Consider the following 57,671-nt stretch of genomic DNA (forward strand, 5'->3'; position numbering starts at 1 on the left):
GAGTTATCCCGTGTTATGTCATCGCCCGGTGGCAAATCGGACTCCACGCAGTACGAATCACCGGAATCGGGCGACTCAAAGGGGTATGTCTCGTGGGTCCCAATGGAGAACGAGTGATCAAACAGAACACGCGATAAACTCTAAATTGACACTATTACACTAAGTGTAATAAGCTCATTGACAACCCTAGTCTTTAATCCTATCCTTGCCATGGACGTGGAATTCGACGATGCCTCGCTACAGAGGCTTGAGGCTGACCCGAAGTACACCGCCGATTTCGACGCTGCCGTGGTTAAGGCGTTCCGAAAACGGATGCAACTGATCCGTGCCGCGCTCGACGAGCGCGCCTTTTACGCCATGAAGTCTTTGCACTACGAAAAGCTTAAGGGGGACCGAGAGGGTCAGCACTCGATGCGGCTGAATGATCAATGGCGCCTGCTCTTGCGATTCAAGCATGAGCCGAACGGCAAAATTGTCGTGATCATTTCAATCGATGACTACCACTGAGGAGGGGCAATGTATGAACAGTGTTGCAGAAGTCTTCCCGCCTGGTGAGTTTCTCCGGGACGAGCTGGATGCTCGCGGTTGGACCCAGACGGAACTGGCCGAAATCATGGGCCGCCCCGTTCGATTGATCAACGAAATCATCGCCGGCAAGAAGGCCATTACGCCTGAGACGGCGATCCAACTGGGCGATTCGCTCGGTACCGGCCCCGAGCTCTGGATGAATCTGGAGAGCCAGTTCCAACTGTCCAAGGTTCGATCGGTGGATGGGCTAATTGCGCGACGCGCTCGCTTGTACGAGCGGTTTCCCGTGCGCGAAATGATCAAGCGCGGCTGGATCGAAACCTCCAAGTCCATCGATGTACTGGAGCAGCAGTTCCTGAAGTTCTTCGACATCCAGGCTCTGGATGCCAACGTCTCGTTCTGCCACGCCGCCAAGAAATCCGAAGCCGACGCGCCGGTCAACATGCTTCAGTTGGCCTGGTTGTTCCGGGCGCGGCGCTGTGCGTCCGAAATCGTCACCAAGCCTTATTCGGAGGCGTTGCTGCGGCAGGCACTCGCCTCGTTGTCTGCGCTCTTGAGCGCGCCGGAGGAAACGCGTCATGTGCCGCGCATCCTGGCTGACTGTGGCGTTCGCTTCGTTGCGGTCGAGCCGATCCCCGGCTCGAAGATCGATGGGGCTTGTTTCTGGTTGGCAAAAGAACAGCCGGTGGTAGCGATGTCGCTTCGGCTCGATCGGATCGACAACTTTTGGTTCGTGCTTCGACATGAGCTCGAGCACGTGCTGTGCCGTCACGGCCAGGAACATGGCTACATCCTCGATCAGGATATCGAAGGTGCTTCTGCCGACCAGGTTAATGGCGAAGAGGCGGTCGCAAATGCCGCTGCGGCCCAGTTTTGCGTGGCCCGTGACGAATTGGCCGGATTCATTGCTCGCGTGTCCCCTTTCTTCAAGGAGGAACGCGTCGTGCTGTTTGCTCAGCGGCTCAATATCCACCCCGGCCTCGTGGTCGGGCAGTTGCAGCGTCACCTGAAACGTTATGACTTGTTTCGGAAGTACCAGGCCAAGGTTCGTTCTTTCGTCACCGCCTCCGCCCTGACGGATGGCTGGGGCGTCGTTCACGCTGAATAAGGAAGCACTCCATGTCCGCTTATTCGAATTCTGTAAAAGATTATGTTGAGCGCTATCAGGCAGAAGCCGGTTCGGATGCGCTCATGGATCCTCACGCCATCGCAGAGTGGGCTTACAAGCGTGGCTTGCACAAGCCGAACCTCAAGACGATCATCGATTCGATCGCGAGCGATATTGCCCAAGTATTCCGCGAAGAGTATCGCATCGATGCAGTCGGCCGCCGGTATCGGGCCAAGCACGCCGCCACGGAAAAACGCGGCAACCGCACGTTGTCGCTGTGGGCTGACCTTGACGATCCCAACGCACCGCATTCGCACTTCGTCAAATCGTTCGCCCAGCGGCGTCAACAGATCGTCGGTGACTGTGTCCAACTCGCCACGGACGTCGATGTCTACAACGACAAGCGCAACCCGGCGGCACCGATCCAGATTCCATTGGATTTCACGCTCGACGTGATGGAGTTGCAACAAGTGCCGCGAAAAGCGGCATGACAGCTTATCCACCGACAAACGATAGCGTACAACCCAATCCGTGAGGCAATGACATGGCCAAGAATGAGAAAACGGGACCTAAAGTGACTAAAGAAGCGGCGAAGGTGCTGAGTGATCCTCATGCCAGCAAGACAGCAAAGTCCCTCGCCGGCAGCGCGCTGGCGCAAGCACATACGAACAAGCAATCCTCAGCGACGACCGCGCATATCGCTGCCAAAGCGATCAATGACGGTCGCACCAGTCAGACCACCCGTTCGCTCGCTGGCAGCGTGCTGACGCAGAAGCCCAAGCGTTCGAAATAATCCGGCGGAGGGTCAGCTTGATGGCGCTCCGGTTATCGAGCGCGCATGGTCTGTCCTCTCTGCCGTGCCCGCTGTCAACTCGCCGACGACGCATCCCTTCGATGACGAAGCGAGGATTCGTGCCCCACCGGAGGATCGAAATTGTTGTCGAAAAAATGCCTTGTTGACGGTGTAGTACGACACCCGAAGAATCTGCACGGTCTGACCTACGGGCGGCAGCCCATCTTGATAGCAGATCTCCAACCGATGGTCGTCCACATGTGAGACCCAGCCGTCGTGAGTCGGATCCGGGTCGCTGCCATGGGCCAACGGCGCCATGATGAGAATCAGGGGTAGCGCAAGGGTTTGAGTGAGCGTTTTCATGGTGGTTCTCCATTACTGGGGGAAGCAACGCCTTCGCAGCGTTGCGCAATGTCACGTCCGTCGAGCGGATGCGAACGAAATTTTTTGGGAACGCGACCTGCTTCGCAGTAGTCGGTAGATGACCGGAACAACGAGCATCGATAACAGCGGCGCGGTGACCATGCCCCCAACCATCGGTGCCGCGATGCGCTGCATGATTTCCGAACCCGTCGCTGCACCGAGCATGATCGGCGCAAGACCCGCAAGGATGACGGCGACGGTCATGGCCTTCGGGCGCACACGCTGGACGGCACCTTCGCGAATTGCGGCTAGCAGCGTCTCATCCGATGCCGGTTCACCCGCGGCAAGCCGGTGCTCCCAGGCGTGCTTGAGATAGAGCAGCATCACGACGCCGAATTCCGCAGCTACGCCGGCGAGTGCAATAAAACCCACTGCCGTCGCAATCGACATCGCATGGCCGAGCAGGTACATGAACCAGAACCCGCCGATCAGGGCGAACGGGATGCTGGCAAGAATCAACCCCGCTTCATCGAAACGACCGAAGGTCAGGTAGAGCAATACGAAGATGATCAACAGCGTCGCCGGCACGACGACGCGCAGACGTGCGACGGCGCGCTCGAAATACTCGAACTGGCCCGACCACGTGATCGAGACGCCGGGCGGTAGGGTCACCTCATGTGCGACACGTTCGCGCATGTCGTTGACGACGGACGCCAAATCTCGACCGCGCGCATCGACGTAGATCCAGCCTGACAAGCGCGCGTTCTCGCTTTTGATCATTGGCGGACCCTCCGCGATGCCGATCTTCGTCACCGCGCCTAGCGGAATCTGCGCACCGCCCGAAGTGACCACTGGCAGATCGCGCAGCTTCTGCACCGAATCGCGCAGCTCGCGTGGATAACGCACGCTGATCGGAAAGCGCCGCCGGCCTTCGACCGTTTCGCCGATCGTCTCGCCGCCGATCGCGGACGAGACGACGCTTTGCACGTCGGCGATGTTGAGTCCGTAGCGCGCCGCAGCGGCGCGGTCGATGTCGACATCGATATAGCGGCCACCCGTGAGGCGTTCCGCCAGAGCCGAGGTCACCCCCGGTACGGTTTTCACGACCTGCTCGATGCGCGCGGCGATCTGATCGATCGTCGCTAGGTCACTGCCGTTGACCTTGACGCCGATCGGACTCTTGATGCCCGTCGCAAGCATATCGAGGCGATTGCGGATCGGCGGCACCCACAAGTTGGTCAGACCCGGCAGGTGCACGGCACGGTCGAGTTCCTCGATCAGCTTGTCTTTCGTCATTCCTGGCCGCCATTGATCCTGCGGCTTGAAGCGTACGGTGGTCTCAACCATTTCCAGTGGCGCCGGATCGGTCGCGGTTTCGGCGCGGCCGATCTTACCGAAGACGCTGGCGACTTCGGGCACGCTACGGATCATCTGATCGGTCTGCTGCAGAATCTGCGCTGCCTTGCCGGCAGACAGACCCGGTAGCGCGGTCGGCATGTACAACACGTCACCTTCATCGAGCGGCGGCAGGAATTCGCCGCCAAGTCGCGAGATCGGCCAGAGTGTGGCGAGCAACAGCAAGGCCGCTACCGCGAGAGTGGTTTTCGGCCAAGACAGCACGGCATCGAGCGCCGGACGGTATATGGCGATCAAACCGCGCACGACCGGATTGGCTTGCTCGTCGGGAATGCGCCCGCGTATCCAATAGCCCATCAGCACGGGAATTAGCGTGACTGACAACCCGGCCGCCGCCGCCATCGCGTAGCTCTTGGTGAACGCGAGCGGTGCGAACAACCGGCCTTCCTGTGCTTCCAGAGAAAACACCGGCACGAATGACAGCGTAATCACGAGCAGGCTGAAGAACAGCGCGGGGCCAACTTCGACTGCAGCCTCGGTGATCAAGTGCCAGCGTTCATCGGCGCTCAATCTCCCGTCGGGATGTGCATGCTGCCAAGCTTCCAGGTGCTTGTGCGCGTTCTCGATCATCACGATGGCTGCATCGACCATCGCGCCGATCGCGATCGCGATGCCACCGAGCGAAAGGATGTTCGCATTGAGGCCCTGCAGATGCATCGCGATCAGTGCAGCGAGCACGCCGAGTGGCAATGCGACGATTGCGACGAGTGCCGAACGCAGATGGAACAGGAACGCCGCGCAGACCAGCGCGACGACCAAGAACTCCTCAATCAGTTTGCCGCGCAGGTTGTCGATCGCACGGCCGATCAGTTGTGAGCGATCGTAAGTTTCGACGATCTCGACGCCGGGCGGCAGGCTGGGTTGGATGCTTTTCAGTTTGGCCTTGACCGCCGCGATCGTCGCTTGCGCGTTCTTGCCCTGGCGCATCAGGACCACGCCGCCCACGACCTCGCCTTCGCCGTTGAGCTCGGCGATACCGCGGCGCATCTCGGGACCCAATTGGATGTGTGCAACGTCGGACAGCAGCACCGGCACACCACCGGCACCGGTCTTCAATGGAATGGCGCGAAAATCCTCCATCGATTTGAGATAACCCGAGACACGGACGACGTATTCGGCTTCGGCGAGTTCAAGCACCGCCCCACCAGCCTCGCCGTTGGCACGCTGCACGGCATCGATCACCTGCGCATGCGTGACGTTATAGGCGCGTAATTTGTCGGGATCGAGCACGATCTGGTACTCGCGCACCATGCCGCCGACGGTGGCGACTTCGGCGACATTCGGCACGCTCTTCAACTCGTAGCGCAGAAACCAGTCCTGCGTCGCACGCAACTCGGACAGATCGTGCTTGCCGCTGTGATCGACCAGCGCGTATTCGTAAATCCAACCGACGCCGGTCGCATCGGGCCCAAGCGCCGTCGATGCCTTCGCCGGCAGGCGCGACTGCACCTGATTGAGGTATTCGAGCACACGGGAGCGCGCCCAATACAGATCGGTGCCGTCGTCGAAGAGCACGTAGACCAAGGCTTCGCCGAAGAACGAATAGCCGCGCACCGTTTTTGCACCCGGTACCGACAGCATGGTCGTCGTCAGCGGATAGGTGACCTGATCCTCGACGAGTTGCGGCGATTGTCCCGGCCACGTGGTGCGGATGATGACCTGCACGTCGGATAGGTCCGGCAGCGCATCGACCGGTGTTTGCTTGAGCGCGTAGACTCCCCAGGCAGCAAGAAAAACCGCAGCGAGCAACACCAGAAAACGGTTCGCGATCGAGGCACGAATCAGGCGCGCGATCATGGCTTGGCCCCGTTGGGTTTCGGAGTGACGCCTGCATCGAGCACAGCGATCTTCGCAATCTCGAAGGCGCCATCGGCATTGCGGAAGAAGCTGAAGCTCACGCGTTGACCGGCGTGAATGTCCTCCGTGGGGATTTTCTGCGGACACACAAACGACATCGTCATCGCGCCCATATTGAGCGAGGCAATCGCATCGGCGTCGATCGTCCAGTCGTGGCCGGCAATGCGCTTGACCGTTCCCGTGGCAAGATGCAGTTCCGGCGTGGGAACCGCGTCGGCTGGTTTTTCCATCGGCACCGACGAACTCGTCTCGCTGTTACCTTCGAGTCTCGCCAATGTGCCGGTCAGGCTCGCTTCGGAGTCGATCAGGAACTGGCCAGACAGCACCACCTTGTCACCGTCCTTCACACCGTCGAGGACCACCGTTTTGCCACCGGACTCGTCGCCGAGGCGTACCTCCTGCGCACGAAAATGGCCCTGACCCGCATCGATGATGACGACATTGCGCAGGCCGGTCGCAATCACGGCCTCGCTGGGTACCAGCACGCTCTCTGCGCCCGCTATCGTTGGGATGATGTCGAGGCTGGCATACATGCCTGGCGCCAATTTGCGCTGCGGATTCTTGAGCACGATGCGCGCGGTCAGTGTGCGCGTTGTCGTATCGACGTCGGGCAACAGAGCTTCGATCGTTCCCGCGAACGTTTCCCCTGGAAATGCCGGCACTCGTGCTACGACTACGGCGCCCGCCGCCAGGCGACCACTTTGCGCTTCCGGGATCGCGGCGTTGACCCAGACGTCGTCGAGACCGTTGATGCGCATCAATGGCATGCCCGCGGCGATCGTCGCACCGTCGCGCACATTGAGTTCGCCGACGACACCGGCGCGGGGCGCGGTCAGGGTGATTCGCGTCTGTGCCTGGCCGCTGCGCTCGATCGCACGAATCTGAGCATCACCGATGCCGAGCAACACGAGCCGCTGTCTTGCAGCCGCACGCAACGGGTCGAGTCCTGGCGTTCGCGCACGACGCAAGGCGAGATATTCCTCCTGTGCCGCCGTCCAGTCCGGTGCGAGCACCGTCAGCAAGGGCTGGCCGGCTGCAACTTGAGTCAGCGGCGCACGCACATGCAGTTGTTCGACGATGCCGGCGACGCGGCTTTGCACGACGCTGACCGCGCGCTCGTCGAACGCGATCGTGCCCGTTGCGCGCACGCTGGATTTCAGTGCGCCTTTTTCGGCCTGTGCGGTACGCACGCCAAGGTTCTGCGCCAGGCGTGGATTGATCGCTACGGTACCTGGCTCAGCACTCGCGCCACCCGCGTATTTCGGCACCAGTTGCATGTCCATGAACGGCGATTTGCCGGGTGCATCGAAATGCTTGTCGGGCACCATCGGGTCGTACCAGTACAGCGGTTTCTCGGCGGACGTCGCCGTCGATGGTGTCAACGGCGGGGAGCGGTAGTGCACCCACAACAGCGTTGCGGTAATGCCTAGAAGAAAAGCGGCCGTCGTCGCGAGAATCGTGATGAGACGTGGCATGGCGTTAGTGCTCCTTCGGAAACGCGAAGTACAGCGCTGCCCAGGACTGGCCGAGCGTGCTCGTCAGATCGGTGTAGGCCAGCCGTTGCTCGATGGCGTTGTCGAGTGCGGTCAATGAGGCTTGCAAGCTGCCACTTCCGCCGCGGTACGCAGCCAGGGTAGCGTCCACGCGGTCGTCGGCCAGAGGTAGCAGTTCCTTCTCATAGCGCTGCACGCGCTCGACCGCGCTGCGCCAGGTGGCCAGCGTCTTCTGCAACTCGGCCGAGTGCATGCGTCGGGCGGCTTCGCGCTCGTCGGCAATCTGATCGACCAGCGCCTGCTTGGAGGCGATGTTTGGGTCTTGTCGCTTGCTGCCAAACAACGGCAGATCGATGCGCGCCTCGATCGAGATCATGTTGGAGAATTGAGGGGCGCGCTGTGCGTAGGCGAATTCCAGCGACCAATCCGGTCGCTTCTCTGCCCTCGCGAGAGCGACATCCGTCGTCGCCGCCTTTTCCGCGGCATCGTAGGCAAGCAGTTCGCGATGATGGGCAACGTTGCGAATCAGCGTGTCAGGGTCGGCGCCGAGACTGCGGAAGTCCGGCGCGTCGCCCAGCGGCTGGTCGCTCGAGTCGGGAAGCCAGCGAACGAATTCCGCGCGGGTTTCCGCGACAACACGCGCGGCCTCGCTGATGCGATCTTCGAGCATCGCCTGTTCGGCACGTGCAGCGATGCCATCGGCCGCCGAACCACGTCCGGCAGTCAGCGCGGCAGTCGCCGCCGCCATCTGCGCTTCGGCACGCGGGCGCAGCGATTGGAGCAAGGCCAGCCGCCGCTCAGCCGCCGCGCGCATCACCCAAGCGCGGGCGACGGACTCGCGGGTGGTCAGGCGCTCAGTCGTCAGCAGCGCGCCTTCCCGCGCGGCCATCGCCTCGGCGCGCTGCGTGCGCAGCTCGCGCTTCTCGCCACGCGTAAAGGTCTGCATCACGCCGACCTTACGCATCGTCATGAAGTCGCGGTTGAGGTGGAACGCATCGTTCGTGGTAACCGGCAGATTGTCGATGCCGACGATGAGCTGCGGATCGGGCAATTGCCCGGCCGGCGTCACGGCGCGTTCGGCCGAGGTCAGCGCTGCCTGGTGCGCGTCGATATTCGGCGCCTGCGTTTCGGCTTGTTTGACCGCCTCAAGCAGTGATAAGGAGGTCTCGCCGGCCTGGGTTGCGGCGAGCGGCACCAGGATCAGGGAGAGGGACACGCAAAGCAGCGGCAGCGCGACTCCGCACCAGCGGCGCACATGCAAATAAACAAGGGAAAACATGGTTGAACTCCGACAACGACACAACGTGCCGCGCAGCGCGCGGCGCCCTCAACGTCGTGGGTCGAAGCTCAAATTTGGAACGTGCAGTGCTGGATGTTCAGCGGTGGCGCAGCGGCACGGGCAATGACGCCGTGGACGACGTCATCGTGCCAGCGCACGGGATGCCACGAGGCCGCGCGTAACCAAGTGGTTGGCGGCAACAGGGCCGGCGGTACGGTCGGCGGCGTGCCATGGTCGGAGGTCTGCGTCAGCGGATGGCAATGCTGCTGGCAGCGAGCTAGATCCGCCTTTCCCGGTTCCGTGCAGTCCGGCATGTCGGAGGACGCCGCCATGGCCACCGCATTGCGCGTCTCGACCGGGCACGCATACGCCGCCATCGCGACCTGCTGGAACAGCAGGCCGAGGAGCGCGAACAGCGCAATCCAGCGGCGGTGGCGTTGACGACGCAATGGCATACTCTGAAAAACTTCCCTACGCGGCGGCTAAGTGACCGGGGTGTTCTCGCTCATCTTACATCGGCAGATTTCGTATTTCATTGCAAATGAAGCGCAGAAATCGATTTGCCGGTGCTCCTGTCTTTCGAGAGACATCAATTTAGAGTCAAAGTTTCAACGTGGCGTGCCTTGTCGCTCAACGGCGCTGGCGATACACCAATCGGTATAGCGCCGGCAGTACGATCAGCGTCAGAAGCGTTGACGATACGATGCCTCCGATGACCACAGTTGCCAGTGGTCGCTGCACTTCGGCGCCGGGGCCGACGTTGAAGGCCATCGGCAGAAACCCCAGCGAGGCCACCAGCGCGGTCACCAGCACGGGGCGCAACCGACCCAGTGCGCCATCGACAATAGCATCGTCGAGCGAATCGCCTTCCTCTCGAAGCTTCCGGATGAAGGCGATCATGACCAAGCCGTTGAGTACGGCCACACCGGACAGCGCGATGAACCCGACGCCCGCGGAGATCGAGAATGGGATGTCGCGCAACGCCAAGGCCAAAATACCGCCAGTCAACGCCAGAGGCACACCGCTGAACACGACGAACGCGTCGCGCGCCGAACCGAAGGTCATGAATAGCAGCCCGAAGATGATGAGGAAGGTCACCGGCACGACGACGGCCAGGCGTTGGCTGGCCGATATCAACTGCTCGAATGTTCCGCCATAGCCGATCCAGTAGCCGGCAGGCGTCTTCACCTGCGTATCGATACGGGCGCGCAGCTCGTTGACGAAGCCGCCGAGATCGCGCCCTCGGACGTTCGCCGTCACCACGATGCGGCGCTTGCCGTTCTCGCGATTGACCTGATTCGGACCGAGTTGATCCTTGATTGCCGCCACCTCGCGCAAAGGCACGAACGAGGGTGTACCGACGGACTTCTCGCCACTTCGGCTCGATTCATCGGACTGGCCGCCGGTGCCGCGAGGTACCGTGAGATCGCCTAGGGCATTGCGATCCTGCCGAAGCGCTTCAGGCAGGCGCACGACGATGTCGAAGCGCCGATCACCCTCAAAGAGTCGACCGGCGACCGTGCCACCAATCGCGGTTCCGACCGTCGCCTGCACATCACCGGTGTTCAATCCGTAATGCGCCAGCGCGGTACGGTCGGGAACGATGGCAATCATCGGCAGGCCAGTGATTTGTTCGAGCTTGACGTCCGCCGCTCCCGGAATCTTGCGAGCGACCGCCTCGACACGCTTTCCGATATCGAGCAGCGTATCCAGATCGTCGCCATAAATTTTGACCGCCACATCCGAGCGCACCCCCGAAATCAGCTCGTTCATGCGCATCTGGATCGGCTGGGTGATCTCATAGTTATTGCCGGGCAGCTCACGGGCGGCACGCTCCACTTCCTCCACCAACTGCGCTTTGGGCTTGCGTGGATTGGGCCAGCGCTCGCGCGGCTTCAATATGACGTAGGTGTCGGCGGTCGATGGCGGCATGGGATCGCTCGCGATCTCCGCCGTGCCGATCTTGCTGAACACACGCTCGACTTCGGCAAATTTGAGCAATCGCTTTTCCAACTGCTCCTGCATCGCCAACGACTGGCTCAGGCTTGTGCCCGGAATGCGCAGCGGTTGCAGAAGGATGTCACCCTCATCCAGGCTGGGAATAAATTCGGAACCGAGCCGCATCGCCAGGAAGCCGGCGCCGATCAGCAGAACAACTGCTACGGCAACGACCATAAGCCGCAACCGGACAGCGTCGCGCAGCACCGGCTCGTAAATCCGGCGCGCCGCCCGCATCAAAACGTTTTCGTGCTCCTGCACCCGGCCGCCCAGGGACGCGGCGATCGCCGCCGGCACGAACGTCAGCGACAGCAGCATGGCGCTCGTAAGGGCAAACACGACCGTAGTCGCCATCGGATGGAACATCTTTCCTTCGACACCCGACAGGGTGAAGAGCGGCAGGTATACGGCCGTGATGATGCCGACCCCAAACAAACTCGGCCGAATCACCTCCGCGGTCGCCTGAGCGGTCAGATCGAACCGTTCGTCGCGCGATAAGATGCGCCCTAACTGCGCTTGCCGTTCGCCAAACCGGCGCAGCGCGTTTTCGATGATGATGACGGCACCATCGACGATCAAGCCGAAATCGAGTGCGCCCAGGCTCATCAGATTGCCGGACACCCCACCGCGCACCATGCCGGTAATCGTCATCAGCATCGCCAGCGGGATCACGGCCGCGGTGATCAACGCCGCGCGGATATTGCCGAGCAGCAGAAACAACACCACGATGACCAGAAGCGCGCCTTCGATCAGGTTCTTCGAGACCGTCGCGATCGTGCGATCGACCAGCGTTGTACGGTCGTAGACGGGTTTGGCGATCACTCCGTCGGGCAGACTCTTTTGGATATCGCCCAGCTTCTGCGCCGTGCGTTGCGACACCGTACGGCTGTTCTCGCCGATCAGCATGAAGGCCGTACCGAGTACGACTTCCCGTCCGTTTTCGGTGGCGGCTCCGGTGCGCAGTTCCTTGCCTTCGCCGATGTCGGCAACGTCGCCGATGCGGATCGGTACGCCGTCGCGACGATCGAGCACGATGTTTTTCAACGCATCCAGATCGGCGACCTGACCGGGCACGCGGACGAGATACTGTTCGCCGTTGCGTTCAATGTAGCCGGCGCCGAGGTTCTGGTTGTTGCGTGCGACCGCGTCGACGACATCCCGCAAGGTGAAGCCATAGGCGATCAGCTTCGCCGGCATCGGCGTGATGTGAATCTGTCGTTCGTAGCCTCCGATGGTATTCACGTCGGTCACGCCGCGTACGGTGCGGAGCTGGGGCCGCACGACCCAGTCCTGCAGCGTGCGCAGATCGGTGGCGCTCCACGCACTGCCGTCTGGCTTGCGCGCGTCGGGCCGTGCTTCGACCGAGTAGGCAAAAATCTCCCCCAGGCCCGTCGCGATCGGCCCCATTTCCGGTTCGAGTCCTTCGGGAAGCTGTGAACGCACCTGCAGCAACCGCTCGGCCAATTGCTGGCGGGCAAAGTAGATGTCGGTGCCGTCGTCGAACACCACGGTGACTTGCGACAGTCCATACCGCGACAGCGAACGCGTGTTGTCGAGCTTGGCCAGGCCCGCCATGGCGGTCTCGATCGGAAACGTCACGCGCTGTTCGGCTTCAAGCGCCGAGTAGCCCGGCGCCAGGGTGTTGATCTGCACCTGCACGTTGGTGATGTCGGGCGTCGCGTCGATCGGCAGGCGCGTGAAACTCCAGATGCCCAAGGCTGCGAGCGCCGACGTCAGCACTAGCATCAGCCAGCGGTGCGCGATCGAGAATCGAATGAATCGTTCGAGCATGGGCGTCACTCCTCTTGCTCGGTGCTCGATTTTTCGAGATCGGCCTTGATCAGATAGCTCTGTTCAACGACCACATTCTCGCCAGCCTTCAGGCCATCGAGCACTTCGACACGGTGGCCGTCGCGCCGACCGAGTCGGACCTTGCGCATTTCGTAGTCGTCGTCGCCTTCGCGCACGAACACGACGTCTTCGCCGCGCACCGATTGCAGCGCATCGAGCGGAACGGCCAACGACACCGCGTCCTCCGAGACGCTCACGCGGGCACGAACAGCCGCACCGGGACGCCAATTACCGTCGCTGTTCGGGACCGTGGCCCGTGCGACGGTACTTTGGCTTGCAGTCGCCGTCCCCGGCAGGATGCGATCGAGGGTCGTCGTCGTGCTGACGCCATCCGACAGCCTTACGACCTCGACCGGCAACCCGGCGCGGATATGTTGTGCATCGCCGCCGAACAGGTGGATGTCGACCCAGAGTTGCGAGAGGTCGGCAATCTCGAACAAGGGCGTGTCGCCCGCCAGATCTCCGACGGCCGCACTGCGCGAGAGCACTGTGCCCGCGAACGGCGCCACGATGGGATAGTCGGTCAGACTGACGTTGCTCTCGACGATGGCGAGGGTCTGCCCCGAGCGAACCTGATCGCCGACGCCAACGCGCACGGCGCGCACGGGGCCAGCGAACCGCGCAACCACGCGGGCATGCCGTCCTTCGATTGGGGTAAGAAGACCTTGTACGTCGTGCTCATCGCGAATGGTGCCGGGACCGGCCGCCGCAACGCGCACGCCGGATTGCTCTGCCATAGCCGCGGAGATGTGGACGCGGTTGCTTTCTTCGGCACTCGCTTCTTCATGTTTGCCTTCTTTGGGCGCCGCCGGCTGACTGCCGCCGCACCCGGCGATCCCAAGGGCGATCGCGACAAGGAGGGAAAGGTGCCGGATATTCGCGGTCATGGGGTAGTCTCCTTGGCCGACGGCGAGCGCACCAGCGACTCGCCGGTCAGGCGTTGAATTTCGATCAGGGCGCGCTGCGCATCGAGCGCTGCGGCGAGTTGTTGTTTGCGGGCGGCCGTCGTTTCGTTCTGAACCTGCGCCCATTCGAGATAACTCAACGCGCCACTGCGGTACGCCCGTTCGGCCGCCGCTTCCGCACGTCCCAGGCGCGGCAATACCTCGTCGCGGCTGCGTTCGACCTCGACTTTCCGTGCACGGTATTGGCCATGCGCCTGAGCAAGCGTGGCGTAGAGCGTCAGTTCACTCGATTCGCGTTCGAGGGACAGCGCGTCGAGCTCGCTCTCGGCCTCACGAATGCCAGGTTCAGCGCGCCGCGAAGTACCCAACGGCACCGAGACGCTGCCAATCAGCCCCCATGCCGACAAGTCCTGCAAGCGCCGGACTCCGATCTGCCATTCGATATCGGGCGCACGTGCACTTTGAGCGAGCCGCAGGCGGGCTTCGCGAATGCGGCCTTCGCCGGCGAAACGTTCAAGTTCGGGCGTCCGTTCCAGCAGCTTCGCCAACGTCTCGAAGTCCGACACCTCGGCGAGCTGCAAGGGATCGCCGGCCACGGTCAATGCGGGTGCGTTGCGGTCGCCCCACAGTATGGCGAGGCGGCGCAGGGCCGCTTCGGTTTCCAGACGTGCGCGATCGCATTCAAGCTCCGCCCGCGCACGCATTGCATCGGCGGTCAGTCGTGCGGACTCTGGCGATGCGCCGGCTTGCACGCGCTGGGTGGCGGCAACCAGTGTGCGTTCGCGCTGCGCCAGGTCGAGCGCTGCGATTCGTTGTTCCGCCAGGGCTGCGACGACGTCGAGATAACGTCTAGCGACCTCGGCCAGGAGGTCCAGTCGTTTGGCCTCCCGCGTCATCGCCAGCGCATCGATGCGGCTTGTGGCGAGCGCCTGGCGTGCTTCGCGCTTGCCGCCGCGTTCCAGTACCGACGCGAGCGTCAGTGTGATCTCAGCCGCATTGAATCGGGCTGCTTCACCGGTGCCCAGTGCATTCTCGATGGTTGCGCCGGCCATCAATGGCGGCGATTGCGCAGCCGTGTCTGCGGCGGCTCGGAGCGACTTTTCCGTGTAGGAAAAAACGCGCAGATCGGGATGCTTGTCGAGCACACGATCGATGGCCTGATCCAGCGTCAGTACGGAGTCCGTTCGGCGCGGTGGTGGTACTGCCGGAGGCGAGAGCGACAGGGGCTTTGGCTCGGTCCCCTGGGCCGAGTAGATCGGCGTGTTGAAAAGCGCGCCCAGAGCTGCGGCGCCGACAATCGTTCGGATGATAGCCGTTTTCATTTGCTGCCTCCCGCGAGATTCGAATCGGCCCGGGCAGTACCGGCTTCGTGCAGGATTTCGAAGGCCTCCTTGACCACGTACACTCCAATGGCAGCGCCGACAACGAGGTCGGGATATCGCGACCCGGTGTAGGCCACGGCCACACCGGCGGCGACCACACCGATACTCGCGATCACATCGGCTCGCGTGAATATCCACGCCGCACGCAGGTGGACATCGCCGGAACGCAACGGTTGCAGGAGATGCAACACGAAAACATTGACGCCCAGTGACGCCATCGCCGAGGCAATCATGGGCCAGGATACGGGCTCACTGCCCGCGAAGCTTCGTCGCGCGACTTCAACAAGCAAAACAATACCGATCACCATGAGCAAGTAGCCGCTGGCACGCGCCGCCTGCGCCTTGAAACTCCGCGAACGATGGATCGCAACCAGACCGACCCCGTACACGGCGGCATCCGACGCCATGTCCAACGCGTCGGCCCATACCGCAGTTGATTGAGCAAGAGCACCCACTAGGGCACCGACCACCGCCATGGTCGCGTTCAACAGCAACGCAATTCTGAGGACGCGCTGTTCCGCCGCCGGTTTCCCGTCGACTAAATCCCCGTCGCAGGCCATGTACTTGCTCCTTCGGTGCAAAGCACGGATGCTAAAGCCTGTAGTTGCCACAGGGTCAAGGTTATGAGGATCAGCGAAGCGGCCGCCGCGAGCGGCTGCCATCTGGAAACCATCCGTTACTACGAGCGCATCGGATTGCTGGCCAAGCCTCCACGGTCCAGTAACGGCTATCGCCGCTACACGGATACGGATATCGATCGCCTGCGATTTGTCGTTCGCTGTCGCGAGTTGGGGTTCAGTTTGGATGAAATCAGCAGCCTAATTGCGCTAGGTGAAAATCCGAAACTGTCGTGCGGTAAGGTCGACATGCTGGCACGCACGCATCTGGCCGATATCGAGGCGAAGCAGCGTGCGCTTGCCCAACTAGGGCGCGAGTTGAAGCGAATGATTGAAGATTGCGCGCGGGGGAAGCGCGGGACTTGTGAAATTCTGGCAGCGTTGCATAGACCTGTCTCAGGGTACGCAGAACGTGAATGAAAAGGCGTTCACGCAGCACGAACCGCGGATTCCCTTATGTCGAACCGCGTATCCGCGCTCCTGATCTCCGCTCTATGCGCAAATAAAGTTACTCGATCGCTGCTCTCGCTGAAGGTGCGAGTTGTGTGCTCGCCCTTGTCGCCAAAACAATTGTCAAGGCCATCGCCACAGCGAGCAACGAAAATACGACGGTGCTTCCGAACTGACCGTAGGTCAGCGCCGCCAGAGCTGGCCCAACTGCTCGAGCAATGCCCTGAGCTCGAGCAATGATGCCGTTGACCTCTCCGGCAGATGCCACCCCGAACAGTTGCGGTACAACCCAAGGCCGAGCCAACGTGTGTAGGCCAGCGCCCAATCCGAATATGCCCACGCCGGCAAACGCGATTGGAAGCGATGCAGCATACGCCAAGAGCAGCAGGCCTGTGGCCTGCAATATCACTGGCAGCACGAGCAGCACCGAAGAAGGCAATGCGGTGCTACCACGCCCCAACCAAATACGGCCGGGCAACTGCATGATGCCGAGTGCCGCCAATACCCATGCGGCTCGATCGATCGGCTGTCCCTGATCCACCAACATGGGAATCACCAGCGTCGTCAGCGCCATCGCGGCAAAGATGCCGACCACAAAGGGCACTCCCACGAGGACGATCAATCCGAGTGGAAGGCGCGAGCGTTGGGGAGCAGCAGCCAGAGTTAGGCGCGACTCCGCGGCATGCAGCGCGGGCAGCGTTCGCCACTCCATGTACGCGGCAGCGGCGACCCAGATCACCATCAGCACTCGCAACGCCGTGCGCCAGCCCTCATGCGCGATCACAGTGCCGACGATCGGAACAAAGATCGTGCTCGACAGACCGCCCATCACCGTGACGATCGCCAGCGCGCTCAAGCGTGACTGTGGTTGTTCGATCATGCGTACCACGAGGGCAAACGCGGTTTCGTAGAGCACTGCTGCCATGGTGACCCCGAGGCCCACCCACACCGCATACAACTCCGTAAGCGAGGTCACGTACGACCACGCCAATAGCAGCACTCCGCCGAGCCAAGCGCCATAACGCAGCAACGCGATGCCTCGGCCGTCATCCAGCCAGCGGCCAACGTGCGGCGCGAGCAACGCACTGATGCCGAGCCCCATCGAAAACGCGCCCACGATGGCGGTGTTCGATGCATGAAATTCCTCGCGCATCGGTACCAACAGCACGGAGAACGCGTAATAGATGATGCCCCAGTAGACGCACTGGCTTACGCCCAATCCCCAGATTGCCGAGCGCGGTGGCATCACGCGGATCGCGATGAGCCACAGCAGGACGTTTTTGGCGGGATTGCCGCGGGAGCGATCGCAATAACTTGATCCGGCTCTTCCGTGGCGCATCCGCATCCGGCTTCGCCGGCTGCCTTTGCGTCGGCATCGGCCACGCAGCAGGCGTTGGCTTCCGCGGGTGCCGGGCCCCCGCAGCAACTGGTGGCTTGAGCTGTGTTGTCCTCGTCGGCGAACTGCGTGCTGCACACACCGGTCTCGGGCAGTACGAGCTCGACGCGGCGCGCGGATTCCCAATCGCCGGCGATGGCGGCAGCGATCGAGCGCACCTGCTCATAGCCCGTCAGCAGCAAGAAGGTCGGTGCACGGCCGTAGCTCTTCATGCCGACCACGTAGAGGTCCGCATCAGGATGCTTCAATTCGACCGCACCGTGCGGGCGGACGGTGCCGCAACTGTGCAAGTTCGGGTCGATCAGTGGCGCCAAGGCCGCGGCGCTCTGCGTGCCGGGATCCAGGTTCAACCGGACCTCGTCGAGAATCGAAAAATCCGGACGAAACCCCGTCGATGCCACAATTTCGTCGATCGGAGGCAGCGTGGTCTCTCCACTCCGCGCAATCAGGCCATGCGCAGTGCGATCGATCCGATCGACATAGATGTTGGTATGTACCGCGATGACATTGTTGGCGACGAGTTCGGCGATGTGCATCCCGAGTTGGCCACGCTCTTTGAGCTGATCGTTTTCGCCACCGCCGAGCACGCGGCGCAGCGAAGGTCGGCGCACCGCCCAGTGAATCTCCGTGCCAGGCGCTTCACCGCGTAGCTTGGAAAGATCACCCAGGACGTTGAAGGCGGAATGCCCGCTGCCGACCACGAGGACGCGCTTGCCGGCATAGCGCGCTCGCGCATCACCGTAGACATCGGGGATGCCGTAGGCGATACGGTCGCCTGCCGTGAGTTCACCCAGCGCCGGAATACCGGCTCCGCCTGCAGGATTCGGGGATTGGATCGTGCCGGAGGCATCGATCACTGTCCGGGCCCGGATTTCGCGTTCCTCGCCGCGGTCCAGATAGCGCACAAGGAACGGTGTGCCGACGCGCTGCGCGTTCTTCATGCGGTCGTGACGCTCCTTGGTGACGGCAATCACTCGCGCGTCGAACAAAATCTGCGGCTTGAGTTCCGGTGTTGCAGCTAGCGGCTCCAGATAGGCTTCGACGACTTCTCGTCCCGTCGGAAACCGCATCAAATCGGGAGCAACCCAACCGTGCGAGGCCAACAACGCGCCGGCAAGCTTGTCGATGTTGTATTCCCACGGCGAGAACATGCGCACGTGCCCCCACTGCCGCATGCCCGTTCCCACCGAGGGGCCGGCTTCGAGGACGATCGGGACCAGTCCGCGCGAGCGGACGTGCAACGCGGCGGCGAGCCCGACCGGGCCGGCTCCGATGATGACGACGGGCAATGTATTGGCAGACATGGCGAACCTCGTTGGGTTATTGGGTCAGGTTTTCCGGGATCAGACGTTCGACGATGACGACGTCGAGCCAGCGCCCCTCCAACTGGGCGTGTTTTTCATAGATCCCGACTTCTCGGAAACCGCAGGCACGGCACAGCGCACGGCTGGCGGTATTGAACGGAAAGATGCGCGAGACGAGCTTCCAAAAGCCTCGTTCACGCGCGGCATCGACCAGCGCTGCGAGCAACAGGCGACCTATTCCACGCCCTCGTGCAGCGCGGTCGAGATAGATCGAAAACTCGGCGATGCCGTCGTAGCAATCGCGCGATCGGTACGAACTCAGCGCCGCCCAGCCGAGCACGGTGTCGTTGTCGTCGACCGCGACGAGCAATGGATAGCGTGTGTCCGCAAGGCGAGACAGCATGTCCCCAGAACTGCGCGGCGACGTCTCGAAGGTCGCACCACGATCGGCGATACCCTGGTTGTAAATGTCGGCGATCGCGGCAGCGTCGCGGCTGTCCGCAGCACGAACGGAGATGGAAGTGGCAACTGTATTCATATCGTTGTCAGTAGCAACATTATAGGTAAAAAAAGGGGTCAGCACTTTGGTTCACACGCATTCGACGAGCATTGCCCGACACTGACGCCGCTCACGAAACGACTCTGCGCGGCGCGAGCCAAGCGTCGAATCACATCCGTCACGCCGGCGCGGACGGCGGGGTCGAGATCGGCCAGTAGCTCGGCTTGTTGGGCGATGAGCTCGCGGTTGATCTTCTCGTACAGCGAGCGGCCGTTGCGGGTAATCCGCAGTGACAGTGCGCGGGCGTCATCGTCTGCAGTACCTCGTTCGACATATCCTTTTCGCACAAGGGCATCAACGACGCGCGTCGTCGTGCTCTTGTCGAGCAGCAACTGGTCGGCGAGCGCCTGGCTTCGCATCGGCCCGTGTTCCACAAGCGCCTCGAGCGCATAGCACTGCGTCACTGAGATGTCGTAGCAGCAAATCTTGTCGCGATCGCGGAACTGATAGATGCGAAGCAGCTCGGACAAGGCGGAATTCAACGCCTCTGCGTCGGCCATCAACGTCCCGCCGGAGGCGGGCTTTCGAGGGACGACAGAGCGGGCCGTATTTGGTTGCATGTGCCAACTATATGGCTGACAGAAAGCGTCGTCAAGATCGCTGGTCACGGCACCGCTTCCTGCGTGGAGGCTACTGCGGCGCCATCGCGATCGCCGCGAGATCCGTCTCCGGAGAGACCTCTACTCCGGCGTCTTTGCGCTCGCTGTAGCGATCGACCAGCGCGGCCGAGTGCGGGCGCAGAAGGATCGTGAAACGTACGAGTTCTTCCATCACGTCGACAATGCGGTCGTAGTAGCCCGACGGCTTCATGCGGCCGGCGTCGTCGAATTCCTGGAAGGCCTTCGCCACGCTCGACTGATTCGGAATGGTGAACATGCGCATCCAGCGGCCGAGCAAACGCAACGTGTTGACCGCATTGAACGACTGCGAGCCTCCGGAGACTTGCATGACGGCCAACGTTCGGCCTTGCGTCGGACGGACGCTACCGATCGCCAGCGGAATATGGTCGATCTGCATTTTCATGAGCCCGGTGATCGCACCATGCCGTTCGGGGCTACACCAGACCTGGCCTTCGGACCACAGCGACAGCTCACGCAGCTCCTTCACTGCCGGATGATCGGCGGCGTCGGGATGATCGGGCAACGGCAGATCGGAGGGATCGAAAATACGCGGCTCGGCACCGAAGAAGCGCAAGAGACGGGCCGCTTCTTCGACCGCAAGGCGAGAAAACGAGCGCTTGCGCAGCGAGCCGTACAGCAGAAGGATGCGCGGCGGATGCCCAACCGGATCGTCGAACCCGGCCGCCGGGCGCAGGTGCGCATAGCGTGGATCGAGTGCCGGCAAGTCGTCGGGCGACGACAGTTCACGGACTCGCGTGCTCACGCGCGTTCCCCTTGGGCGCCGCCGCGCTCATACCAGCTGCGGGAGGCTTTCACCAGGGACACGACCGAGAGCATCACCGGCACTTCGACGAGCACACCAACGACGGTAGCCAGGGCCGCACCGGAATTCAGGCCGAACAAGCTGATCGCGGCCGCCACGGCCAGCTCGAAGAAGTTGCTGGCGCCGATCAGCGCCGCCGGCGCCGCCACGCACCACGCGACCCCGAACGTCCGGCTCAGCCAATAGGCAATGCCGGCGTTGAGATAGACCTGGATCAGGATCGGTACGGCCAGCAAGGCGATCACGGCCGGCTGTTTCAGAATCTGTTCGCCCTGGAAGCCGAACAACAGGACAAGCGTGGCGAGCAGCGCCAGCAGCGAGAGCGGCTGCAGAACCGTCAAGGTGCGCTGAAGCGCCGCGTCGCCGCCTCGGGCGATCAGTGCCCGGCGCCAGACCTGCGCGATGAGAACCGGTACGACGATGTACAGCACGACCGACAAGAGCAGCGTGTCCCATGGCACAGTGATCGAGGCGACGCCGAGCAGCAAGCCGACCAGCGGCGCGAACGCGAACACCATGATCACATCGTTCAACGCCACCTGGCTGAGCGTGTAGTGTGGCTCACCGTCGCACAGGTTCGACCAGACGAAGACCATCGCGGTGCACGGCGCCGCGGCTAGCAGGATCAGGCCGGCGATGTAGGAATTGCTTTGATCGTGCGGCAGCCACCCAGCAAACAGGTGCCCGATGAACAGTGTGCCGAGGAGCGCCATCGAGAACGGCTTCACCGCCCAGTTCACCAGCAACGTCACACCGACGCCGCGCCAATGCTCGCGCACCTGGCCCAAGGCGCCGAAATCGATCTTCAGCAGCATCGGAATGATCATCAGCCAGATCAACGCCGCGACCACAAGGTTCACCTTGGCGACTTCGGCGGTGGCGATGGTCGCAAACACGCCCGGGATCAGGTGGCCTAAGCCGATGCCGGCGACGATGCAGAGCGCCACCCACAACGTGAGGTAGCGTTCGAAAGTGTTCATGGCCGGACGTGCGGGCGCGGCGTTTTCAGCGAGTGCATTCATTGCATGTTTCCGTGATATCAGAGGACACGTTGACCCTGGTCGTCGACGACGGCGGTGCCGTCTTCCTTGGTGAACGCACCGTGTTGCGGTGAAGGCAGTAGATCGAGCACGCATTCCGATGGTCGGCACAGCGCTACCCCCAACGGGGTAACGACGATGGGTCGGTTGATCAGGATCGGGTGCGCGAGCATCGCATCGAGTAGCTGGTCATCGGTGAGGTCGGGATTGTCCAATCCCAGATCGTGGTACGGCGTACCTTTCTCACGCAGCAGCTCGCGCACGGCAATGCCCATGCGCGCGATCAGCGATTGCAGCATCTCCCGGCTTGGCGGCGTCTTGAGGTATTCGATGACGTGCGGTTCGATGCCGGCATTGCGGATCAAGCCCAACGTGTTGCGCGACGTGCCGCACTCCGGGTTGTGGTAGATGATGACGTCGATCGTCGGCTTAAGCATGTTCCAAAGTCCCCGACGAGGCACCATCGCCGCGACCGATGTCCTGAAGCTGCTGGCGCAGCGAGGATGCTTCGAGCTTGGCCAGCGGTAGCGCCGCGAATGCCGTGATCCGATTCTTCAGGTAGCGAAATGCGGTTGCGAACGCGGTGAGCTTCTCCAGGGTCGTCCCCTCGACGGCGGCTGGATCTTCAATGCCCCAGTGGGCCTTGGTCGGGTGTCCTGGCCAGATCGGACAGACCTCGCCGGCCGCGTTGTCGCAGACCGTGAACACGAAATCCATCTGCGGCGCATCGGGGCCGTCGAATTCGTCCCAGCTCTTCGAGCGCAGTCCGTCGGTGGGATACCCCAGCTTCTCCAGGGTTTCGATGGCGAGCGGATTCACATCGGGTTTCGGCATGCTGCCGGCGGAGTACGCCACGAAGTGGCCGTGGCCCTCGCGGCGCAGAATGCTTTCGGCGAGGATAGACCGGGCAGAATTGCCGGTGCACAGGAACAACACGTTGAACGGACGATCGGTCATGACACGCTCCGGGAGGGGGAACAACAAGGGGTGAGTTCGGCGATGAGCGGCGTGCAGACGTCGGCACGGCCGCCGCAACAGTCTTTGAGCAGGTACAGCGTCAGCTCGCGAAAACGATTCAGATCGGCGCGGTACACCAGGGAGCGGCCTTGGCGCTCGAACGTCATCAGCCCGGACCGGGTGAGAATGCCCAGGTGCACGGACATGGTGTTTTGCGGCACGTCCAGGGCCCGGGCGATTTCGCCGGCGGGCAGTCCGTCCGGTTCATGACTGACGACCAGTTGGAACGCCTGCAGCCGGGTCGGCTGGGCGAGCGCAGACAAGGCCTCGATGCTGTCGTTTATATCCATTTATCTAGAATAATAGAAATTATCTAGATGGGAAAGCCCCAAAACTATCCTGCCGAACGAACGTTACCGGGATGCGACGCGCTTGCGCGGGGAAACTGGGGTTGCGGCCGTGCGACGCGGCGAAGCGGCCGCGACTGCCTTCTTGCCGGCCTTCTTGGGCACACACAAGGACGGATCCAGCCCGCAATCCCCTGTGTTGTCCTTGCAGCAGTTTTCCGTCAGGAAGCCCATCAGGCTGTTCATGACGCTGATGTCGGCCGCGCAATAGACAAAACGTCCTTCCTGTTGCGTGACCAAGAGGCCGGCACCGATCAGCTCGCGCAGATGGTGCGACAAGGTCGCATTGGGCACGCCCAAGCGTTCACCGATGGTGCCAACCGACAAACCCTCCGGGGCGTGCTCTAGGAGCATACGAAAGATCGCCAGCCGACTTTCCTGGGCGAGCGCGGAGAGCACTTTGACGGCGCTTTTGGATTCCATCACCAGAACCGATTCGAAAGACACAAGAACGCATCGACGCGGTGTCGATGCGTTGGGCATTGTAACGGTTCTGCCGCATGGCGACAGCCGTCACATGTCTTACGGCGATGCGGCGTCGCTTTCGTTGGCCGGGGACAGCGACCGGTCGCCCTTGCGCCGCTCTTGGGCCAGTGGCGCGCCGCGTACGAGGAAATAGACGTTCTCGGCAATGTTCGTCGCGTGATCGCCGATCCGCTCGATGTTCTTCGCCATGAACAATAGGTGGGTGGACGCCGTGATATTGCGTGGGTCTTCCATCATGTAGGTCAGCAGCTCGCGGAACAGGCTCGTGTACATCCCATCGAGCTCTTCGTCGCGGGCCCAGACGATGAGCGCGTGGTCCGCATCCTGCCTGCTGTAGGCCGTAAGCACGTCGCGCACCATCTCCTTCGCGAAGCTCGCCAACCGCGCCAGACCGTGAACCGGTTTGACCATGGTCTCCTGACTCACGATGATCGAGCGCTTGGCGATATTGGCCGCGTAGTCGCCGATGCGCTCGATGTCGGTGGCCACGCGCAAAGCCGTCAGGACTTCGCGCAGATCGCGAGCGATCGGTTGGCGCAGCGCCAGCACGCGCAAAACGTCCTGGCTGATTTTCTGTTCGAGCTGATCGATCGTCGTATCGCCGCGCACGACCTGTTCCGCCGCGGTACTGTCGCGGCCGATGACCGCGTCGATCGCGGCGTCGAGCTGGCCTAAGGCCAGGTCGCCCATGAACTGGATTTCGCGGGTCAGTCGGGCGAGTTCTTCGTCGAAACTCCGGACGATGTGCTCGCCGGCTTGGGGAGGGTTCGTCATCGTGTCGTCCTCAACCGAAACGGCCGGTAATGTAGTCTTGGGTCTGCTGCTTGTGCGGCGTCGTGAAGATCGTTTCGGTGTCGCCGAACTCGACGAGCTCGCCCAGGTACATGAACGCGGTGAAATCCGAACAGCGGCTGGCCTGCTGCATGTTGTGCGTCACGATGAGAATCGTGTAGCGCGTCTTCAGCTCGTCGATCAGTTGCTCGATCTTGCCGGTCGCCACCGGGTCGAGTGCCGAGGTGGGCTCGTCCAGCAGAATCACTTCCGGCTTGAGCGCAATGGCGCGGGCGATGCACAAACGCTGCTGCTGGCCACCCGACAAGCCCAAGGCGCTCTGTTGGAGCTTGTCCTTGACCTCGTCCCACAGCGCCGCCTGGCGCAATGATTCCTCCACTCGTTCGCGTTGCTCGGCGCGGGACAATTTCTCGTAGTGGCCCAGCGCATAGGTGATGTTGTCAAAAATCGACATCGGAAACGGCACCGGCTTCTGGAACACCATGCCGACCTTGCTGCGCAGGCGATTCAGCGGGTACTTGGGGTCGAGGACATTCTCGCCATCAAGCAGGACCTCACCCGTAGCATGCAGCCCCGGGTAGATCGAGTAGATGCGATTGAAGATGCGAAGCAGCGTCGACTTGCCGCAGCCCGACGGGCCGATCAGCGCGGTCACCTGCTTCTCGGCCACGGGCAAGTGAATATTCTTCAGCGCGTGAAAGCGGTCGTAGTAGAAGTCCAAGCCCTTGGCTTCCAGCTTGGGCGGATTGGCCACCTTTGGCTGACCGTTGTCGACGATGGTCACCAGGGGCGGCATGCGAGCATGATCGTTCACGAAGAAGCTCCTTTGCGCGCGAGGATGGCTCGCGACAGGATACTCAGCAGCAGGACAAAGAGCGTTACGACGAAGGCGCCGGCCCAGGCCAGCGAATGCCAGGAATCGTAGGGACTCATCGCGTATTGGAAGATGACCACCGGCACGCTGGCCATCGGGGTGTTGAGGCTGTTGGTCCAGTACTGGTTATTGAGCGCGGTAAACAACAGCGGCGCGGTTTCGCCGCTGATGCGGGCCAGCGCCAAGAGGATGCCGGTCAGGATGCCCGGCAGGGCCGCCCGGTAGAGCACCTGGATGGTGACCTTCCACTGGGGAATGCCCAGGGAGAGCGCCGCTTCGCGCATCTGACTCGGCACCAGGCGCAGCATTTCGTCGGTGGTGCGGACCACGACCGGCAGCACAATGAACGCCAGAGCCAGTGCGCCGGCAAAGCCGGAGAAGTGGCCGGCCGGCTGCACGACCAGGGTATAGACGAACAAGCCCAGCACGATCGACGGCGCCGATAGGAGGATGTCGTTGACGAACCGGATCGACTCGCCCAACACGCTGCGTTTGGCGTACTCGGCGAGGAAGGTGCCGGCGGCGATGCCGATCGGCGCACCAATCAGGATGGCGAGGAAACTCATCACCGCGCTGCCGAAGAACGCGTTCAACAGACCGCCGTCGGCCCCGGGCGGCGGTGTCATCTGGGTGAACAGGCTGAGCTTCATGGAACTCAGTCCGTTGACCAGCGTCGTCCATAGGATCCAGACCAGCCAGAAGAGGCCGAACAGTGTGGCCGCGACGGAAAACGACAACGCGAGGAAATTGACCAAACGGCGCCGTGCATAGAGCCGGTCCGCATAGTTCTGCGTGCTCATAGCCTGCCTCCCTTGCGCTCGAGCTGCATCAGCATGAGCTTCGCGATCGCGAGCACGATGAACGTGACGACGAAGAGCAGAAAGCCCAGGGCGACGAGCGAGGATAGGTAGATCGGGGAATCGGCCTCGGTGAACTCGTTGGCGATCGTCGCGGCGATCGAGTTACCGGGCATCAGCAGCGAAGTCGTGAGCTGGTGCGCGTTGCCGAGAACGAAGGTGACCGCCATCGTCTCACCCAGTGCGCGGCCGAGCCCCAGGAAGATGCCACCGATCGCGGCCGATCTCGTGTACGGAAGGACGATGTTCCAAACCACTTCCCATGTCGTCGACCCGAGCGCATAGGCCGATTCCTTGAGCGCGGTCGGCACCGTCAGAAACACCTCGCGCATCACCGAGGAAATGAACGGAATCACCATGACCGCCAGCACGATGCCGGCGGTGAGCATGCCGATGCCGAGCGGCGGACCGGTGAACAGCGGGCCCAGTATCGGCACGCCGTCCAGATGATCGTTGAGGAACGGAGCGATGTAGTTCGCCACGACCGGGACAAATACGAACAGACCCCACATGCCGTAGATGATCGAGGGAATACCCGCCAGGAGTTCAATGGCAGAGGACACCGGTCCGCGCATCCATGTCGGCGATACCTCGGTCAGGAACAGTGCGATGCCAAAACTGACCGGCACGGCGATGATCATCGCGATCAGCGCGGTGACCAGCGTGCCGATGATCGGCACAAACGCACCGAAATTGTGATTGACCGCATCCCATTCGGTGGAGATCAGAAAATGCCAGCCAAAGGTCAGGAACGCCTGGCGGCCACCCCACAGCATCGACAACGCCGCGGCGGCGAGCGACAACAGCACAAACAAGCCTGCGGCCATCACGCAGCCGCGGAAGACGCCGTCGGAACTGGCGTCTTTGCCCGCGCGCAGCGCCAGCTCGCGTTCTTTGTTCGCCGGAACGCCGGCGGTCAGCCCAGTAGACATCGGCCCTCTCCAAAGGAAAGGGCGCGCCGAAGCGCGCCCTTAAGACGTACGCGTTACTGCTTGATCTCGCTCTTCCAGTACGCTTCGATCTGGCTCGCGAGCGCCTTCGGCAGCGGCACGTAGTCGAGCTCTTCGGCCTGCTTCTGGCCGTTCTCGAGCGCCCACTTGAAGAAGTCGAGCGTCGCCTTGGTACGGGCGGCGTCCTTCGGCTGCTTGTACATCATGACGAACACCGAGGCGGAGATCGGCCAGGACTGATCGCCCGGGGCGTTCGTGATCACGAGGAAGAAGTCCTTCGGCGATTTCCAGTCCGCGCTCGCCGCGGCTGCCTGGAAGCTGGCGGCATTCGGCTGTACGAACTGGCCGGACGCGTTCTTCACGGCCGCGTAGGTCATCTTGTTCTGCAGCGCGTACGCGAGCTCCACGTAGCCCAGCGAACCTTTGATCTGCTTGACGTAGGCAGCGACACCTTCGTTGCCCTTGCCACCGACGCCGACCGGCCACTGCACCGAGGTGCCTTCGCCGACCTTTTCCTTCCACTCGGAGCTGATCTTGGAGAGATAGTTGACCCAGTTGAACGTGGTGCCGGAACCGTCCGAGCGATGGACGATCGTGATGGCGGTGTCGGGCAGCTTCACGCCCGGGTTGATCTCGGCGATCGCCGGATCGCTCCACTTCTTGATCTTGCCCAGGAACAGGTCGCCCAGGAGCGGACCGGTGAAGCGAAGCTTGCCGGGTTCGACGCCCTCGATGTTCACCACCGGTACCACGCCGCCGATCACGACCGGAAACTGACCCAGACCCGCCTGCGCCAGCTCATCCGGCGGCAGCGGCTTGTCGGAGGCGCCGAAATCCACCGTGCCCGCCTTGATTTGCGCGATGCCGCCGCCGGAACCGATGGACTGGTAGTTGATCTTGTTGCCGGTCGCCGTGTTGTAGCTGTCCGACCACTTCGACAGGATCGGGTAGACGAAGGTCGAGCCCGCGCCAGTGATTTCCACCGCATGCAGCGAACCGGTGAAGAGCGCCGCAGCCAGACCCAGCGCGGCCAGACGCCATTTACGAGACAAACCCATACAAACCTCCTCAAGTGAACGCAACGATGGATGAACGAATCGGAAGGCGACGCGATTAGACGCGACGGGTATTGCAGTTATATTTCTAGATACCTAGATATATAGAGCATTTGGCAGTGTGCGACCCCGCTGTGAACTAGGGGGCGAAGAGCTGGAGTTCGGACCAGCGCAGGGCGTGCTCCCGGCGCAGGCTCGTCGCCCGGAACGGGTGCGATTCGCCGATGGCCCGCAAATGCGCTTCCAACGTGCTCCGGTCGAACGTTTCCGCAGGGAGTTCGATCAGGCGTTCGACGCGATGGCGGATCCAACGGTGCGCGTCCGCGAAAGCCCGGCGCAGAAAGCGTTCGTCGCCGAGGCTCGTCAGCGGATCGGCAACACTCCAGTGCGCGAGGGCGGCATCGCCGAACATCTCCGGCTGCACCCACGCCGCGGTGTCGTTGCATAGCGTGATGACCGCATCGAGTTTCGGTGCCTCCGGGCCCCGGAAGGCCTGCCAGGATTTGCTCGACAAGCCGGCGCGCTTCATCTGCGCCGTCTCCAGTTGCCAGAGCGTATGCCGATGGACGTGGTCGACCGGATACAGCCCCGCGCTATGGGCCGTCCATCGAGATCCCGCCAGGTGCCGGAGCGTCGCTTCGGCCAGGATGCTGCGCGTGCTGTTTCCTGCACAGAGGAACAGGACGGCTGTTGGAGTCCGGAATGCCATGATCACACCTCCCGACCACGTCGAGATCCACGAGCACGACGAGGCGTCGGCGAACGTTGCCGTCGCACGGGCGCATCGCAGCTTTCGCCGGCCTCGCAGCAGTTCAGGGTGAGAAAATCGAGCAGCGCCTGCATCTTTTCGACGTCGGCGCGATAGCGGATGAATCGTCCCGAGGGCTCGGCGTAGACCAAATCGGCCCGCACCAGCTCCTTCAGATGGAACGACAGCACCGTCGGGGTGATCCCCAGATGCTGGGCGATCTCGCCCGCGTTGGCGCTCTCAGCGCCCCGCGCGGTCAGCAGACGCAGGGTGGCCAAGCGCGATCGTTGCGCCAGGGCGGCCAACACCGTAGCGGCGGCTTTGATATCCATATTTCTAGCTTCTTAGATATATAGACTAGAATCAACCCATCATCCGACTTCCGGGATCGCGATGGGCTTCGTCCGCCTCTTCCTGTTTGTGCTGATCGGGACCTTCGTCGCGCTGCTACAGGCGTGGTGGGGGGCGCCCACCTCCATGATCCTGGTCAACGCCGCCTTCGGCGGATTGGGCGCGGTCGTCATGCTCGATCTTTTTCTGTACTTCCACTCGCGGCCTCCACGCGAGCCTTGGCCGCCAGAAAACAAGCCGTGGCCCCCCGAAAAGAAGTAACCAAGGCCGTCGACAATTTGCTCCGATCGCCGCTTGGCAAGCGAACGCCGCCCGCATACATTCACGCAATGACCGATCTGGATCGCTATCTCGATGCCGCGACGCGAGCGAACACGCAACGCAGCTATGCGTCGGCCACCCGGCACTTCGAAGTCGAATGGGGCGGTCATCTGCCGGCGACGGCCGGCAGTGTGGCCCGGTATCTGGCCGACTATGCGGAGCAGTTGTCGATCAACACGCTTAAACTGCGCCTGGCCGCACTGGCGCAGTGGCACGCCGAGCACGGCTTTGCAGATCCGACCCGCGCCCCATTGGTGCGCAAGGTGTTCAAAGGCATCAAGGCTGTACATCCGGCGATGGAGAAGCAAGCCGAGCCGCTGCAAATCGCACACCTATCGCGTGTCTGCGACTGGTTCGACGCGGAAATCGCGAAACCCGATTTGAACAAGGCGACTCGACTGCGTTACTTGCGCGATCGCGCGCTCGTTCTGCTCGGGTTTTGGCGAGGGTTTCGCGGGGACGAGTTGATGCGCCTACGCGTCGAGCACATCCGTGTGGTTCCCGGTGAGGGCATGATCTGTTTCTTGCCGCGCAGCAAAGGCGATCGACAGAACGAAGGAAACAGTTTCAAGGTGCCGGCGCTGTCGCGCCTGTGCCCGGTCACCGCCGTCGGCGAATGGATCGCCGCGGCCGGCTTGACCCAGGGGCCGCTGTTTCGGTCGGTCAATCGGTGGGGTAAGGTCAACACGGCGCCGTTGCACGAAAACAGCTTCATTCCGCTGCTGCGACGCATGTTCACCGAGGCCGGCCTTGAGTCGCCCGAGCGGTACAGCGGCCACTCGCTACGACGTGGGTTCGCAGGTTGGGCCAACGACAATGGCTGGGACGTGAAAGCATTGATGGAATATGTGGGCTGGAAAGATGTCCATTCGGCGATGCGCTACATCGACGCCGGAGACCCGTTCGCGCAACGTCGGATCGATAGCTCCCTAAATCCGCCCATACCAGATGGGCCGAGTGAAACGGTTTTGGGCTGACAACCGGCCAAACCCTCGCATGCTGTTCGCATGGATTGGGGGCTACCGCCTGATCGGCACCACGCGCGCCGATCCGCCCGATGGAGCTGCGACCAACATGTCCAGATAGCGGCCGAAATTGAACGCCATTGTTCCGCTGAAGTTGATGTGACGAAAATGCGCCGGCCCTATGTGCGCGACCCATTTGTCCTCAATCGGTCGGCGCGTTTTCCGCCAATGCTCGACGGTGTCATTGATCTTGCTAGCGTTCCAGGCCAAGACAAGGTTCGTCAACAGGCCATGTGCGCCGGAGATGGCCACCAGTTCATCCCGTCTCCGGCCGCGTGCCGCAGGAATTCGGCCATCATGGATCACGCGCTGCAATTGATGCACCGACTCGCCGCGGTTGAGAACCGTGTGAACTTCACGACGAAAGTCCGGGTTGCTGAAGTAGTCGCACAGAAACTGGGTTCGCAATAGCCGTCCGAGCTGATCGGCTGCCTTATGCACCCGCGTGCCATGAGAGGCGCTGCCCAGGCGCTCCATGGCGACATTGGCACTCATGCGACCGCTGAAAATCGAGGCCGACCAACGCAGGAGTTCATCCCAGTACTTTCGGATGGGCCTCAAAGAGACGTCGCGCATGACGACCCCGTCCAGTTCAACCGGCGCGTCGATGCTGCGTGGCAAATAAAGTTTCCGCTCTTTCAAGTCTTGCAGGCGTGGGCAAAGATCCAGGCGGGCGCCGAGCTTTGCCATGGTCATGCCGGTGTACGAGTAGCCGTGCGTGTCGACGGCCAATCGCAGCAACTTGTTCGACTCGTTCAACTGGTTGTAACGGACCGCGCCGTGAATGGCGGGGCCCGTCTGACGGGAATTCAGAACAACCGGCTGCGAATAGCCGAGCGCATGGGAATTGAGGACGTGGGTGTAGACGCCCGTTGCAAACGTACGCCGTCGAGGATCGATGCGTGCGTTGAACATGTTCCGGCTAGCATCTAGCGCCATCATGTCGGAGGAAGCAAATTGCCCATCACCCCAGAGTTGAGTTACCGGGATCTTCTTCAAGAAATCCAGCACTCTTTGATTCGCTCGCTCGAGTCGGTGAGGTGCCTCCAGAAAGTGCATCATTCCTGTGACATCGGCTGGGTCTAGACCCGGAATCATGGTCGCCACGGCCTTGGCGTCACGATCGGTGCCTTGCGCCAGCAATGCGCCGTAGTAGGCGATGAGCTCCTGTGGCGAACGTGCTCGCCGACCCAGAACAGCTTCGCTGTGGTTGACTAGAGCGTCCACCTCCACGATGAGATCGGGAAACTGCACGGTCCCGATGTCTTTGAAGATCGCCTGAGAGATCTTCTTCGGCTCGAAATCGAGTTCAAGCGCTTCGAGCTTCGGCAAGCGCAACATGCCGTCATCGTCGATCTCAATCTTCCCTTGGCGGCCCACTTCTGCGAGCGCCTCGATGCCGATCTTCAGCGTTTCCAACAAGGGGTTGAGGAATTCGTTTGCATTCTCCGGCAAGCCCATAACACTGAGATGGCGCGCCCGCTCGCGTTCCCACTCCTCCCGCGGAATGAGCATCTGCTCGAGCTCGCGATACGACATGCTGTGATCGATCCAGATTGAGCCTCGACGCAGCCCTCTGCGGAGCTCCAGCACCGTCGATGCCTCAAGAGCGCGTAACGCGCGCTTGCGATCGGGTCCGTCGATCTCTTCTCGCCATGTATCGCTCACGCTCAATTCCACATCGGGAGGAAGTTCGCTATCGTTGCCCTCGTAGGCGGAGTACAACGTCTCCAACTCTTTGAGCCCTCGGGTGTTGCTCGAACTGCCCTGAAATTGGAGTTCGGACACCGACTTGAGCAATTGCCTGACGCGGCCATCGTCGATCAGCGCATTCCGTGTCATCGCAGCTCGCGTAGCCGGCCCTAGTTCGCCCAGTTCGTTAAGAACGGAGCGAATGTCGTTCAAGCGTTGTGTCGGCGTGCGTGAACCGTCGTCGACCAGCGTTCGTATCGCGAGCAGGCTGCTGCGGTATTCGCCCGACGACGTTGAGCGTTTCTGGACGGCTTTCTCCGCGGCATGCCGATGCAAATCCCATGCGCGGCGAGAGAACTGGTAGACCGTAGCATCCGTCAGTTCGAACAAAGTCACCCGAAGGAAACAAGCGATTTCGAGCAACTGCGTGTCGTCCTTGCGTTTGCGCGTCTCCGACGGCGGGCGTGAGGTGAGCGCCCGCGCGTATGCTTTTTGCCGCGGCAAAGTGATCTTGCTGAAGTCCCATTCGTGTACGTCGAGCTGCTTCAGGTAGCGTATCTTGGCCACAGATTCATCGAGGGTCTTCTTGCCATGGCGTCTGGGTGGCTTCTTGAGCCACTCCAACACGGAGATTCCGGATTCCTGTTTGTCGAATACCGTCTTGTGACAAATGGCCCGCTGCTTGGCCGACAGCGATTTTTTGATCGCCACCACGGCCTGCGCCTCGACCGCCGAAAACGCCTCGCGAGCCAAGTCGCGCAGCGTGCGGTCCGCCGGAATCAGAATCTTCTGGTCATAGAGCCACCGGCTGGCGGACGCGACCAGCTCGTCGATCGATGCCGCTTCGCTAGCTTGAGCTAGCAACATCGTCGACAAGGCTTTCTTGTGCTCGGCGCTCAGTACTTCCAAGCCGAGATGTGCTTTTGCCCATTGCTGATGGTCGTGCAACGTTCTGCCGCGCTTGTAGATCGCACGCAGCGAACCAAAAGAGAACGGCCTGACGCGGAGTTCCTCGCTGAGGTATTTGAGCAGCGCGGCGGGGACGATCTTGACCCCATCGAGCGGGCGACCCGTCGCTCTCATAAAGGCGACCTGGACAGCCAAGCCCACCTGGCGCGTGGCCGCTCCTGGCATATGGTCATTGGCCAGGCGTTCTCGCATGACGTCGATGGTCGCCTGCGGCAGGCGGAAGAAAACGTCAACGTCTAATTCGGAAAGCGCTCGGGGTAGACGATCGACTCCAATGAATCGAGAGTGGAAATTCAACACGCGCAGAACCTCCGGAGGCTTCACCCCGGACTCTACGCACGTCCGGTACGGAGGAAAAGAGTGCGAGCGGATTTTGGCTCGTCAAAATCTGCATGAAATCCGAGCGGCAGCGGCGGAACGCACTATCGCTAAGTTATTGAGTGATAATGGTGTTCTAGGTTTGGCTCGTCACAAATTGCACGAAATCCGAGATCACCCCTTCATGTGATCCCGGCCTCGGTTTCGAGCCGGCACGCCGCCTGCTTGTAAAGTCGTCCGACGCGCAGTACCTTGAGGTCACGGCGCGTCGGGGGAGGGACTCATGATCCGCATCGTGATGGTGGACGACCATGCTTTGGTGCGCGCCGGCCTGCGCATGATCCTCGAGAAGCAGCCCGACATCGAGGTCCTCGGCGAGGCGGACGACGGTGAGGACGGCCTGCAGCTGATCCGCAAGCTCAAGCCCGACCTCGCGCTCGTCGATCTGCACATGCCGAACGTCAACGGCATCGAGGTGACCGAGCGCGTGCGCCGGGGCAAGCTCGCCACGCGCATCGTGATCCTGACCATGGCCAGCGATGCGCCGTTTCCGCGGCGCCTGCTCGAGGCTGGCGCGAGCGGCTACTTGACCAAGGGCTGCCCGGCCGACGAGCTGGTCAAGGCGATCCGCCAGATTGCCGACGGGCGCCGCTATCTGAGCGCCGACGTTGCCCAGCAACTGGCGTTGGGCAATGCCTTCGGCAACGGCGAGTCGCCGTTCGAAGAGCTGTCCACGCGCGAACTCGAAGTCGCCATGATGCTGGCGCAGGGCATGGCCGCCAAACAGATCGGCGATCGCCTGCGGCTCAGCGAAAAAACCGTGGCGACCTACAAGTACCGATTGTTCGAAAAGCTCGCGATAGACAATGTCGTGACCCTGGCACACCTGGCCACCGCACACGGCCTGATGGACAAGCCGCGGCGGGGAGCCGCGCGCTAAAAAAAAGCCCCGCATCGCGGGGCTTTTCATGTGGTTGCGCATCAGGGGGTCGCGGGCGGTTCCGGAGGCGGCTTGCTTTCGGCAGCCGCAACTTCCGACTTCGCCGATTCGGTGCCTGGCCTGGTCGGTGGCACATCGCGCAGCTCGGCGAGGGCGCGCTCGATGTGCACGTGCAGCGGCACCACGTCCTTTACTGCCACGAGATCGTTGAAGTTCGGCGGCGATGCCGGCTGCTGCACTTTCGGAACCGCGGGTGGCTGCGAAACGGCAGCCGCAACCGCGGGCGCCTTCGCGATCGGTGCGAATGGCAGCTCGTTGTTGGTCGGCGATGCAGCGACCGTTGCTGCCGTCATGACGGGCTTCGCTGCGGCAACGGTTTCCACCGGCGGCAGGGAAGGAGCGGGAGCGATCGGCAGTACCTGCTGGGCCGGCTCGGCAGCCGCCACGGCATGCGGTACAACGCCGGCAGCGGCAGGCCGCGATGCTGGAAGCTTCGCCGCGACTGGATTCGGCGCCGCAGCCGTCGAATCTGGCGTATGCGTTGCCACGCTCGCAGCGGCTGCGGTCTCGCCTACGGCCGGTCTGGTCTGCGGCACGACGGACGGAGCATCATCTTCGTCGTCGAAGTCGAGCACGATGTCGCTGCCGGCAACGGCGGCGGCGGACGCGCTGGTTTCGGTTTCGCCCTCACCGCGACGGCGACGGCGGCCACCGCGACGTCCACGGCGACGCGAACGCGTAGCTTCGCCCTCGGCGGAAGGCGCAGCGGCATTCGCTTCGGCGGGCTTCTGCGCAGGGGTTGCCGCTGCGGCTTCCGTCGCGAGCGGAACGATCCGCCTGTCGCTCAATGCTTCGCTCGATGCGACCACCGGCAGCGGGCGTGCTTCGCGCTCGGTCGGCGCAGCCGTCGCGGTGGCCGTCGTCGCGTTGCGTGACGGCGGCGGGGGCGTGGGGCGCTCCTGACGGTTCTTCTGCTGCGGGTTCGGATTCTGCTGTTGCTGGCGGCCGTCGCCGCGTGCCGGGCGGTTGTTGTCCTGACGCTGGTCGCGGCGCGCGTCGCTGCGGCCGCGCTGCTGGCCCTGCTGGCCGCGCTGGGCATCGCTACGACCACGCTGCTGGCGCGAGTCGTTGCCGCGTTGCTCACGCTGGCGCGCGCCGTTCGCAGACTTGCGCTCCTCGGCAACCGGGGCGGGTGCCGGCGCGGGGCTGCCGGCGAACAGCGCAGCGATGCGCGCAAAGAAACCTTTTGACTGCTGCGCGGGTTGTACGGGTACGGCAACCGGGGCAACTGTTTCGACCTCGGCGCGCACCGGCGCGGGATTGGCCGGCACGATGCCGGACACGGCGGGCTTTTCCGGCTCGTCGCCCGGCTTGGCCACCTGCGGCGGCGGCGCGGAAACAACCGGCGTCAGGCGTTCGTAGCTCGGTTTGACATCGCTGCCGAGCTCGTTGCCCTTGATCCGCGTGATCTCGAAGTGCGGGGTTTCGAGTTTGTCGTCGGCGACGACGATGACGGGTACGTCATGACGTTGCTCGATCTCGACCAGATTCTTGCGTTTCTCGTTGAGCAGGAAGTTGGCGATCGCCGGAGGCGCCTGCACCAGCACCTGACCGGTCTTTTCCTTCATCGCCTGTTCTTCGACCAGGCGCAGCACGGACAGCGACAGCGATTCCACGCCGCGGATGCGGCCGTGGCCTTCGCAACGCGGGCACACGATCTGCGTCGATTCACCGAGCGACGGACGCAGGCGCTGGCGCGACATTTCGAGCAGGCCGAAGCGCGAGATGCGGCCGACCTGCACGCGGGCGCGGTCGTAACGCAGTGCGTCCTTGAGCTTCTCCTCGACGTCGCGCTGGTGGCGCGGGTTTTCCATGTCGATGAAGTCGATCACGATGAGGCCGCCGGCGTCACGCAGGCGCAACTGGCGTGCGACTTCGACCGCGGCTTCGAGGTTCGTGTTGAACGCGGTGTCCTCGATGTCCGAGCCCTTGGTCGCCTTCGACGAGTTGACGTCGATCGCGGTCAGCGCTTCGGTCTGGTCGACCACGATCGAGCCGCCGGACGGCAGGCGCACGTTGCGCTCGAACGCGTTCTCGATCTGCGTCTCGATCTGATAACGCGAGAACAGCGGCACCGTTTCCTGATAGAGCTTGAGCTTGCGCAGGTTGTTCGGCATGACCTGCTGCACGAACTCGCGCGCGTCGTTGTACAGCTCGGGGCTGTCGATGAGGATTTCGCCGATGTCGTTGCGCAGGTAGTCGCGCAGCGCGCGGATGATGAGCTTGGATTCCTGATAGATAAGGAATGGGGCAGGGCGGCTCACGCCCGCGTCGGAAATCGCCTTCCACACCTGGAGGAGGTAATCCAGATCCCACTGCAACTCTTCCGCATCGCGGCCGACACCGGCGGTACGGATGATCAGGCCCATCTCGTCGGGCAGGTTGAGTTTGTCGAGTTCTTCCTTGAGATTGGCGCGGTCGTCGCCCTCGATACGGCGCGACACGCCGCCGGCACGCGGGTTGTTCGGCATCAGCACGAGGTAGCGGCCGGCCAGCGAGATGAACGTGGTCAGGGCGGCACCCTTGTTGCCGCGCTCTTCCTTTTCGACCTGGACCAGCAGTTCGGTGCCTTCCTTGAGCAGTTCGCGGATGCCGGCGCGGCTGTGGTCGACGCCCGGCTGGAAATACTCGCGCGAGATTTCCTTCATCGGCAGGAAGCCGTGGCGTTCCGCACCGTATTCGATGAAGCAGGCTTCGAGCGAGGGTTCGACCCGGGTGATGCGGCCTTTGTAGATATTGGCCTTTTTCTGCTCTTTGGAGGGAATCTCGATGTCGAGATCGTAGAGCGACTGGCCATCGACGATAGCCACACGCAACTCTTCACGCTGAGTTGCGTTGATCAACATGCGTTTCATTTTTACATCCTCAACGCGCTCTACCGCTTACGCGTCGCAACGCCTGCGCGCCAACCCGATAACGATGGCAGCGACGGCGTCGCGTCGACCGTGGGCTTGGGTACGCGTCCACGGGAGCGCTTCTTGCCGGCGCGTTTCAATCGCGCCCGGCGTTTAACATAGCCCTTGCTGTACTGCCGCAAACCCCCGACCGTCTTGCCGACTTTCGGGCAATTCTCGACTCGAACGGTTACGATTCCTGCCTGCGGCGAGATGGGCTCCACTGGAGGCCCGCATCCGCGCACGAAGGGCGTAGCTGAACGAGTGCGTCATTGCGGCCGGCATAGCCGACCCAGGACGCGCAATACCCCTCGATTGTATCGAACGACCGGCAAAAAATCCAATTCGGACGCGAACTTCAATGAATCTTGCAAGGCCAGATCGAGCAAAATCCGCACAGGAAAACGAGACGGAAGAAGGCCTTGGCGCGAGTCCGGGCGTGCGTTTCGTTCAGGTTCCGGACGACCGTGACGGCCAGCGCATCGACAATTTCCTGATCGGCCAGCTCAAGGGTGTGCCGAAAAGCCTGATCTACCGAATCATGCGCACCGGTCAGGTGCGGATCAACGGCAAGCGCGCCAAGCAGGGCGTGCGCCTGGCTGCGGGCGATCAGGTGCGCATTCCGCCCGTACGCACGGCCGAGCCGGGCGGCGGGGCAGCGCCGCCGGCCGCGCAGATCGAGCAGATCGAGCGCGCGATCATTTTCGAGGACCGCGAATTTCTCGTCATCGACAAGCCCTCCGGCGTCGCCAGCCACGGCGGCAGCGGTGTCACCTTCGGCGCGATCGAACTGCTGCGCGCGGCGCGGCCGGACGAAACGCTGGAACTCGCGCACCGCCTCGATCGCGACACGAGCGGCGTGCTCGTCTTCGCCAAGAAGCGTTCCGCGCTGACCGGCTTGCAGGCGTTGATCCGCGAGAATCAGACCACCAAGCAATATCTGGCCTTGATCAAGGGTCACACGCACAAGGCGCGCTTCGACGTCAATGCGGCGCTGCGCAAGTCGATCCTGCAGGGCGGCGAGCGCATGGTCCGCGTCGCCGATGACGGCAAGCCGTCGCTGACGCGCTTCCATATCGTCGACATCTACGCCGATGCGAGCATGGCTGAAGTGACGCTGTTCACCGGCCGCACCCACCAGATCCGCGTCCACGCCCAGCACATCGAGCACCCGCTCGCTGGCGATGAGAAATACGGCGAAAAGGGCTTCAACCAGAACATGCGTGGGTTCGGACTCAAGCGCCTGTTCCTGCACGCGGCGCGTTTCGAGTTCGAACTCGACGGCAAGAGCTACAGCTTCTCCGCGCCGCTGGCGCCCGATCTCGCCGCGGTGCTGGATGCTCTGCCGCGCGGAGTATCGAGGAAGGGCAATCTGCGACGTTGATGCCTTCGACTCAGCCGGCCAGGACTTCGGTTTTCGCAGCACAAATGAAGTCATTGCGCGATAACCCGCCGACATCGTGCGTCGAGTAGCGCACGAGCACGCGTCCCCAGCCGAGTTCGAGGTCAGGATGATGGTTTTCGCGTTCGGCGACGTAGCCTAGGGCGTTGACGAAGGCCAGCGCACGGATGAAGTCGGGGAAGCGGAACTCCTTGCGGATGTCAGCCTGCTGCGGGCCGAAACTCCAGTCGGGCAGCGCGGTGAGCCACGCCTGAGCCTGTGCGAGCGGCACGGCATGTTCGCGGCCTTTGAGCGGCAGGCATTCTTCCGTGGCGAGTTGGGCGAGGGTCGTCGATGGGTCGGACATGAGGATGACGCTTTCGGAATTTGATTCCGCCATTGCATCACCAAAGCGCGCAACTTGCCACCCGCAACGCCCCCATCAGTTGGCGCTGCGCGCGAATGAGGACTATACTGGTACTGATTCCACCTGCCTTGGCAACAAACATGATCGGCCTTTCCGACAGCGCGAAGAACTATTTCCGCCACCTGCTTGCGCAACAGGACATCGACAACCTCGGCATCCGCATGAAGGCGGTCCATGCCGGCACGCCAAAGGCGGATTGCGTGCTCGAGTATGTGGAAAGCGCCGATCTGGCCGGTGACGAAACGCGTATTGATTGCGAGGGCTTCAACGTCTACGTCGAGGCGGCCAGCGTGGACTGGCTGCGCGATGCCGAGGTCGACTATCAGGTCAGCGCGACCGGCGGCCAGCTGACGATACGCGCACCGCGCATCAAGGGCAGTGTTCCGGGTGAAGACGCGCCGCTGGCCAACCGCGTGCAATACGTGCTCGACAGCGAAATCAATCCGCAGATCGCCGCACACGGCGGCCGCGTGCGTCTCGTCGAAGCCGATGCGGACGGTGTCGTGTTGTTGCAGTTCGGTGGTGGCTGCCACGGCTGCGGCATGGCCGATGTAACCTTGAAGCAAGGCATCGAGAAGACCCTGCGCGGCCATTTCCCGGAAATCACCGCGGTGCGCGACGCGACCGATCACGCCAGCGGCAGCAATCCGTACTTCCGCGGGAAGAGCGGCGCCAGCGCTGTGGGCTGATGTTGCTGTCCGTCATTTCCGCATGCGCTGGATGACCAGCCCTTTGCCCGTTGCAAGCCTCGCTTTCGCGAGATAGACGAGCCGAGGATCGAACGCCAATCAGGACGGAAGATCAGTTGCCTTGCTCGTGCCTGGCCAGGTCGTCGAGCTTGCCCGGCATCGCGGCGAAGTAGCGTGCGAGCGCGTCGATCTCGGCCTCGCTCAGCGGCGCGGCCATGCCGGCCATGATCGGGTTCTTGCGCTCGCCGGACTTGTACTCGTGCAGCGCGCGCGCCAGGTAGTCGTGGTACTGGCCGGCGAGACGCGGATACTGGCTCTGCGCGGGCGTATCGGAATTGCCGTCGGCGCCGTGGCAGGCGGCGCAGGTCGCGGCTTTTTCCTTCACCTTCTCAAGCGGAATCGTTTCGGCATGGGCGACGCCGCAGGCGAGACCACAAACGGAAAGCAGGGCAATGGCGAATTTCATGGCGTGTCGGTTTCCGTTTCTGCTTATTTGGCGGTGATGCTGGAAAGGTAGGTCGCGATGTCCTTGATGTCCTGTTCGGACAGACTCTCGCCCTGTGCACGCATGGTGGGATGGCTGCGCTGGCCAGTCTTGTACTCGGTCAAGGCGGCGACGAGATAGTCGTAGTTCTGGCCGCCGATGCGCGGCACGTGGTAGTTCGGATACGCATTCGTGTAGCCGGTCACCCCGTGGCAGCCACCGCAGGTGTAGACGAGCGCCTTGCCGGCTTTGGCATCGCCCTTCGGCGCGACAACCGCATCGGTGGCGAAAGCGGGCGCAGCGAGGGCTGCGGTCAGGGCAATCAGGGCGCAGGCAAGCTTCGTTCTCGTCATGTTCTCGGGGCCGGCAACGGTTGAAGAAATGGGCGCGAGAGTATAACAACCCCCGCGCACTTACTTCTAGCGACCCGTGGCCAGCCCGCGCCGGTTCGCCGTACTGCGGCTGGAATGACATGGTTGGCCATCGCCGGCACAGGCCGGAGACCGCCCGCCCGTGAGGTATACATGTGGATTTTTCCGTATCCATGGGCATCGCAGGCAGCCATGACCGGCAATTTCGTCACGCTCTGAACCAACACGCTGCCACGCCGGCGCGCATGACTATTGGCGCTTACGCTTGCAACTTTTTGTAGCGAAAATGCATCCATTGGACTGGGGTCAGGGGAGGGATGCAGGCGGGTACTTGATTGATCGAACGCACACGAGCCGGAACACATGGCGCCGCACGATCATGACTTCTGGGGGATGGTCAGTGAACGGTGATGTAGTCTAGTATAACACCATAGCGATAATGCCTCCCTTCTCCAACGCTCCCGGCGCTTTCCAACTCCATGAAAATAAACAAGAACATCGCGAATTCGAGTGTGATTCTCATTTGCACCGGTTTGGTCTCGCTGTTGCTTTCCGCCTGCAGCGGCGGCAGCCCGGCCCAGGCCAAGGAAAGCAAGGACGCCAAGGCGGAGGTCGTCAACGCTGTGCCGGTCGAGGTCGCCAGGGCGACGCGCGCCGAGATCGCGGCCAGCTACAACGGCACTGCGACGCTGACTGCCGACCACGAGGCCCAGGTCGCGGCGAAAACCTCGGGCGTGCTGGTCAAGCTGTTTGTCGAAGAAGGCCAGAGCGTGAAGGCGGGGCAGGTGCTCGCCCAGCTCGAGCAGGAGACCGCACGTGCCAAGCTGGCCCAGGCCGAGGCACAGATGCGCAAGGCCGATGCCAGCTTCAACTACAGCGAGAAGGCGATCCAGAAGCAGCTCATTCCGCAGCGCGACTTCGACCAGGCCAAGTACGACATGCAGAACCTGCGCGCGGCCCGCGAGGAAGCGGCGCTGAACCTGCAGTTCACGACCATCACGGCACCGGTCGACGGCGTCATCGCCGAGCGTTCGGTCAAGCTCGGCAACCTGATCCAGACCAATCAGAGCCTGTTCCGCATCGTCGGCATGGATCCGCTGCAGGCAGTGCTCAACGTCCCCGAGCGCCAGCTCGGTATCCTCAAGGCGGGCCAGCAGGTCACGCTCGAAGCCGACGCCCTGCCCGGACAGAAGTTCGGCGGCAGCATCCTGCGTATCGCGCCCGTGGTCGATTCGAACAGCGGCACCTTCCGCGTGACCTGCGAGTTCCACGACAAGAGCGGCACCCTCAAGCCGGGTATGTTCGGCCGCATCGGTATCGTCTACGACCAGCGCGCCGACGCGTTGACAGTGCCGCGCTCCGCGCTCGTCGAGGAAGACGGTGAGACCGCCGTGTTCGTCGTCGACAAAGCCACCGACAAGGCCACCGACGACACGAAGGACGGCTCGAAGAAGGACGCGGCGAAGAAGGATGCCAAGTTGGCCGATGCGAACAAGGGCGACGTGAAGCCCGCTGCGCCGGGCCTGGTCGCACGCCGCAAGCTGGTCAAGGTCGGCTATACCGAGGGCGACAAGGTCGAGATCCGCTCCGGGATCGACGCCGGCACGCAGGTGATCACGGTCGGCCGTAACGCCGTGCGTGACGGTACCGCCGTGCAGGTGCTCAACGGCGACAAGGACAAGCAGCTCGCGCAGAAGTCGGCAGACGAGAAGAAGGGCTGAGCATGAACATCGTCGAACTCGCAACCCGACGGCGCGTCACCGTCGGCATGGTGACGCTCACCTTCGTTTTGTTCGGCCTGATTGCATTGACGGGACTCAAGGTCAATCTGCTGCCGGACCTGACCTATCCGACGTTGACCGTACGCACCGAGTACGAGGGCGCCGCACCGCTGGAAATCGAGAACCTGATTTCGCAGCCGGTCGAGGAAGCGATCGGCGTGGTCAAGAACCTGCGCAAGATCCATTCGGTATCGCGCACCGGTCAGTCCGACGTGATCCTCGAATTCGCCTGGGGCACGAACATGGACCAGGCCGGCCTCGACGTGCGCGACAAGCTCGACACGTTGCAGTTGCCGCTCGACGCGAAGAAGCCGGTGCTGTTGCGCTTCAATCCGTCGACCGATCCGATCATGCGTTTGTCGTTGTCGCAGGGAACGGGGAACAGGGAACAGGGAGCGGGAAAAGCGGATGCGAAGCCCGCGACTGCCGAGGTCAATGAAGCGCAGTTGAAGCAGCTGCGCCGCTTCGCCGACGATGAGTTGAAGAAACGCCTGGAACCGACCGCGGGTGTCGCGGCGGTCAAGGTCGGCGGCGGTCTCGAAGATCAGGTCGACGTCGACATCGACCAGCAGAAGCTGCGCCAGCTCAACCTCAATATCGCCGACGTGACCAAGCGTCTGACCGATGAAAACGTCAACGTCTCCGGTGGTCGCATCGAGAACGGCTCGCAGCGCTATCTCGTGCGCACGGTCAACCAGTTCACCAACCTCGACGAGATGCGCAACCTGCTGATCAAGGTCGACAACGGTGTGCCGGTGCGGCTCAAGGACATCGCCGACGTCAAGCAGGGATTCAAGGAACGCGAAGGCATCGTGCGCGTCGACGGCCATGAGGCGATCGAGCTGGCGATCTACAAGGAAGGCGACGCGAATACGGTCAGCGTCGCCGCCGCGGTGAAGAAAGGCCTGGCCAAACTCAAGGACATCCTGCCGCCGAACGCGAAGCTCGACACGATCGACGACCAGTCGATCTTCATCCAATCCTCGCTCGACGACGTGCGCAACGACGCGGTCATCGGCGGCGTGCTCGCGATCCTCATCATCTTCTTTTTCCTCGCCGATTCGTGGAGCACGTTCATCATTTCGCTGAGCCTGCCGATCTCGCTGATCACCACGTTTTTCTTCATGGGTCAGGCGAACGTGAGCCTCAACGTGATGTCGCTCGGAGGCCTCGCGCTGGCAACCGGCATGGTGGTCGACGACTCGATCGTGGTGCTCGAGAACATCGCGCGCATGCGCGAGCACGGTGCGAGCATTCTCGAAGCGTCGGTGAAGGGCGCCAAGGAAGTGTCGATGGCGGTGATCGCCTCGACCCTGACCACGGTCGCGGTGTTCTTCCCGCTGGTCTTCGTGCAGGGCGTCGGCGGGCAGTTGTTCCGCGACCAGGCGCTGACGGTGACTTTCGCCATGCTGATTTCGCTGGTCGTCGCGATGACCCTGATTCCGATGCTGGCTTCGCTCAAGGGTCGCGCGCCGCTCGCGTACAGGGAAGAAGAGCCGTCACCGGGATGGCAGCCGACGAGCCGGCCCGGCCGCACGGTGAAGAAAATCGTCACGCCGATATCGAAACTGTTCTTCCAGCGGATTCCGCGCCTGATCGCGACTATCGCGTTCGTCGTGTCCGGCGTGATCGGCAAGGTCGTCGGCAAAGTGCTGCGCGCGATAGGGCGCTTCGTGATGATACCGTACAACGCGGCCGCGCGTTCCTACCACGCACTTCTGCCGCAGGCGCTTGCCCACCCTGTTCTCGTGCTCGGATTCGCGGCACTGGCTTTCATCGCGAGCCTGCTCGTGATCCCGACGCTCGGCATGGACCTGATTCCGCAGCTTGCCCAGGGCCGCTTCGAGATGACGGTGAAGCTGCCCCCCGGCACCGCACTGAACGACACCGACGCATTGGTGAAGGAGCTGGAAACCGCCAACGCAAAGGATCCGAACATCGAGCTGATCTACGGCGTCAGCGGCACCGGCACGCGCCTCGATGCGACACCGACCGAATCGGGCGAGAACATCGCGCGCCTCCTCGTCGTGCTCAAGCACGGTGCCGGCGAGAAGGGCGAGCGCGCGGCGACTGACGCACTGCGCGCAAGCATGAAGACCCATCCGGGCGCCGAGGTGAAGTTCTCGCGACCGCAACTTTTCAGCTTTGCCACACCGCTGGAAATCGAGCTGCGCGGCTACGACCTCGCTTCGCTCGAAAAAGCCGGCAAGAAACTGACCAATCTGATGAATGCCTCGGATCGCTTCGCCGACGTGAAGTCGACCGTGGAAGGCGGCTATCCCGAGATCCAGATCCGTTTCGACCAGGACCGCGCCGCCGCGTTCGGACTGACCACGAAACAGATTGCCGATCAGGTGGTCAACAAGGTCAAGGGCTCGGTGGCGACGCGCTACAGCTTCCGCGACCGCAAGATCGACGTACTCGTGCGCGCGCAGGAGAACCAGCGTGGCTCGGTCGACGACATCCGCAACCTGATCGTCGGTTTTGCGCAGAGCGGTACGGCGAGCACGAGTGCGAGCAACTCGGGTAGTGGTTCGACGAGCGCCATGGGCAGTTCCGGCGCGGCGTCCACGGTGAGTTCGTCTGGCGGCGCTTCGACCGGCACGAACTCGAATTCGCAATCCACGACAACGAATAGCGCCGCGGCGGGCACACCGATCCGCCTGTCCGCGGTCGCCGACGTCGTCTCGACAATCGGCCCGAGCGAAATCCATCGCATCAGCCAGGAACGCGTCGCGATCGTCTCGGCCAATCTGCATTACGGCGACCTCGGCACAGCCGTCGCCGAAGTACGCAAGCTGATCCGCGACAATCCGCTCGCCGCGGGCGTGACCGCGCATATCGGCGGCCAGAGCGAGGAGCTCGACGCGTCGACCAACTCGTTGATTTTCGCACTCGTGCTCGCGATCTTCCTCGTCTACCTGGTGATGGCCTCGCAGTTCGAGTCGTTGCTGCATCCGTTCGTCATCATGTTCTCGATCCCGCTCGCGCTGGTCGGCGCGGTGCTCGCGCTGAAACTGACGTTCACGCCGCTCAGCGTGGTCGTGTTCATCGGCCTGATCATGCTCGCCGGCATCGTGGTGAAGAACGCCATCGTGCTGATCGATCGCGTCAACCAGTTGCGCGAGGAAGGCGTGGCCAAGGTCGATGCGCTCACCCAAGCCGCCGAGTCGCGCCTGCGCCCGATCACGATGACGACGCTGTGCACGCTGATCGGCTTCCTGCCGCTGGCGATCGGCCTCGGCGACGGCTCGGAAGTGCGTGCACCGATGGCGATCACCGTGATCGGCGGCCTGGCCATCTCGACATTGCTGACCTTGGTGGTGATCCCGGTCGTGTACACGTTGCTCGACCGCCGCAGCGATGCGGTGTATCGCGAACGCGGCGAGCGCAAGGCGAGGGCGGTGCTTGACGATGCTGCGGTCGCACCGCACGGAGCGACGCCGTGAAGAAAAAAGCGTTTAACGCAGATCAGAGCGGATCAACGCAGATAAACGCGGATAAAGCATTTTTAGGATTTTGCTCTATCAGATTTTTGGCTAAAAAAAATCTGCTCTTATCTGCGTTGGTTGCTCTTTCTTTTGCACGTGTAGGGGAGCGCACATGACCCTTGCCGAATTGAGTCTCAAGCGCCCGGTCACCGCGATCATGCTGTTCGTGTCGATGACCGTGATCGGCCTGATCGCCGCGTTCCGCCTGCCGCTGGAATCGATGCCCGACATCCAGTTTCCGTTCATGGTGGTCGATCTGCCATACCAGGGTTCGACCCCGAGCGAGGTCGAGCGCACGGTGACACGCCCGGTCGAGGAAGCGCTGTCGACGCTGACCGGCATCCAGCGCATGGATTCTTTGACGCGTGCGGACGGCGTGCAGATCCAGATGCAATTCAAGTGGGGTCAGGACACCGCGGTGAAGGCGGTCGAGGCACGCGGCAAGATCGATGCCATCCGCGCCGACCTGCCGAGCGACCTGTTGCGCTACAACGTGTTCAAGTTCGCCTCAAACGACCGGCCGGTGCTGCAGTTGCGCATTTCGTCCGAACGCGATCTGACCAATGCCTACGAATTGCTCGACCGCGCGCTGAAGCGGCCGCTCGAGCGCCTGCCCGGCGTGGCGCGCGTGCAGATCGAGGGCGTTGCCCAGCGCGAAGTGCGCATCGAGATCGACGCCGACCGCCTGACCGCTGCCGGCGTCGGCCTCAACGATCTGTATCAGCGACTCAACACGGCCAACTTCTCCGCGTCGGGCGGTCTGGTCAGGGACGGCGCGCTGCGCTATCACGTACAGCCGGTCGGCGAATGGCGCAGCATCGAGGAAATCCGCGATCTTGCTATCAACGACAAGGGTCTGAAGCTTTCCGACATCGCCAACGTCGAGGTGATGCCCGCGCGCCTCACCTATGCGCGCCACCTCGACCAGCGTCCAGCGGTGGCCGTGGAAATCTCCAAGGAGCGCAGCGCCAACCTGGTCGACGTGGGGCGTCGCGTCATGGCCGAGGTCGATCGCATCCGCGAACAGCCGGAGATGCGCGGCATCCAGATCTATGCACTCGGCAATCAGGCCAAAAATGTCACCGAAAGTCTGCGTCAGCTTGGCCAGGCGGGGCTCGAAGGCACGTTGCTGTCGATTCTGGTGCTGTTCTTCTTCCTGCGCGATTGGCCGTCGACGCTGATGGTGTCGCTCGCGATCCCGATCTGTTTCGTCATCACGATGGGCTGCATGCAGTTCTTCGGCATGACCCTCAACATCCTGTCGATGATGGGCTTGCTGCTCGCGGTCGGCATGCTCGTCGACAACGCGGTGGTCGTCGTCGAAAGCATCTACCACTACCGCGAAAAACACCCGGACAAGCCGTGGTACTGCGCGGTGCAGGGCACCCAGGTCGTCGGCATAGCGATCGCCGCCGGCACGCTCGCCAGCGTGATCGTATTCCTGCCGATGGTGTTCGGCGAGAAGGATGACATCAGCGTGTTCCTGACCCAGGTTGCGGTGGCGATGGCGATTGCGCATCTGGCATCCTGGCTGGTCGCGGTCAGCCTCGTGCCGATGCTGTCGGCGAAGCTGCCGCCGCCGAAGTTCATCGGCCGCAAGACGCTGGTCACGCGCATGCAGAGTGCCTACGGCGGTTTCGTCGCACGTACGCTGCGCCACCGCCGCTGGACCATGCTCTGGCTGCTCGGCCTGCTCCTGGTCAGCATCGTTCTGCCGGCCGCGCACACGAAGATGGACATGTTTCCGAGCGGCGATCGCGACCAGCTTTTCCTCGGCTATCGCCTCAACGCGATGTATCCGCTGGCCGAGTTGAAGCGGTCCGTCGACACGGTCGAGAAGTACCTTGACGCGCATCGTGCCGAATTCCACATCAAGAACATCTACAGCCGCTACGCCGAGGACGGCAACGACACCTTCACCACGATCCTGTTCAAGGAAGACGAACGCGACCAGGTCGACACCAAGGCGATCATGGAGAAGATCCGCAAGGAAGGGCCGAGGGTCCCGATCGGCGACATCGTGTTCGACTTCAACGGCAACGGCGGCAACGACAACAGCATCCAGTTCAGCCTCAACGGTGACTCGGGGCAGGTGCTGCGCGAACTGTCGGCAACGGTGATTCCGATCATCAAGTCGCTGCCGAGCCTGCGCGACGTGCGCGCCGACCAGGACAGCGGCAACCGCGAACTCGCGATTCATGTCGACCGCGAGAAGGCACGATCCTACGGATTCTCGGCCAGCGATGTGGCGCAGTACATTTCGGTGGCGCTGCGCGGCGGCCAGCTCAAGGACTACCACAGCGGCCAGGACCAATTGCAGGTATGGATGCGCTTCCGCGGCGCGGATGCGCGCGACCTCGACAGCCTCTCCGACTACAAGTTGCGCCGCGCCGACGGCACCCAGATTCCACTCATGTCAATGGTGCAGGTATCGACCAACAATGCCTCGTCGGTGATCGAGCGCAGCAACCGGCAAACCTCGTTGTCGATCAAGGCCAACCTCGCCGACGGCAAGACCGCGAACGATGCGCGCGCCGAGATCGAGAACGTGATGAACAAGGTGCAGCTACCGCCCGGCTATCGCTGGAGCTTCGGCCAGAACTTCGACCGCGACGACAACGCGGCGGCAAAGATGATGCTCAATCTCGTGCTCGCCCTCGTGCTGGTGTACGTGGTCATGTGCGCGATGTTCGAGTCGCTGATCTATCCGGCCGCAATCCTGACCACGTTCATCTTCTCGATCTTCGGCGTGTTCTGGTTGTTCTGGATCACCGGCACGACGTTCTCGATCATGGCCTTCATCGGCGTGCTGATCCTGATGGGTGTCGTCGTCAACAATGGCATCGTCATGATCGTGCACATCAACCAGCTGCGCCACGAGGGAATGGATCGCGTCGACGCGCTTATCCAGGGCGCGAAGGACCGCCTGCGCCCGATCCTGATGACGATGGGTACGGCCATTCTCGGCATGGTGCCGCTGTGCATCAGCCGCACCGGCATCGGCGGTGACGGCCCGCCGTACTACCCGATGGCGCGTGCGATCACAGGTGGTCTGATCTTTTCGACGATCGTCAGCCTGCTCGTGTTGCCGGTAATCTATTCGCTGCTCGACGATGCGAGTCTTTGGGCCAAGCGCGTGCTACGAGATGCGCGCGCGCGTCGCGGGCGGGATTTGCGCGCCGCCTGAAATCCAAAGCAATGGACATGGATTTCATGGATCAAGAACGATGAACACGGATAGAGGGAAAGGTAATTGCCGTCTTGTCCGCGTCGATACTTTTGATGATCCGCGTTTATCCGTGTTATTGGCTCTAGTTGCCCATGGAATCCATGTATGACGCTGGCGGAACTCAGCCTGAAACGGCCGGTCACCGCGATCATGGTCTTCGTCTCGATGACCGTGATCGGCCTGATCGCGGCGTTCCGCCTGCCGCTCGAGGCGATGCCCGACGTCCAGTTTCCTTTCATGTTCGTCGACCTGCCGTACCCCGGTTCGACGCCGGGCGAGGTCGAGCGCACGATCACGCGACCGGTCGAAGACGCGTTGTCGACGCTGACCGGCATCAAGAACATGAATTCGAATTCGCCGCCGGAAGGCGCGCAGATCTTCATCGAGTTCAAATGGGGCCAGGACGCCGCGGTCAAGGCAGTCGAAGCGCGCGGCAAGATCGACGCGATCCGCGACCAGTTGCCCAGCGACCTGAAGCGCTACTCAGTGGAAAAATTCGGCACCGGCGATCACCCCGTACTCGGCATGTTGATCTCCTCCGAACGCAACCTGACCAACGCCTACGACCTGCTCGACCACAAACTCAAGCGTCCGCTGGAACGCCTGCCCGGCGTAGCGCGCGTGCAGTTGCAGGGCGTCTCGCAGCGTGAAGTGCAGATCGAGATTTCAGCCGAGCGACTCGCCGCTGCCGGGATCAGCCTCGACGAGCTGTACAAGAAACTTTCGACCGCGAATTTTTCCGCCTCGGGTGGCCTGATCAAGGACGGCGATCTGCGCTATCACGTGCAGCCGGCCGGCGAGTGGCGCAGCATCGACGACATCCGCCTGCTCGCGATCAACGAGCGCGGCCTCAAGCTCAGCGACATCGCCGACATCTCGTTCAAACCGGCGCGCGCGGACTACGAACTGCACCTCGATACGCGTCCGGCCGTGATCCTGCGCGTGTACAAGGAGCGCGCGGCCAACCTCGTCGACGTTGGCCGCCGCGTCTGGGACGAGATCGACCGCATCAAGCAATCCGGCCAGATCGATGATCTGCAACTGGTCGCGTTCAACGACCAGGCCGCCGGTGTAACCGACAGTCTGAAGCAGCTCGGCAAGGCCGGGCTGGAAGGCACGTTGCTGTCAGTGCTCGTGCTGTTTTTCTTCCTGCGCGACTGGCCGTCGACACTGATGGTGTCGCTCGCGATCCCGATCTGCTTTGTCATCACCCTGGGCTGCATGCAGATGTTCGGCATCAGCCTCAACATCCTGTCGATGATGGGTCTGCTGCTCGCTGTCGGCATGCTCGTCGACAACGCCGTGGTCGTTGTCGAGAGCATCTACCAGTATCGTGAGCACCATCCGGACAAGCCGTGGTACTGCGCGGTGCAGGGTACGCAGATCGTCGGCATCGCGATCGCTGCGGGTACGCTTGCCAGCATCATCGTGTTCCTGCCGATGGTGCTGCGCGAGAAGAACGGCATGAGCATCTTCCTGACCCAGGTCGCGGTGGCGATGGCGATCGCGCATCTGGCTTCGTGGCTGGTCGCGGTCAGCCTCGTGCCGATGCTGTCGGCGAAATTGCCGCCGCCGAAATTCATCGGCCGCAAGACCGTGATCACGACTGCGCAGGAGCGCTACGGCCGTTTCATCGAGAAGACGCTGGCGCATCGACGCTGGACCATGCTCGGCCTGCTGGCGCTGCTGCTCGCGAGCTTCGTGCCGATCAGCCAGACCAAGGTCAACATGAATGGCGGCGGCCCGTCGAAGTGGATCTTCTTCCAGATGAATCTCAATGGTTTGTATCCATTGGCGCAGATGCGCACGAGCTACGCGACGCTGGAGAGCTGGCTCGAGCAGCATCGCGAGGAATTTCATCTGAAGAACGTCTATGTCTTCTACAACGAGCAGGGCGACAGCGAGATGGCGGCCTTCCTCGACGACGACGCGCCCGACAAGGCGCAGATCGTCGAAATGATCCGCAAGGGCATGCCCAAGGTGCCGATCGGCGAAGTCGTGGTCGGCTTCGAGGGCGGTGGCGGCAGCAGCAGCCAGCAGCCAAGCGTGGGCATCAATCTGACCGGCGACTCCGGCGCGCAGCTGCGCGAGCTGGCGAGCAACGTCATTCCGATCCTGAGCAGCCTGCCGAGCCTGCGTGACGTGCGCGCACAGCAGAACAGCAGCAACCGCGAAATCGCCGTGCACGTCGATGGACAGAAGGCCAAGGCGATGGGCTTCTCGGCAAGCGACATCGCGCAGTACATCGGCATCGCGCTGCGCGGCTTCCGTCTCAAGGACTACCACGGCGGCGAAGGCCAGGTGCCGGTCTGGCTGCGCTTTTCCGGTGGTGACACGCAGAGCCTGGACAATCTCTCGGACTACATGCTGCGCCGTGCCGATGGCACCCAGGTGCCGCTGATGTCGATGATCGATGTCGACGCGCGAAACGCCGCCGCGACGATCCAGCGCCGCAACCGGCAGACCAGTTTCGCCATCGTCGCCAACTTCGTCGAAGGCAAGACTCCGGACGATGCACGACGAGACATCCAGGCCGCGATGGGCAAGATGGAACTGCCGCCAGGCTACAAATGGAGCTTCGGTGAGAACTTCGATCGCGACGACGAAGCCGGCAGCACGATGCTGTTCAACACGCTGATCGCGCTCGTGCTCGTCTACGTCGTCATGTGCGCGATGTTCGAGTCGCTGATCTACCCGGCGGCGATCCTGACCACGTTCGTATTCTCGATCTTCGGCGTGTTCTGGCTGTTCTGGATCACCGGCACGACGTTTTCGATCATGGCCTCGATCGGCGTGCTGATCCTGATGGGCGTGGTCGTCAACAACGGCATCGTCATGATCGTGCACATCAACCAGTTGCGCCACGACGGCATGGACCGGCGCCAAGCGCTGATCCAGGGTGCGCGCGACCGGCTGCGCCCGATCCTGATGACCATGGGCACGGCGATCCTGGGCATGCTGCCGCTGTGCCTGGGCGACGCGGCGATCGGCGGCGACGGCCCTCCGTACTATCCGATGGCGCGCGCGATCGCCGGCGGCCTGATCTTCTCGACCATCGTCAGCCTGCTTGTGCTGCCGACGATATATTCGCTGCTCGATGACGCGAGCCTGTGGGCCAAGCGCGTGCTGCGCGAGGTGCGTACGCGGCGCCAGCTCGCGACGTAGTGTTATTTTTTCGGCAGCGTCGCGACGAAAGTGCGCGCGATGCCGACGCAGGCGCGGACGGCTCCGTCGGAAGCACCGGGAGGATCGAGGTAAGCGTAGCCCTCCATCGTCCGCCCGCGCATCACCATCGGCCGCGAGTTCGGCCAGGCCAGCACCTCGGGTTGACGGTCCTTGCCGCTGCGAACGAGCAGGCCGCGCCTGGATGCCGCAACGACGAGGTTGCCGTTGAGCATGAAGCCGATGCCGCCGAACATCTTCTTTTCGCCGAGACTGCCGGACTCGCCGAGAGCGGCACGCACGCGCACGGCGAGTTCCTCGGCGAATTTGTTCGCGCGGCCGCCTGCGGGTTGCGCCTTGCGAGGCGGCGTCGGCGACCGCTTCTTCGACGGTGTTTTCGTGCGTTGCTGCATGGACTCGAGCCCCGTGGTACGAACGAACCACGAAGATACACCCGCTTCGACCGCGATCAAGGCAGGGCTTCGATACCTGCCCGGGCCGAGCGCGCGAAACGGTCCTCGAGTTCGACCGCCTGCGGTGGCTGCATGAGCCAAGCGCGCATCAGTCGCGCAAGCTCGGACTCCGGCGTCGCCGCGCCGCGATCGCGCATGCGTGAGGCGAGGCGCTGGACCTGGAAGTTCATGCGCCGCTGGCGGTCTTCAGCCGGCGTTTCGAGGCCGGCGAAGAACTCGAATTCGACAAGCAGGTCGCGTGCCGGGTTTTCGTCTTGTCCTTCGGCAAACGGTGCCACTGACATCCTGGCCAAGCGCGCATCGAGTACTGCGCCGAATTCGGCCGGGGCGGGGTGCTCGTGCCAGGAGGCAGCGACAGCCTCCGCAGTCTGCGCGCCGGTTTCCACGGCGCGCAGCACGGTGTATTTCGCCAGCGCGTCGGTATAGCCCGCCAGACGCTTGCACCGCGCCGCGCCCCGCAAGCGCGACTCGAGCGCGTCGTGCGCTTTGCGGTAGCGCTGCTCGAGCGCACGATCGGACGAACCCAGCGCGTGCCAACGCGTGTCGATGTCGCGCAGTTGTGCTTTCGCCTCGTGGGTATCGTCGTCGCGCAAAGCTTCGAGTTCGGCGAGCAGGTTCTGCGCTTGTGCGCGTATCGCCGTCGATTGCTCGTCGCGTTGCTTGCGCGCCACGTCGAGCTGGCCGAAAGCGGCATCGACCGCCGTACGGAATTCTTTCCAAAGGCGCTGGTCGCTGCCGCGGCGGCCGTGGCCGAGTGCGGTCCACTGCGTCTGCAATTCGCGTGCATCGCGCGCAACCGCGCGGCCGTCGCTCTGCTGCCGCAAGGCCGTGGCGCGTGTGATCAAGCGCCGCTTGGCCGCTTCGACTTCGTCTGCGTGCGCATCTAGGCGCGGCGCGAGTTGATCGATCGCCGCCTTGATCTGCCTGGCCAGCGTGGTGCGCGTGCGCGGATCGACACCGTCGAGCGAACGCAGTGCGTCGCCGAGTTTCTGGCGCAGTTGGCCCGCTGCTTTCCAGTCGATGATCTCCTCCGGCAACGCGGCGGCTTCCTGCAGCAGCTTGCCGATCTCGCCGGCATGCGACTTGCGCACTTCGTCGCGCTTGTCGAAGTAAGTCTTCGCGGGTTTCAGCGCGCGATGACAGAGGGAATGGAAGCGTCGTGTCAAACTCGACTCGATGCCGCCGGAAATACCCTCGGCCGCATCGAGTCGCTGCCATTCTTCGCGAGCTTCCCGCAGGCGCAACGCAAGTGCGTCGGGATGCAAGCCGGACTGCGCAAGCTTGTCGACGTCCTCGCAGAGCATTTCTCGCCGCCGGCGGTTGGCCCAAGCCTGCTGCTGCTTGAGCTCGCTGTAGTGCGCGTGCAGCGGTGCAAGCCTGGCTTCGAGTGCGGCGGGCAATGGCACGACCATCGCGCCAAGGTTGAGCAGTCGATCGTGCAGCGCGTGCGCGGCCGATACCGTACCCGCATCGAGCATCGCTGCGTAGCGCGGCAAAGCCTGCTCCATTTCGTGCAGATGCGCGCGGCGCAGTTCGCGCTCGCGTTGCGCCTCGCTGGCCGCACTCGCAAGTGCGGCGTCGAAACGCGCCTGTGATGCGAACATTTCGACACCGGGCATCGCAGGTGCGGCAGCTTGCGCCTCGGGCTGGGTTTCCTCGACGTCTGGCGCAACCACGCGGGCGGGCGAATTCCGCACGTTGATCTTCGTCTGTCGCACGAGTGCGTCGGCGCCGCAATAGCGCGCGAGCAGATCGGTCGGCACCGCGTTACCCAGTGCCCCCCAATCGCGCACGATCGCCTCGTAGACCACGTCGTCAGCGGCGGGTGCCCGCACCAATGCCTCCATGCGTTCGCACAACGCGCGTGCCTTTTGCGCGACGGCAGCCGCATCGCCGCTGCCGATGCGCCGCGCTTCGACCAACTCGCGCGCGCGTCGGCTGACGGTTTTGTCGGTCTTGCGCGCACGCTCCGCGATGCGATCCAGCGCGGCGGTGTCAACGACGCGCTCGAGTGCTGCGAGGCGGATCGCGGCATCGGGATCGGCGATCGCGCGCTCGGCGATGAGGGCAGGGCGCGTCACCCGCGCGAGCGCGTCGGCGCGCAGCTCTCGATCGGCAGCACGGGTGGCGACGCGTTCGAGTTCGTCCGCGCTCAGCGTCTCGAGTTCGGCGATGCGTCGCGACAGCGCCGGCACGCGCGAGTCGCTCGCGCACAGCAGGAAAAGATAGGCCTCGCGCGAGATGCGGCGGACGGCTGCGTCTGCGTCGCCAGTCGAACGTTCGCGCCAGGCTTCGTAATCATCAAGGCGCTTGAGTGCGGCCAGGCGCACACCGGCATCGGCATCGGTGCGCACGATCCGGGGCAGAGAGGCAATCAGTTCCGCGTCGTCGGCGGAAGCGACGGCGACGCGCCGCACCTCGGCGTTCTTGTCCTGCCACTTCGGTTTGAACAGCAGACGTGCGAGATTCATAGCAGCTTGCTCAGGATGCGGATGCCGGCGAGATATTCACCGAGGATCATGCCGAAATTGCTCAGCAGGAAGACGAGCAGGGTGCGCGAGACGCGGTTCTTCCACCAGCCGCGCCAGTCGATCACGTCGTCGCGCAGCGATTCGAAATCGGCGACACGTGGCCGGCGCAGCGACATCTCGACGGCCGCCGCGACCGCGCCAACCGGCACGAACGGACGGAACGGTTTCAACGGCCCGACCACGAACGCGGTCAGCGCGCTGAGGATATGGCCGCCGCCGAGCAGCGCACCGAGCGCGGCGAAGCCGCCGGTGAACAGCACCCAGACCTTGATCGCCTCGACCCCGAAATGCGCGCCGCGCGTGAACGTGTAGGCGATCGCGGCGACGATGACGGCGAGTACGCCGAAACCGATCCAGCGGGGCCACGGCGAGGCCGGCGGCAGCATGTTGAGCGATTCCGTGCACCGGGTCGGGTCGTCCTGCTGCGTTTGGATCGCATCCGTCATGCCGGCAAGATGCCCCGCGCCGATCACCACCAGCACCCGCTTTACCATCGTGCCGAGCGCCTGCGCTTTCGCGCTTTCCTCGCGCAGTCGCGCCGACATGAAGCCGTCGCGCTCGGCGATCAGGCTGCGGAACAGTGGCTCGGATTGTTCGGCGAACTCACTGAATGCACTTTGCAGCATGTCGCCCTGCTTGAGCTTCTCGATATCTTCCTCGGCGACATCGCCGCGTTCGAACAGGCTGGCCACGAGCCCGCCGAGCAGGCCGAAGCGCGCGAGAAAACCGACGCTGCGATAGGCGCGCTTCAGTGTCGTCGCGACTTCGCGATCTATGAGCCAGACCGGCTTGTGCTGAGCCTCGGCGAGTTCCGCCGCGGTCTTCATCTCCGCACCGGGTTCGATGCCGAACTGTTCCGCAAGTCGGCGCTGATACGCCGATAGCGCCAGATTCGCCGCAACCATGCCGGCCTTGCCCTGACGGATGATCTGCAGCAGGTCGAGGTTGCGCCATGCCTCGCGGTCGCGCAACGCACGATAGCGCGTGTCGCACAGTTCGACCGCGATTGCGTCGAAATCCTGCGATCCGATCAACTCGCGCACCGCCTCGACCGAGGCGCGCGACACATGCGCCGTGCCGAGCAGGGTGTATTCGACGCCATCGCGGGTGATGCGCGCAAGCGGCTGGTCGGTGACGGGGGAGGTGGGGAGGGGCGGATCGCTCATTCGATTTTCTTTAGCCGTCATTCCAGCACAGGCTGGATTCCGGTTTTTGTTTTTTGTGTCGGAAGTAGCAGCTGGATTCCAGCCTGCGCCGGAATGACGAGCGCGTAGGTGGTTGTCAGTCGCGAAAACGCTTCAGCAAATCGCCATAGGCGTCGATGCGCCGGTCGCGCAGAAACGGCCAGATACGGCGCACGTTCTCGCTGCGCTGCATGTCGATGTCGACGACCAGCAGTTCGCGCTTGTCGGTAGCGGCCTGGGCGAGGAATTCACCTTGCGGGCCGGCGACAAAGCTCGATCCCCAGAACTGGATTCCGCGCGCACCGTCGGGCGCGGGCTCGAAGCCCGTGCGGTTACAGGCCAGCAGTGGCAGGCCATTGGCAACGGCGTGGCCGCGCTGCACGGTGATCCAGGCGTCGCGCTGGCGCGCCTTTTCCGCGGCGTCATCCCCCGGGTCCCAGCCGATCGCCGTCGGGTAGAGCAACAGGTCGGCGCCGGCCAGTGCCATCAGGCGCGCGCCTTCCGGGTACCACTGATCCCAGCACACGAGCAGGCCGAGCTTGCCGACCGACGTTTCGATCGGTTCGAATCCGAGGTCGCCCGGTGTGAAGTAGAACTTCTCGTAGAAGGCGGGATCGTCCGGAATGTGCATCTTGCGGTACTTCCCGCCAATGTCCCTGGCTGCATCGAAGACGACGGCGGTGTTGTGATAAAGCCCGACCGCGCGGCGCTCGAACAGCGAGGCGACGACCACGAGCTTGAGTTCGGCGGCGAGTGCGCCGAGGCGTTGCGTGCTCGGCCCGGGAATCGGTTCCGCGCGATCGAACTCGGCAACATCCTCGTGCTGACAGAAGTACGCACCATTGTGCAGTTCCTGCAACAACACGAGCCCTGCTTTGGCCGCGGCCGCTTCGCGCAAGCCTGCCTCGATGGCGTCGAGATTGGCCTCGCGGCTGCCACGATCGGTCTCCTGCAACAGCGCGACACGCAATGTCTTGCTCACGTCAATGC

At 62.8% G+C, this 57,671-nt stretch carries 48 protein-coding genes and 4 pseudogenes (1 of these 52 only partly in view); 16 read left to right on the forward strand and 36 right to left on the reverse strand.

The window, feature by feature from the left end; translation table 11 throughout:
* The first annotated feature begins 210 nt into the window (after positions 1 to 210).
* From AC16HO_RS12895 to AC16HO_RS12910, 4 genes are read left to right on the forward strand one after another with little or no spacing between them, the layout of a single operon-like run.
* Complete coding sequence (locus AC16HO_RS12895; RefSeq protein WP_484335488.1) at positions 211 to 507, forward strand: type II toxin-antitoxin system RelE/ParE family toxin; 297 nt, start codon at positions 211 to 213, stop codon at positions 505 to 507.
* Between the two features lie 13 nt (positions 508 to 520).
* Positions 521 to 1,636, forward strand: coding sequence for a HigA family addiction module antitoxin (locus AC16HO_RS12900; protein ID WP_484335489.1), 1,116 nt, complete (start codon positions 521 to 523; stop codon positions 1,634 to 1,636).
* A gap of 11 nt (positions 1,637 to 1,647) precedes the next feature.
* Positions 1,648 to 2,127: a hypothetical protein gene (locus tag AC16HO_RS12905; RefSeq protein ID WP_484335490.1), complete on the forward strand. Its 480-nt coding sequence runs from the start codon at positions 1,648 to 1,650 to the stop codon at positions 2,125 to 2,127.
* 53 nt (positions 2,128 to 2,180) lie between these two features.
* The gene (locus AC16HO_RS12910; RefSeq protein WP_484335491.1) at positions 2,181 to 2,429 is read left to right on the forward strand and encodes a hypothetical protein; all 249 of its coding nucleotides are present in this window, start codon (positions 2,181 to 2,183) and stop codon (positions 2,427 to 2,429) included.
* Between the two features lie 12 nt (positions 2,430 to 2,441).
* Here the strand turns inward: AC16HO_RS12910 and AC16HO_RS12915 are convergent, their stop codons facing one another.
* The 9 genes from AC16HO_RS12915 to AC16HO_RS12955 all read right to left on the reverse strand — a co-directional run bounded on the left by AC16HO_RS12915 (position 2,442) and on the right by AC16HO_RS12955 (position 15,533).
* Positions 2,442 to 2,792 (reverse strand): hypothetical protein, encoded by a 351-nt coding sequence (locus AC16HO_RS12915; protein ID WP_484335492.1) that lies wholly within the window; start codon positions 2,790 to 2,792, stop codon positions 2,442 to 2,444.
* Positions 2,793 to 2,843: 51 nt separating this feature from the next.
* Positions 2,844 to 6,005 carry an efflux RND transporter permease subunit gene (locus tag AC16HO_RS12920; protein ID WP_484335493.1) on the reverse strand — a complete coding sequence of 1,054 codons (3,162 nt, stop codon included), beginning with the start codon at positions 6,003 to 6,005 and terminating at the stop codon, positions 2,844 to 2,846.
* Positions 6,002 to 7,540, reverse strand: a complete 1,539-nt coding sequence (locus tag AC16HO_RS12925; protein WP_484335494.1) for an efflux RND transporter periplasmic adaptor subunit — start codon at positions 7,538 to 7,540, stop codon at positions 6,002 to 6,004. The genes AC16HO_RS12920 and AC16HO_RS12925 overlap by 4 nt, the downstream gene beginning before the upstream one ends.
* Positions 7,541 to 7,544: 4 nt before the next feature.
* Complete coding sequence (locus AC16HO_RS12930) at positions 7,545 to 8,837, reverse strand: TolC family protein (protein WP_484335495.1); 1,293 nt, start codon at positions 8,835 to 8,837, stop codon at positions 7,545 to 7,547.
* 68 nt (positions 8,838 to 8,905) lie between these two features.
* A complete protein-coding gene (locus AC16HO_RS12935; protein ID WP_484335496.1) occupies positions 8,906 to 9,286 on the reverse strand; it encodes a hypothetical protein in 381 nt (126 codons plus the stop codon).
* A 181-nt stretch (positions 9,287 to 9,467) separates the two neighbouring features.
* Positions 9,468 to 12,626: an efflux RND transporter permease subunit gene (locus AC16HO_RS12940; RefSeq protein ID WP_484335497.1), complete on the reverse strand. Its 3,159-nt coding sequence runs from the start codon at positions 12,624 to 12,626 to the stop codon at positions 9,468 to 9,470.
* Positions 12,627 to 12,631: 5 nt separating this feature from the next.
* Entirely contained in the window at positions 12,632 to 13,573 is a 942-nt protein-coding gene (locus AC16HO_RS12945) for an efflux RND transporter periplasmic adaptor subunit (RefSeq protein WP_484335498.1), read from the reverse strand.
* Entirely contained in the window at positions 13,570 to 14,913 is a 1,344-nt protein-coding gene (locus AC16HO_RS12950) for a TolC family protein (RefSeq protein WP_484335499.1), read from the reverse strand. The genes AC16HO_RS12945 and AC16HO_RS12950 overlap by 4 nt, the downstream gene beginning before the upstream one ends.
* Positions 14,910 to 15,533: a cation efflux transmembrane domain-containing protein gene (locus AC16HO_RS12955; protein WP_484335500.1), complete on the reverse strand. Its 624-nt coding sequence runs from the start codon at positions 15,531 to 15,533 to the stop codon at positions 14,910 to 14,912. Before AC16HO_RS12955 ends, AC16HO_RS12950 begins: the two co-directional genes overlap by 4 nt.
* A gap of 63 nt (positions 15,534 to 15,596) precedes the next feature.
* Between AC16HO_RS12955 and AC16HO_RS12960 the strand changes: the two genes are divergently transcribed.
* A complete protein-coding gene (locus tag AC16HO_RS12960; RefSeq protein WP_484335501.1) occupies positions 15,597 to 16,010 on the forward strand; it encodes a MerR family transcriptional regulator in 414 nt (137 codons plus the stop codon).
* A gap of 88 nt (positions 16,011 to 16,098) precedes the next feature.
* Here the strand turns inward: AC16HO_RS12960 and AC16HO_RS12965 are convergent, their stop codons facing one another.
* The 17 genes and pseudogenes from AC16HO_RS12965 to AC16HO_RS13045 form a co-directional block, all read right to left on the reverse strand.
* On the reverse strand, positions 16,099 to 17,286 hold the full coding sequence (locus tag AC16HO_RS12965) for an MFS transporter (RefSeq protein ID WP_484335536.1): 1,188 nt from the start codon (positions 17,284 to 17,286) through the stop codon (positions 16,099 to 16,101).
* Complete coding sequence (locus AC16HO_RS12970) at positions 17,286 to 18,740, reverse strand: FAD-dependent oxidoreductase (protein ID WP_484335502.1); 1,455 nt, start codon at positions 18,738 to 18,740, stop codon at positions 17,286 to 17,288. The genes AC16HO_RS12965 and AC16HO_RS12970 overlap by 1 nt, the downstream gene beginning before the upstream one ends.
* Positions 18,741 to 18,756: 16 nt before the next feature.
* The gene (locus AC16HO_RS12975; protein ID WP_484335503.1) at positions 18,757 to 19,323 is read right to left on the reverse strand and encodes an arsinothricin resistance N-acetyltransferase ArsN1 family A; all 567 of its coding nucleotides are present in this window, start codon (positions 19,321 to 19,323) and stop codon (positions 18,757 to 18,759) included.
* Complete coding sequence (locus AC16HO_RS12980; protein ID WP_484335504.1) at positions 19,317 to 19,799, reverse strand: MarR family winged helix-turn-helix transcriptional regulator; 483 nt, start codon at positions 19,797 to 19,799, stop codon at positions 19,317 to 19,319. Before AC16HO_RS12980 ends, AC16HO_RS12975 begins: the two co-directional genes overlap by 7 nt.
* Positions 19,800 to 19,929: 130 nt before the next feature.
* Positions 19,930 to 20,682, reverse strand: coding sequence for an arsenical resistance protein ArsH (gene arsH / locus AC16HO_RS12985; RefSeq protein ID WP_484335505.1), 753 nt, complete (start codon positions 20,680 to 20,682; stop codon positions 19,930 to 19,932).
* Positions 20,679 to 21,764: an ACR3 family arsenite efflux transporter gene (arsB, locus tag AC16HO_RS12990; protein WP_484335506.1), complete on the reverse strand. Its 1,086-nt coding sequence runs from the start codon at positions 21,762 to 21,764 to the stop codon at positions 20,679 to 20,681. The genes arsH and arsB overlap by 4 nt, the downstream gene beginning before the upstream one ends.
* A gap of 17 nt (positions 21,765 to 21,781) precedes the next feature.
* The gene (arsC, locus tag AC16HO_RS12995; RefSeq protein WP_484335537.1) at positions 21,782 to 22,204 is read right to left on the reverse strand and encodes an arsenate reductase (glutaredoxin); all 423 of its coding nucleotides are present in this window, start codon (positions 22,202 to 22,204) and stop codon (positions 21,782 to 21,784) included.
* 7 nt (positions 22,205 to 22,211) lie between these two features.
* Positions 22,212 to 22,739, reverse strand: coding sequence for an arsenate reductase ArsC (locus AC16HO_RS13000; RefSeq protein ID WP_484335507.1), 528 nt, complete (start codon positions 22,737 to 22,739; stop codon positions 22,212 to 22,214).
* The gene (locus AC16HO_RS13005; protein WP_484335508.1) at positions 22,736 to 23,089 is read right to left on the reverse strand and encodes an ArsR/SmtB family transcription factor; all 354 of its coding nucleotides are present in this window, start codon (positions 23,087 to 23,089) and stop codon (positions 22,736 to 22,738) included. Before AC16HO_RS13005 ends, AC16HO_RS13000 begins: the two co-directional genes overlap by 4 nt.
* Before the next feature lie 63 nt (positions 23,090 to 23,152).
* Complete coding sequence (locus AC16HO_RS13010) at positions 23,153 to 23,593, reverse strand: ArsR/SmtB family transcription factor (protein WP_484335509.1); 441 nt, start codon at positions 23,591 to 23,593, stop codon at positions 23,153 to 23,155.
* A gap of 75 nt (positions 23,594 to 23,668) precedes the next feature.
* Complete coding sequence (gene phoU / locus AC16HO_RS13015; RefSeq protein WP_484335510.1) at positions 23,669 to 24,406, reverse strand: phosphate signaling complex protein PhoU; 738 nt, start codon at positions 24,404 to 24,406, stop codon at positions 23,669 to 23,671.
* 10 nt (positions 24,407 to 24,416) lie between these two features.
* Complete coding sequence (gene pstB, locus AC16HO_RS13020; protein WP_484335538.1) at positions 24,417 to 25,220, reverse strand: phosphate ABC transporter ATP-binding protein PstB; 804 nt, start codon at positions 25,218 to 25,220, stop codon at positions 24,417 to 24,419.
* A gap of 14 nt (positions 25,221 to 25,234) precedes the next feature.
* Entirely contained in the window at positions 25,235 to 26,098 is an 864-nt protein-coding gene (pstA, locus tag AC16HO_RS13025; protein WP_484335511.1) for a phosphate ABC transporter permease PstA, read from the reverse strand.
* Positions 26,095 to 27,087 (reverse strand): phosphate ABC transporter permease subunit PstC, encoded by a 993-nt coding sequence (gene pstC, locus AC16HO_RS13030; protein WP_484335512.1) that lies wholly within the window; start codon positions 27,085 to 27,087, stop codon positions 26,095 to 26,097. The genes pstA and pstC overlap by 4 nt, the downstream gene beginning before the upstream one ends.
* A gap of 53 nt (positions 27,088 to 27,140) precedes the next feature.
* Positions 27,141 to 28,121 (reverse strand): annotated as a pseudogene (gene pstS, locus AC16HO_RS13035) (phosphate ABC transporter substrate-binding protein PstS); the annotation flags it as partial.
* Between the two features lie 178 nt (positions 28,122 to 28,299).
* The gene (locus AC16HO_RS13040) at positions 28,300 to 28,869 is read right to left on the reverse strand and encodes an arsenate reductase/protein-tyrosine-phosphatase family protein (protein WP_484335513.1); all 570 of its coding nucleotides are present in this window, start codon (positions 28,867 to 28,869) and stop codon (positions 28,300 to 28,302) included.
* 2 nt (positions 28,870 to 28,871) lie between these two features.
* Entirely contained in the window at positions 28,872 to 29,240 is a 369-nt protein-coding gene (locus tag AC16HO_RS13045; RefSeq protein ID WP_484335514.1) for an ArsR/SmtB family transcription factor, read from the reverse strand.
* 61 nt (positions 29,241 to 29,301) lie between these two features.
* Here AC16HO_RS13045 and AC16HO_RS13050 point away from each other — a divergent pair, with 61 nt between their 5' ends.
* Positions 29,302 to 29,520: a hypothetical protein gene (locus AC16HO_RS13050; RefSeq protein WP_484335515.1), complete on the forward strand. Its 219-nt coding sequence runs from the start codon at positions 29,302 to 29,304 to the stop codon at positions 29,518 to 29,520.
* A 68-nt stretch (positions 29,521 to 29,588) separates the two neighbouring features.
* Positions 29,589 to 30,527, forward strand: a pseudogene (locus AC16HO_RS13055) (site-specific integrase); the annotation flags it as partial.
* 72 nt (positions 30,528 to 30,599) lie between these two features.
* On the opposite strand, the gene AC16HO_RS13060 reads toward AC16HO_RS13055, so the two are convergent.
* Complete coding sequence (locus AC16HO_RS13060) at positions 30,600 to 33,566, reverse strand: Tn3 family transposase (protein WP_484335516.1); 2,967 nt, start codon at positions 33,564 to 33,566, stop codon at positions 30,600 to 30,602.
* Positions 33,567 to 33,867: 301 nt separating this feature from the next.
* Here AC16HO_RS13060 and AC16HO_RS13065 point away from each other — a divergent pair, with 301 nt between their 5' ends.
* A complete protein-coding gene (locus tag AC16HO_RS13065) occupies positions 33,868 to 34,524 on the forward strand; it encodes a response regulator (protein WP_484335517.1) in 657 nt (218 codons plus the stop codon).
* Between the two features lie 41 nt (positions 34,525 to 34,565).
* Here the strand turns inward: AC16HO_RS13065 and rne are convergent, their stop codons facing one another.
* Positions 34,566 to 37,439 (reverse strand): ribonuclease E, encoded by a 2,874-nt coding sequence (gene rne, locus AC16HO_RS13070; protein WP_484335518.1) that lies wholly within the window; start codon positions 37,437 to 37,439, stop codon positions 34,566 to 34,568.
* A gap of 400 nt (positions 37,440 to 37,839) precedes the next feature.
* Here rne and AC16HO_RS13075 point away from each other — a divergent pair, with 400 nt between their 5' ends.
* A complete protein-coding gene (locus AC16HO_RS13075; RefSeq protein WP_484335519.1) occupies positions 37,840 to 38,862 on the forward strand; it encodes an RluA family pseudouridine synthase in 1,023 nt (340 codons plus the stop codon).
* A 10-nt stretch (positions 38,863 to 38,872) separates the two neighbouring features.
* Here AC16HO_RS13075 and AC16HO_RS13080 read toward each other — a convergent pair whose 3' ends face one another.
* Positions 38,873 to 39,226 carry a 4a-hydroxytetrahydrobiopterin dehydratase gene (locus AC16HO_RS13080; protein ID WP_484335520.1) on the reverse strand — a complete coding sequence of 118 codons (354 nt, stop codon included), beginning with the start codon at positions 39,224 to 39,226 and terminating at the stop codon, positions 38,873 to 38,875.
* Between the two features lie 140 nt (positions 39,227 to 39,366).
* Here AC16HO_RS13080 and AC16HO_RS13085 point away from each other — a divergent pair, with 140 nt between their 5' ends.
* Positions 39,367 to 39,975 carry an NfuA family Fe-S biogenesis protein gene (locus AC16HO_RS13085; RefSeq protein WP_484335521.1) on the forward strand — a complete coding sequence of 203 codons (609 nt, stop codon included), beginning with the start codon at positions 39,367 to 39,369 and terminating at the stop codon, positions 39,973 to 39,975.
* A gap of 112 nt (positions 39,976 to 40,087) precedes the next feature.
* Here AC16HO_RS13085 and AC16HO_RS13090 read toward each other — a convergent pair whose 3' ends face one another.
* Together AC16HO_RS13090 and AC16HO_RS13095 are read right to left on the reverse strand one after the other, a co-directional pair.
* Positions 40,088 to 40,441: a c-type cytochrome gene (locus AC16HO_RS13090; RefSeq protein WP_484335522.1), complete on the reverse strand. Its 354-nt coding sequence runs from the start codon at positions 40,439 to 40,441 to the stop codon at positions 40,088 to 40,090.
* 23 nt (positions 40,442 to 40,464) lie between these two features.
* A complete protein-coding gene (locus tag AC16HO_RS13095; RefSeq protein ID WP_484335523.1) occupies positions 40,465 to 40,812 on the reverse strand; it encodes a c-type cytochrome in 348 nt (115 codons plus the stop codon).
* A gap of 497 nt (positions 40,813 to 41,309) precedes the next feature.
* Between AC16HO_RS13095 and AC16HO_RS13100 the strand changes: the two genes are divergently transcribed.
* The 6 genes and pseudogenes from AC16HO_RS13100 to AC16HO_RS13125 all read left to right on the forward strand — a co-directional run bounded on the left by AC16HO_RS13100 (position 41,310) and on the right by AC16HO_RS13125 (position 52,496).
* Complete coding sequence (locus AC16HO_RS13100) at positions 41,310 to 42,551, forward strand: efflux RND transporter periplasmic adaptor subunit (protein WP_484335524.1); 1,242 nt, start codon at positions 41,310 to 41,312, stop codon at positions 42,549 to 42,551.
* A 2-nt stretch (positions 42,552 to 42,553) separates the two neighbouring features.
* Positions 42,554 to 45,142 (forward strand): annotated as a pseudogene (locus AC16HO_RS13105) (efflux RND transporter permease subunit); the annotation flags it as partial.
* Positions 45,143 to 45,259: 117 nt separating this feature from the next.
* Positions 45,260 to 46,060, forward strand: a pseudogene (locus AC16HO_RS13110) (efflux RND transporter permease subunit); the annotation flags it as partial.
* On the forward strand, positions 46,057 to 46,218 hold the full coding sequence (locus tag AC16HO_RS13115) for a hypothetical protein (protein ID WP_484335525.1): 162 nt from the start codon (positions 46,057 to 46,059) through the stop codon (positions 46,216 to 46,218). The pseudogene AC16HO_RS13110 and the gene AC16HO_RS13115, both read left to right, overlap by 4 nt.
* Positions 46,215 to 49,289: an efflux RND transporter permease subunit gene (locus tag AC16HO_RS13120; RefSeq protein ID WP_484335526.1), complete on the forward strand. Its 3,075-nt coding sequence runs from the start codon at positions 46,215 to 46,217 to the stop codon at positions 49,287 to 49,289. Before AC16HO_RS13115 ends, AC16HO_RS13120 begins: the two co-directional genes overlap by 4 nt.
* A 147-nt stretch (positions 49,290 to 49,436) precedes the next feature.
* Positions 49,437 to 52,496: an efflux RND transporter permease subunit gene (locus AC16HO_RS13125; protein WP_484335527.1), complete on the forward strand. Its 3,060-nt coding sequence runs from the start codon at positions 49,437 to 49,439 to the stop codon at positions 52,494 to 52,496.
* Positions 52,497 to 52,498: 2 nt separating this feature from the next.
* Here AC16HO_RS13125 and AC16HO_RS13130 read toward each other — a convergent pair whose 3' ends face one another.
* The 5 genes from AC16HO_RS13130 to AC16HO_RS13150 all read right to left on the reverse strand — a co-directional run.
* Positions 52,499 to 52,906 carry a TfoX/Sxy family protein gene (locus AC16HO_RS13130; RefSeq protein ID WP_484335528.1) on the reverse strand — a complete coding sequence of 136 codons (408 nt, stop codon included), beginning with the start codon at positions 52,904 to 52,906 and terminating at the stop codon, positions 52,499 to 52,501.
* Positions 52,907 to 52,962: 56 nt separating this feature from the next.
* Positions 52,963 to 55,437 carry a DUF349 domain-containing protein gene (locus tag AC16HO_RS13135; RefSeq protein WP_484335529.1) on the reverse strand — a complete coding sequence of 825 codons (2,475 nt, stop codon included), beginning with the start codon at positions 55,435 to 55,437 and terminating at the stop codon, positions 52,963 to 52,965.
* The gene (locus AC16HO_RS13140) at positions 55,434 to 56,663 is read right to left on the reverse strand and encodes a TraB/GumN family protein (protein ID WP_484335530.1); all 1,230 of its coding nucleotides are present in this window, start codon (positions 56,661 to 56,663) and stop codon (positions 55,434 to 55,436) included. Before AC16HO_RS13140 ends, AC16HO_RS13135 begins: the two co-directional genes overlap by 4 nt.
* Before the next feature lie 115 nt (positions 56,664 to 56,778).
* The gene (locus tag AC16HO_RS13145; protein ID WP_484335531.1) at positions 56,779 to 57,663 is read right to left on the reverse strand and encodes a carbon-nitrogen hydrolase; all 885 of its coding nucleotides are present in this window, start codon (positions 57,661 to 57,663) and stop codon (positions 56,779 to 56,781) included.
* On the reverse strand, positions 57,660 to 57,671 hold the end of the coding sequence (locus AC16HO_RS13150; RefSeq protein ID WP_484335532.1) for an agmatine deiminase family protein. It continues 1,023 nt past the right edge of the window; the window shows 12 of its 1,035 coding nt (coding positions 1,024-1,035); its start codon lies beyond the right edge, outside the window; its stop codon occupies positions 57,660 to 57,662. Before AC16HO_RS13150 ends, AC16HO_RS13145 begins: the two co-directional genes overlap by 4 nt.

The organism is Rudaea sp. (assembly GCF_057139185.1).

Excerpts from the sequence above, each read along its gene's own strand:
- AC16HO_RS13135 (WP_484335529.1), bottom strand. The coding sequence starts at position 55,437 with ATGAATCTCGCACGTCTGCTGTTCAAACCGAAGTGGCAGGACAAGAAC.
- AC16HO_RS12955 (WP_484335500.1), bottom strand. The coding sequence starts at position 15,533 with ATGGCCTGCGACGGGGATTTAGTCGACGGGAAACCGGCGGCGGAACAG.
- AC16HO_RS13140 (WP_484335530.1), bottom strand. The coding sequence starts at position 56,663 with ATGAGCGATCCGCCCCTCCCCACCTCCCCCGTCACCGACCAGCCGCTT.
- AC16HO_RS12970 (WP_484335502.1), bottom strand. The coding sequence starts at position 18,740 with ATGTCTGCCAATACATTGCCCGTCGTCATCATCGGAGCCGGCCCGGTC.
- AC16HO_RS12980 (WP_484335504.1), bottom strand. The coding sequence starts at position 19,799 with ATGGCCGACGCAGAGGCGTTGAATTCCGCCTTGTCCGAGCTGCTTCGC.
- AC16HO_RS13130 (WP_484335528.1), bottom strand. The coding sequence starts at position 52,906 with ATGCAGCAACGCACGAAAACACCGTCGAAGAAGCGGTCGCCGACGCCG.
- pstC (WP_484335512.1), bottom strand. The coding sequence starts at position 27,087 with ATGTCTACTGGGCTGACCGCCGGCGTTCCGGCGAACAAAGAACGCGAG.
- AC16HO_RS13090 (WP_484335522.1), bottom strand. The coding sequence starts at position 40,441 with ATGAAATTCGCCATTGCCCTGCTTTCCGTTTGTGGTCTCGCCTGCGGC.
- AC16HO_RS12930 (WP_484335495.1), bottom strand. The coding sequence starts at position 8,837 with ATGTTTTCCCTTGTTTATTTGCATGTGCGCCGCTGGTGCGGAGTCGCG.
- arsB (WP_484335506.1), bottom strand. The coding sequence starts at position 21,764 with ATGAATGCACTCGCTGAAAACGCCGCGCCCGCACGTCCGGCCATGAAC.
- AC16HO_RS13075 (WP_484335519.1), top strand. The coding sequence starts at position 37,840 with ATGAATCTTGCAAGGCCAGATCGAGCAAAATCCGCACAGGAAAACGAG.
- AC16HO_RS13125 (WP_484335527.1), top strand. The coding sequence starts at position 49,437 with ATGACGCTGGCGGAACTCAGCCTGAAACGGCCGGTCACCGCGATCATG.
- AC16HO_RS12945 (WP_484335498.1), bottom strand. The coding sequence starts at position 13,573 with ATGACCGCGAATATCCGGCACCTTTCCCTCCTTGTCGCGATCGCCCTT.
- AC16HO_RS13080 (WP_484335520.1), bottom strand. The coding sequence starts at position 39,226 with ATGTCCGACCCATCGACGACCCTCGCCCAACTCGCCACGGAAGAATGC.
- AC16HO_RS13045 (WP_484335514.1), bottom strand. The coding sequence starts at position 29,240 with ATGGATATCAAAGCCGCCGCTACGGTGTTGGCCGCCCTGGCGCAACGA.
- AC16HO_RS13065 (WP_484335517.1), top strand. The coding sequence starts at position 33,868 with ATGATCCGCATCGTGATGGTGGACGACCATGCTTTGGTGCGCGCCGGC.
- AC16HO_RS13005 (WP_484335508.1), bottom strand. The coding sequence starts at position 23,089 with ATGGATATAAACGACAGCATCGAGGCCTTGTCTGCGCTCGCCCAGCCG.
- pstA (WP_484335511.1), bottom strand. The coding sequence starts at position 26,098 with ATGAGCACGCAGAACTATGCGGACCGGCTCTATGCACGGCGCCGTTTG.
- AC16HO_RS13040 (WP_484335513.1), bottom strand. The coding sequence starts at position 28,869 with ATGGCATTCCGGACTCCAACAGCCGTCCTGTTCCTCTGTGCAGGAAAC.
- AC16HO_RS12920 (WP_484335493.1), bottom strand. The coding sequence starts at position 6,005 with ATGATCGCGCGCCTGATTCGTGCCTCGATCGCGAACCGTTTTCTGGTG.
- AC16HO_RS12915 (WP_484335492.1), bottom strand. The coding sequence starts at position 2,792 with ATGAAAACGCTCACTCAAACCCTTGCGCTACCCCTGATTCTCATCATG.
- AC16HO_RS12965 (WP_484335536.1), bottom strand. The coding sequence starts at position 17,286 with ATGCCACCGCGCTCGGCAATCTGGGGATTGGGCGTAAGCCAGTGCGTC.
- AC16HO_RS13085 (WP_484335521.1), top strand. The coding sequence starts at position 39,367 with ATGATCGGCCTTTCCGACAGCGCGAAGAACTATTTCCGCCACCTGCTT.
- AC16HO_RS12940 (WP_484335497.1), bottom strand. The coding sequence starts at position 12,626 with ATGCTCGAACGATTCATTCGATTCTCGATCGCGCACCGCTGGCTGATG.
- AC16HO_RS13100 (WP_484335524.1), top strand. The coding sequence starts at position 41,310 with ATGAAAATAAACAAGAACATCGCGAATTCGAGTGTGATTCTCATTTGC.
- AC16HO_RS13095 (WP_484335523.1), bottom strand. The coding sequence starts at position 40,812 with ATGACGAGAACGAAGCTTGCCTGCGCCCTGATTGCCCTGACCGCAGCC.
- phoU (WP_484335510.1), bottom strand. The coding sequence starts at position 24,406 with ATGACGAACCCTCCCCAAGCCGGCGAGCACATCGTCCGGAGTTTCGAC.
- AC16HO_RS12960 (WP_484335501.1), top strand. The coding sequence starts at position 15,597 with ATGAGGATCAGCGAAGCGGCCGCCGCGAGCGGCTGCCATCTGGAAACC.
- AC16HO_RS12895 (WP_484335488.1), top strand. The coding sequence starts at position 211 with ATGGACGTGGAATTCGACGATGCCTCGCTACAGAGGCTTGAGGCTGAC.
- AC16HO_RS13050 (WP_484335515.1), top strand. The coding sequence starts at position 29,302 with ATGGGCTTCGTCCGCCTCTTCCTGTTTGTGCTGATCGGGACCTTCGTC.
- pstB (WP_484335538.1), bottom strand. The coding sequence starts at position 25,220 with ATGCCGCCCCTGGTGACCATCGTCGACAACGGTCAGCCAAAGGTGGCC.
- AC16HO_RS12925 (WP_484335494.1), bottom strand. The coding sequence starts at position 7,540 with ATGCCACGTCTCATCACGATTCTCGCGACGACGGCCGCTTTTCTTCTA.
- AC16HO_RS13000 (WP_484335507.1), bottom strand. The coding sequence starts at position 22,739 with ATGACCGATCGTCCGTTCAACGTGTTGTTCCTGTGCACCGGCAATTCT.
- AC16HO_RS12900 (WP_484335489.1), top strand. The coding sequence starts at position 521 with ATGAACAGTGTTGCAGAAGTCTTCCCGCCTGGTGAGTTTCTCCGGGAC.
- rne (WP_484335518.1), bottom strand. The coding sequence starts at position 37,439 with ATGAAACGCATGTTGATCAACGCAACTCAGCGTGAAGAGTTGCGTGTG.
- AC16HO_RS13120 (WP_484335526.1), top strand. The coding sequence starts at position 46,215 with ATGACCCTTGCCGAATTGAGTCTCAAGCGCCCGGTCACCGCGATCATG.
- AC16HO_RS12910 (WP_484335491.1), top strand. The coding sequence starts at position 2,181 with ATGGCCAAGAATGAGAAAACGGGACCTAAAGTGACTAAAGAAGCGGCG.
- AC16HO_RS12905 (WP_484335490.1), top strand. The coding sequence starts at position 1,648 with ATGTCCGCTTATTCGAATTCTGTAAAAGATTATGTTGAGCGCTATCAG.
- AC16HO_RS12950 (WP_484335499.1), bottom strand. The coding sequence starts at position 14,913 with ATGAAAACGGCTATCATCCGAACGATTGTCGGCGCCGCAGCTCTGGGC.